Here is a 57671-nt window from a genome sequence, read left to right on the forward strand (position 1 = left end):
CGAGCGCGAAGAGTACGAGGCCCTGCGTGATTTCGGGTTCGGCACGCCAACCGGTGTGCCGTATCCGGCCGAGTCGCGGGGGCGACTGCCCGTTCCCACATGGCACGCGCAAACGGCGTCGGCGCTGGCGATGGGGTATGAGATGATGGCCACGCCGCTGCAGATTGCGGCGGCCTATATCGCGATCGCCAACGATGGTGAACTGTTGCAGCCGTCGCTGATCCGGCACGTGCGCGATGCCGACGGCCGGGAAGTCTTTGCCCTTGAGCGACGGGTGGTGCGCCGAGCCATGCAACCCGCGACCTCGCGACTGATGCGCACCATACTGGCCAGTGTCGTCGATAGCGGCACCGCCGTCGCGGCCGACATGGCCACCTACGATGTGGCCGGCAAGAGTGGCACCGCGCGACGCGTGCAGGACGGCGCCTATCGCGGCGGTCACAATTCCACGTTCGCCGGCATGTTTCCGGCGCAGGCTCCGCAATATGTGCTGGTGGTGCGCTTGATCGATCCTCAGGGCAAGATCTACGGCGGCACGGTGGCAGGACGCATCGTCAACGAGATCCTCCAGTCGGCGTTGGCGACGCGCGATGCCTCGCTTGATCGGCGGGCATTGGCCGCCGTTGTGAAGCCGGTGCCGGTGTCGCCGCGCAAGCCATTGTCGTCCCAGGCCATCGCGGCGGCGCTGCGCGATACGGCGCGTTTTGATTCGTTGCGCGCGCCGGCGCCAGTGCCGGTGCCGATGGTTGCCGTGCCGGGGCGTGTGGTCGTGTCGCTGCCATACAGCCCAGCCGCATCCGCGAAACCCGTTGGCGGCGCGCGGCGGCACTGCTGGGCAGCGGGAATACCACCACGCCCGACCCGCGTCGCGCCGAAGCGCGCGCCCTGCCATCGGTGTATGGACTGGACGCGCGACAGGCGACGCTCACGCTGCATGCCGCAGGCTTCCGGGTGTCGTTGGCCACGGGCAGTGTCACGCGCACGCGACCGGCTGCGGGCACGCTCATGCGCGGCGGCTCGACGGTGGTGTTGGAGACCCCGCAGTGACCGGCCACCCGACGGCGCGCGCCGGGCAGCTGGTGTCGACGGTGGTGGACGCGCTGCGCGAGGCGGGCGTGTTGGTCGCCGTGGACGGCGACGCACCGACCTCGTTGACCGATCTCGTTGACGACAGTCGCCGGGTCACACCGGGGCGTGCTTCGTGGCCGTGAAGGGGCACGCGCAGGATGGTCACGATTGGCTGGATGCGGCCCAACGTGCCGGTGCGGCGTTGCTGATTGTCGAGGATGCGTCGCGCGTGGCCGGGATGTCGACACCACTGCCAACCCTCACCGTTCGTGATGGTCGCCGCGCGGCGGCCATCGCGGCCGCCGCGTTTCACGACTGGCCGGCGCGTGAACTCATCATGGTTGGTGTCACCGGCACCAATGGCAAGACCACCACCGTCGGACTGCTGCGGCACCTGCTGCATCGGCCAGACCGTCCGGCGGCCTCCATTGGCACGCTAGGGGTGCTGATGGGTTCGGCCGGTGAACCCGTGCCGGGCGGGCAGGGGCTCACCACGCCGGGCCCCGTCGAGTTGCAGCGACTGTTACGCCAATTGCGCGCCCGCGGCGTGTGCACGGTGGCCATGGAGGTGTCGTCGCATTCACTCGATCAACGCCGCGTCGAGGCCATCACGTTTGCCGCCGCAGTGTTTACGAATCTCACCCGCGATCATCTCGACTATCACGGCACGATGGAGGCGTATCGCACGGCGAAACTGCGCCTGATCGGATTGCTCGCGCGTGACGGCGTGGCGTTGTTCAACAACGATGATCCGTCCTGGCAGGGGGTGCCGAACGCACCGCGGCGAGCGACGTTTGGCGTGGAGAGTCCGGCCGACGTCACGGCGCGCGATGTGGTGTTCCACACGCACGGCAGCCGTTTCCTGCTGGTCGCTCCGTCTGGCGCGTTGCCGGTTTCGCTGCCGCTGATTGGCGACTTCAACGTCTCCAACGCGCTCGCCGCGGCATCGGCCGCCCTGGCGCTGGGCGTGTCGCTGGCCGATGTGGCGGATCGACTGTCCACGGTGCCACAGGTACCGGGTCGCCTGGAACGGCTGCGCACCGCACCAACGGTCCTGCGTGATTATGCCCATACGCCGGATGCGCTGGACCGCGCGTTGCGAGCCGTGCGGCCGTTTACGCAAACGGCCGACGGCATGAGCAGCAAGCTGATCGTGGTCTTCGGCTGCGGCGGCGACCGGGATCGTGGCAAGCGCCCGGACATGGGACGCATCGCGGAAGCGCTGGCCGATGTGATCATCGTCACCAGCGACAACCCCCGCACCGAGGATCCCGAACGTATTCTGGATGACATCGAAGCGGGCATGCGTCGCCGAAATCATCGACGAATTGTCGATCGGCGCGAGGCCATTGCCGCAGCGCTGCAGGTGGCGTCGCCCGAGGACGTCATCGTGCTCGCCGGCAAAGGTCACGAGACCTACCAGATTCGCGGCACCGTGTCGTATCCGTTTGACGAGCGTGTCATTGTCGAGGAACTCTCGGCGGCGCTGGGGGACGACGGTCCGTCGCATACATCATGACCACCTATTCTGCCGCAGGAACCGCCTTCGCGCCCGTTGACCCGGTGCTGCCACTCCTCCCGCATCCATACTGGACCCGGGAGCGGGTGGCGCGCGCGTTGCACACGGGCCCCAGCTCGCAGGCGCCATTCGGTGGTGTGTCCACCGATACCCGTCACATCACGCGCGGGGATCTGTTCGTTGCCCTGTGCGGCGAGCGCTATGACGCGCACGATTTCCTGCAGGACGCGCGCGATCGCGGTGCGGCGGCGTTGGTGGTGAGCGATGCGACCAAGGCGGTGGGACTCGGTCTGCCCGTCTATGTCGTCCCCGACACGCTGGTTGCGCTGGGACAGCTCGCCACGGCGTGGCGACGCGCCTGGGGACGCAGCGTGATCGCCGTCGCCGGATCGAATGGCAAGACCAGCACCAAGGAGCTGATCAAGGCGGCACTCGGGCGCACGCTGCAGGTGCACGCCACGGCGGGAAATCTCAACAACCTGATCGGCGTCCCGCTGACGCTCCTGGCGATTCCGTCTGATGCCCAGGTGGCCGTCGTCGAGTTGGGCACCAATGCACCGGGCGAGATTGCCACGCTGCGCGCTATCGCGGAGCCCGATGTCTCGGTCATGACATCGATTGGCGAGGAGCATCTTGAGGGCCTGGGAGATCTCGCCGGCGTGCTGCGCGAAGAGGCCACCGTGTTCGACGGGGTCCCGTTGGCCATTGTCCCCTCGGCGCAGCCCGAAGTGTCGCGCGCGGCCAGCGGATGGGCGAACACCATTGTATCGGCGGGTCTGGTCGACGCCGACGTGACACCGACGGCCTGGGGGCTCGATGATCAAGGGCGGCCGTGGCTTGAGGTAGACGGCGTGCACTGCACGCTGCCGCTGCGCGGCGCGCATATGGCGGCGAACGCGATGCTCGCCATCGCGACGGCGCGCGCGTGCGGTGTGTCCATGGAGGCAGCGGCGGCGGGGATGGCGGCCATGCCGGTGCCCAGCATGCGCGGCGTCTGGGAACACCTTGGCGAGGCCGTGCTGATCAACGATGCCTACAACGCCAACCCGGCGTCGATGCGGGCCGCACTGGAGTTGCTCGCGCAGGTCGGCGCGGGTCGGCAACGGGTGGCGATTCTGGGAAGCATGCGTGAACTGGGTGCACAGTCGGCGCAGCAACATCGCGAAGTGGCGCGCGCCGCGTTGGCGTCTCCGGCCGATGTCATTGCGGCCGTCGGCGATTTCTCAGACGCGTTTGCAGTCGAGGCACCAGGCGATCCGCGCGTGGTGGCGACCACCGAGTTTGACGCCCTCTGGCCGTTGCTTGAACCGCGACTGCAACGCAATGCCGTGATGTTGTTGAAAGCGTCGCGAGGGATGAAGCTTGAGCGATTGGTGCCCATGCTGACTGAATGGGCCGCCCGCACGTAGTCTCCCGTCTCCCGTCTCCCGTCTCCCACCCCTTCCGCCTTGCTCTATACGCTCCTGCAGCCCTACGCGCGCGACATCCGCGTTCTCAACTTGCTCAATTACATCACGTTCCGGTCGGCTGCTGCGTTTGTGACCGCGTTGGTGGTGTCGTTCGTGATGGGGCCTTTCATTATCAAGCGGCTGCGGGCCATGGCGGTCCATCAGGTGGTGCGTGCCGGCACGCCCGACTCGCACGCGGGCAAGGGCACCACGCCGACCATGGGCGGTCTCATCATTCTCGTCGCCTCCATTCTGCCGGTATTGCTCTGGGCGCGCCTCGACAATCGATACGTCCTGCTGGCCGTGACCGTGATGTTATGGATGGGGGCCATTGGGTTTCTGGACGACTATCTCAAGCTGCGTCAGAAGCGCGCCGGCCTGAAGAACGAAGGGTTGGTGGAGCGTTACAAGCTGGCGGGACAGGTCACGTGTGGCATCGGACTGGGATTGTGGCTGTGGTTGGCGCCGCTGTCGACGCTACCGGGTGCATCCACCACGCTGCCGTTCGTGAAGTACCTCATCATTGTGCCAGCATCAGGGGCGCTGGCGTGGCTGTATGTCGGCTGGGTGACGTTCATCCTCACCGGCTTCAGCAATGCCGTCAATCTGACGGACGGACTCGATGGTCTCGCGTCGGGGTTGATGGCCATCGCCGTGCTGACGCTGGGACTGTTTGCCTACGTCGCTGGTCGTGTGGACACCAGCGCCTACCTGCAGATCTTCTATCTGCGCGGCGCGGGCGAACTGACGGTGTTCTGCGGCGCGGTTGTCGGCGCCTGCATCGGCTTTCTCTGGTACAACGCGCATCCGGCCCAGGTGTTCATGGGGGACACCGGTGCGCTGGCTCTTGGTGGCGCGCTGGGCGCGATCGCCATTCTGCTCAAGAGCGAATTCCTGTTGCTCATTGTCGGCGCGGTGTTCGTCGCGGAAACGCTGTCGGTCATCCTGCAGCGCACGGTGTTCAAGTACCGTCGCCGTCGCTATGGCCTCGACTACGCGCAGAAACATCGGGTATTTCGACGGGCCCCGCTGCATCATCACTTCGAGATGCTGGGATGGCCGGAATCACAGGTGGTCATTCGCTTCTGGATTCTCGGTGTGCTCTGCGCGATTCTCGCGCTCAGTACGCTCAAATTGCGCTGACGGCGGAGACGCGCACTCATGAGTGATCCACGCAATGCACGCGGACTGACGTCACCGGAGTTGGCCGCCCTGGTGGCGCGGCGTCTGGCCGAACGCGACGGGGAATTCGCCGTGGTCGGACTGGCCCGCAGCGGCACCGCCGCAGTGCGACTGCTGCGCGCCGCCGGGTTGTCCGTGTATGCCTCTGATGCCTCGGCCAGTGCGGCGGTGCACGATACCGCGGCACAGCTTGAGGGTGTCGGTGCGAAGGTGCAGGTAGGCGGACACGATTTGGCGCGGCTCGCGCGCGCGGCCGTGGTGGTGGTGAGTCCGGGCATCCCGCCGGAGGCCGCGCCGCTGGCGGCGGCCCGCGCGGCGGGCGTCCCGATTGTCAGCGAGGTCGAGATTGCGTTACGGCTGCAACCGGCGCTTCGGGTCATTGCCACCACCGGGACCAACGGCAAGACCACCACGACCGCCCTCATTGGCCACTTGCTGCGGGCCCTCGGGCACGACGCCGTCGATGTCGGAAACATCGGCACGCCGGTGTCGGAAATCGGACTGCGCGCGGTGCCACCGACGTGGGCCTCACTGGAGATGTCCTCGTTCCAATTGCATGACACGCCCGGATTCCTTCCCGATGTCGGCGTGCTGACCACACTCAGCCCCGATCATCTCGACCGCTATGCGAGCGTCGCCGACTACTACGCCGACAAGGCGCGGTTGTTTGGCAATGCGTCGGTCTCATCGCAATGGGTCGTGACCGCTGATAGCGAGGACGTGACGGCGATGGTTCAGGGTGTGCCCGGCCGCATGTATCGGTTCTCCACGCAGCGGCAGGACGTCGAGGCATTCTTCGACAGGACGAGCGGCCTGCTGCACGTGCTGGGCGCGCCCGTGGTTGCCCGCGAACGACTGGCCTTGACCGGCGATCACAACGTGGCGAATGCACTGGCCGCACTGCTGGCGGTCATGGTCGCCGATCCAACGCATGCCACGCCGGGCGCGCGCGATCGACTGGCGGCCGCCATTGCCACGTTTCATGCCCTGCCGCATCGACTCGAACCCGTGGCCGATCGTCAGGGCGTCCTCTGGCTCAATGATTCGAAAGCCACCAACGTGGCGTCAACGCAGGTGGCGTTGGCCGGCATGACGCGCCCCACCATCCTGTTGCTCGGTGGTCGACACAAGGGGGAAGCGTACACGTCGCTCGTCCCGCAGCTGCTGCGCATTGCCAAGGTCGTACTGGCATACGGCGAGGCCGGACGTCTCATCGCGACTGATCTGGACGCTCCCTTGCACGGGCGCGTGATGTTCGAGCCTCTGGGCGATGCACCGTTCGCCGCCGTGGTCGCGCGTGCTCGGCAACTCTCGTCGCCGGGCGACGTGGTGCTGCTGTCTCCGGCCTGCTCCAGCTACGACATGTTTGCCAACTACGAAGATCGCGGTCGCGCATTCGCGCGATTGGCGCAGGGCGCCGCGTCGTGAACGCGCCAAGCTTGCCGGGAACGCGAGAGCGATGGCGCATGGGGGTGGAGGCGCGCGCCCTGCTGTTGGTCACCGCGGCGCTGGTGGCCTTTGGTCTGGCGGTGCTGTACAGCGCCAGTGCCTTGGTGGCCATCAACGCGGGAAGCCCAGGGCATTACTATGTGCTGCGGCAAGCCACCGGGGTGGTGGTGGGGATGGTGCTGTTTGCACTGATGGCCAAGTTTGACGCGGAAATCTGGCGACGATTTGCCTGGCCGATCATGGGACTCAGTCTGTTCCTGATGTTGATCATCATCCTGCCGGGGACCGAGTCGATCTCGGGACGGCTGTACGGGTCGCGCCGCTATCTGTTCAACGGCTCCATGCAACCGTCGGAACTCGCGAAGTTCGCCGTGCTGGTGTGGACACCGATGCTGCTCGTGAAGAAGGGGGACGCCGTTCGTCGTCTCGGGAAAGGCCTGCTGCCGTTCGTGGTGGTCATCGGCGCGTTGAGCGTGCTGGCGATTCTGGAGCCTGACTATTCAGTGGCGATGATGTTCTGTCTCCTCATGGCCGTGCTGCTGTTCGTCGGCGGCGCCCGGGTGGCGCACTTCATCTTCCTGGGCGCGCTGGCGGTGCCGTTGCTGGTGCAGCAGGCCTCGAAAAGCACCTACGTTCGTGAGCGGGTTCGCAGCTTCCTGGCACACGAAGAGAGCGATTCCACCCGGAAGGCGTCAACCGGCGATCAGCAGTATCAGTCGCTGGTAGCCGTGGGGTCCGGGGGCGCACTCGGCGTCGGTTTCGGGCAAGGCAATCAGCAGCGTGGCTGGTTGCCCCTGGCCTACAACGACTTCGTTGGATCGGTGGTCGGCGAAGAGTTTGGATTCGTCGGTGTCGCGGGCCTCACCATCGCCTTCGCGCTGTACGGGTGGCTTGGCTTCCGCATCGCACGCAACGCGCGCTCGCCGTTTTGTTCACTCCTCGCCACCGGACTCACCTTCACGACCGTCCTCACGGCGTTCATCCACATCGGGGTCGTGATCGGATTGTTGCCCAATACGGGGCTCACCCTCCCGTTTGTCTCGTATGGCCGGTCTAACCTGGTACTGACTCTGGCCATGACCGGGATCCTGGTGAACATCGGCAGCGATCGGGAACGGGTATATGGCGTGAGTGCCACCGATCCGTTGGTCGTCCGGCCCACCTAGTGGCTGATTCCGCACGACGCCGAGTTTGGTTTGCCGGTGGCGGCACCGGCGGGCACCTATACCCCGCACTGGCCATTGCCCGCGCATTGGTACGCCATGACGGCGCCTTCGCCCCGCTGTTCATCGGCGCGCACCGCGGTATCGAACGTGACGTACTGCCGACCACCGAATTCCCGCACACGCTTCTGGACCTGCATCCCCTCTATCGTCGGACGCCCTGGAACAATTGGCGGACGGCGGTCGGCGCGATCGGGGCGTGGCGCGCGTTGTCTCGCCTCGCCCTGAGCGAAAGACCGGAGGCGGTCATTGGCACCGGTGGCTATGTGGCGGGGGTGGCGCTCGCGTGGGCCCGCGCGCACGGCGTGCCGACGGTCCTGCATGAATCGGATAGTCATCCGGGAATGACAACCCGTGTCTTTGCCAGGGGCGCGCGTGCCGTCTATCTGGGATTCCCGGAAGCCACGCGATTCCTTTCGACATCGCCGCAGGCCGATGTTCGGGCACTCGGCGCGCCAATCGAAATGCCACCGGTGGACCGGCTTGCTCGCGCTGCGGCGCGCGCCGTGTGGAATCTGCCGGCGGACGCCTTCGTGGTGCTGGCGTTTGGTGGGAGCCAGGGTGCCCGCGCGCTGAATGAGGCGATGGCGGCTTGGTGCGCCAAGGACCTCCCCAATGGCGTGGCGCTCATCTGGGCCACGGGTCGCGCTCAGGCATCCGCGTATTTGGATAGGGAGTCGAGCATGGTGCGGGTTCGGCCGTACCTGAGTCCGATTGCCGACGCGTACGCCGCCGCCGATCTGGCAATCACCCGAGCTGGTGCCATCAGTATCGCCGAGTTGTGCGCGTGGGGGATTCCGTCAGTGCTGGTTCCGCTGCCGACCGCAGCGCAGGACCATCAGGCGCACAATGCGACGGTGGTGGCGGCGAGCGGTGCGGCGGTCCACTTGCCGCAGTCGCAACTGAGTGTCGCACGACTGGAATCGATCGTGAATGAACTCAGGTCACATCCCCAGCGACTTGATGCGATGCGTCATGCCGCCCGTGAGCGCGCACGCCCATCGGCGGCCGACGACATCGCGAAGTCGATCAAGGATTTGCTGACCGCTCGGTGACATCACAATAGTTCCAATAAACATTTTGGTCGAGATGATGCTCTCCCATACGCGAGAGGTGGTGTAGTTGACCTCAGTGTCGAGACGAAGAACCGTTGGTGTCGAATATTTCAACAATGTTGAATCATTGTAAAAATGTGTGGTGGCGACTGATCATCTCACGCCTCATGCGGCTACTGGTGAGCGCTCGTGCCGATTCCCAGCCAGTCGTTCAAGTGGATTCTCGCACGTAGATCACAAGTTGTGTTGTCCACACCAGCGTGTGTGGTGCGACCCCCATGCGCCGCAGGCGTCGACCGACGATATTGGGCCATGATTTCGTTGCTGCTCGATACCACCGATTCGCGACCCGTGCATTTCATCGGGATTGCCGGCGCTGGCATGAGCGCGCTCGCCGAGTTGCTGGCGCGGCGCGGTGTTGCGGTCGTGGGAACAGATGCGAACCCGGGTGGCGCTCCCGACCTCGCGGCGCTTGGCATTGCCGTTTCGGCGCATGACGCCGCGCTGGTCGCACAGGCCAGGGCGGTCGTGTACTCGTCTGCGATCCCGGCCATGCACCCGGAGATGGTCGCGGCGCGTCAGCGCGAGTTGCCGGTCATTCGTCGGGCAGAGGCCCTTGCCGATGCTGTCAGCGGCGGGACGTTGGTGGGAATCGCCGGGACCCACGGCAAGACCACTACTACGGTCATGACCACCGAAGCGCTCGCGGCCGCCGGGCGCGACCCGACGGGCGTGGTCGGCGGTCGCGTGGGGAGTTGGGGCGGCAACCTGAGGCTGGGCCGTGTGGGTGCCGACGGGGCCGTGTACGTGGTGGAGGCCGATGAGTACGATCGGTCCTTTCTCGCGCTGCAACCCGCTGTCGCGGTTGTCCTCAATGTCGAAGCGGACCATCTCGACATCTATCGGGATCTGGACGACATCGAACGCGCCTTTGAGATGTTTCTCTCACCCGCCCGCGTGGTGGTGCGCTGCGCCGACGACGCGGGCGCCATGGCCCTGCGCGTGGCGAGCAGTCGGGAGGTTTTCGCGTACTCGGCGACCGTCAGCGGGGAGGCCCCGGCGACTCACGCCAGCGATGCCCGACTGATTGCGCAGGCGTTGACGCTTTCGGCGTCCGGCGCGCGCTTTGATGTCGTATTTGATGGTCAGTCGCTGGGCGAGATTGAGCTGTCCGTGCCTGGCGTGCATAATGTGCGCAACGCGCTTGCGGCCATCGGGGCCGGGCTCGCGCTCGGGTGCACGGTACCGGCCATGGCGCCGGGGCTGTCGGCATTTCGCGGTGTGGAACGCCGCTTCCAGCGATTGGGTTCGGCGCGCGATATCGACGTGGTCGACGATTATGCGCACCATCCCACTGAGGTGGCGGCAACGCTGGCCGCCGCACGACATGCGTTTCCCGGACGACGTCTGGTTGTGGCGTTCCAGCCGCATCTCTATTCGCGAACGGTTGACCTGCAGCGTGAATTCGCCGAGGCGCTGTCGGCCGCCGATCTGCTCTTCTTGTGCGACATCTACGGGGCACGCGAGGCGCCGCGTCCCGGCGCCAGTTCGGCATTGATCGGGGATCGCCTTCCTCCGGGCCTCCTTGAGTGGAGCGGGCCCCGTACCGATGCCGCGCAGGCGCTCCGGCATGTCGTGCGCGCAGGCGATGTCGTGATCACGATGGGGGCCGGCGATGTCACGCGGACCGGTCCGGAACTGCTCGGGGCGTTGCGCACATGACCGTTGGCATGCCGCAGACCATGTCCTTGTCCTTCGAGTCGGACACGGCGGTCACACGTGGCGCCGGTGCGTCGAGTAGCGTTCCCCGTCGCCCGTGGCGCGATCGGCCGCGTTGGCAGCGCCGCCTGGCCACCATTGCCACGGTTGCCGCTGCCGGCGCATTGATCGCCGGTCCGTGGTGGGGGCCGCTGGCCCTGTCTCGGCTGGACTTCTTCCATGTGCGTACCGTCGAATTCCAAGGCGTGCGATACGCCAAGGCGTCCGAGCTGGTACAGCGACTCAAGGTGGATACCACGCAATCCGTGTGGCAGCCGCTCGATTCGCTGGTGGCGCGTGTGAGCGCCCATCCGATGGTCCTGCGTGTCGATGTCGTTCGCGATCTGCCGGGAACGCTCCGCGTGCTGGTGACCGAACGAACGCCCGTGGCGTTCGTGTCGGTCAAAGGGGGACTTCAGCCGGCAGACGCGACCGGCGCACTGCTTCCCATCGATCCGTCAACGAATCCACTCGACATGCCGGTGGTGGCCAGCGCCGACAGCGCGCTGCTGGGTGTGCTTGACGGGCTCCGGGAGAACGCGCCTGCGCTGTACGCGCGGGTGACACAGGCGCGTCGGGTGGGCCGCGACGAACTCCGGTTCTCGTTGACCGGCGGTACGGTGGGTGCGGCCGGCCCGGCAATGGTCAACGCGATCATCGTTCGGTCCACGTCCGACGTGACCGTGGCGCGATTCCGAGACATATTACCCGTGGAAGCGGATCTTGCGCGGAACCATCTGCGCGTGGTTGAACTCGACCTTCGCTTCCGGGACCAAGTGATCGCCAGACAGCCATGACAACCGACCCAATCGTTGCCGCACTCGACATCGGTACGGCCCACACCACGGCGATCATCGCGGCCGTGCACGGGGATCTGCCGCGCGCACCCGTGCTCAGGGTGCTCGGCATCGGGCGGACGCGCACCATGGGACTGCGGCGCGGCGTGGTCTCCGATATCGAAGAGGCCACGCGATCCATCCGGAAGGCGGTGGACGAAGCCAGCAAGCATGCCGGGGTGGCACCGGACAGTCTGTACGTGGGCATCGCCGGTGAGCATGTCCGGGCGATCAGTTCCTCGGGCGTGGTGGCCATCAGCGGCGACGAGATCCAGCGCGCCGACGTCGAGCGCGTGAACGAAGTGGCGCGCGCAATGTCCATTCCGCAGGATCGCGAATTGTTGCATGCGATTCCTCAGGAATACCGGGTGGACAAGGCCGACGGCATTCGCGACCCGGTGGGCATGATCGGTACGCGGCTCGAGACTGAGATGTATCTGATCACCATCGGGAGCTCGCCGGCGATGAACCTGCGCAAGAGCATCGATCGCGCGGGACTCAAGGTGAAGGAGCTGGTGCTGGAGCCATTGGCCAGCGCCCTCGCCGTGCTGTCCGAGGAAGAGAAGGAGCTTGGGGTCGCCCTGATCGAACTCGGCGCCGGCAGCACGGACCTCGCGGTGTTTCACGAGGGAAAGATCCGTCATCTCGGCACGATCGCCTACGGCGGCAACGCGGTCACCAGCGACATTGTGCAGGGACTGGGCGTGACGCAGAACGATGCGGAGCAGCTCAAGGAAGCGTATGGGTGCGCCTACGAGCCCCTGATGACGGTCGACCAACTCATTGCCGTGCCGGCGACCGCCACGCACGGCGAACGGCATCTGTCACGCGAATTGATGACGCACATCATCCATCAACGCATGGATGAGATCTTCGACAAGGTGCAGCGGGAAATCCAAGCCGCGGGTTTTTCCGGTCGACTCAACGCCGGCATTGTGCTCACCGGCGGCGGCGCGTCGCTGGAAGGCGTCACCGACCTGGCGGCCGACATTTTCGGACTCGGAGTGCGCGTCGGGGTGCCGGGCGAGAAGATCGACGGCCTGGTGGAGACCGTGGCCGATCCGCGTTTCGCCACGGTGGCGGGACTCGCGTTGTACGGCGCGCATCGCGTGGCACTGGGTGGCGTGATGACGCGACGGACCCAGCGCAGCGGCGCGGGCGTGGACAAGCTGGCGGGTCGTGTGAAGACCTGGCTGCAGGACTTCTTCTAGGGCGTCGACACAATCGGATGCTGCGCCGCCGTCTCCCACGGCAATGACGGCCACCAGCGCGTCGTGACAATCGGCGCTGTCGGCTCCACGCTCTCGCCTGGCCGCGGTGTGGCGATGGTTGCGCCACTGAGTGCGGCGGCCGCCAGCACGCGCTCGATCGGCTCGGTCCATCCGTGATACGCAAGACGGAACAATCCCCAGTGCACCGGCAGCATCACGCGACCACGTACCATCGCGTGCGCCTGCACGGCTTGCTCGGGGCCGATGTGCCAGTCGGGCCAGCTGCGATGATACTGGCCCACTTCAATCAGCGTGCAATCAAACGGACCATACCGCGCGCCGATATCGCGCATCGCGGGAAAGAGCCCCGTGTCGCCTGAGTAGTACACACGATGCGCCGGGCCGATCATCGCGTAACCGGTCCACAGTGTCGCATCCTTGTCCAGCAGCATGCGCCCGGATGCGTGTCGCGCCGGCACACTGACGATCTTCACGGCGGCCACCGCGGTGCTGTCCCACCAGTCCAGTTCCTCAATGCGCGCGCTCGGCACGCCCCAATACTCCAGATGCGCGCCTACGCCCAACGGCACGATGAAGCGAGCACCGGTGCTGGCCAGTGCGCGAACCTGTTGGCCGGTCGAGGTGATCATAGTGATCGTGCGAAATGAGCACCACATCGATCGGCGGCAACCGATCCAGCGCGAGGACGGGTGGATACCACCGTGACGGTCCGACGCCCGGGAGTGGTGTCGGACGCGTACTCCACACGGGGTCCAACAAAATTCGCACCCCATCAATTTCAACCAGCGTCGTCGAATGGCCCATCCACGTGATGCGCAACCCGGACACGGGCCACAGCGTCAAACGCGCCGGATCGACGTGCACCACCGGTACCGCCGCTGATGGAATGCCGACCGGGCTGGCAGTGCGCATCGCGGTGAGGCCACCTACGAGATCATTGATCAGCGGTTGTGGATTCTCGAAATGACCGGAGTGCCACTGCGCCGATTGCTCCATGCGTGTGCGGCGCTCGCCATGCGCGAGGTGCCCCATCGGTCGCCATGCCGCAATGGTCGCGAACAGTACGACGGCGACGACAAGTCCGAGCACACCCAGCAGTCCGCGGCGGAAGTACATGGCCACAATATGGACGATTACCCGGCGGATGATCTGCGTACCCGACTACCGAGTACCGAGTACCGAGTACCGAGTACTGAGTTCTGAGTTCTGAGTACCGAGTTCGTCTCCCATGTAGCGATATGCCAGCCACGCACTCACCGCGCCACACACATGCCACAGGGCATGTCCCTGCCACAGGCTCGTCGGCGCGCACAGCAGATGCGTGATATCGAGAATCCATACGCCAAAGCCAAACGCCAGCACACCGATCGCGGTTGCGAATAACCGAAGCGGCGCGGTCAACACACCACGCCGACGATTGGTCCATTCCGACCAGACAATCGCCAGCACCAGGGCCCCGAACGCATAACGGCGCAGCGCCGGAAGGCCCACCAAGAGGGCCAGCAGCGCCACGTTGACCACGAGGTACAGCGTGTTCTGCCTCGCGGCGGTCCATGTGCGACGACGCGACAGACTCTCCAGCAGCAGAAACGTCGCCACGAGATACATCCCCAGCACGTCGGCGGTTTGCCCCCAGAAGGTGAGCGACGCGTGAAAGAACGCCGAGCCCACACCCACCAGAAGCGTGGCGGCGGCGAACCGCCACGCGGCGGCGTCGCGCGAGCGATGCACCACGAGGAGCGCCACGATGAGGAACGCGCCGCTGCTGACAGTGTTCGCCGGCTGTCGCACCGCGCCCGCCTGTGCGGCTTCGCAGAAGCAGCGGTCTGGCATGCAACTGGCCTCACGCCACCCGGTCCATGGTTCTTTCATAAGGTCTGCGGGAGCGAGTGAACGGGCAAAGGCCACGGAATACAGCGCGGTGCACGAATGCATACTCTGTGACAGTGTGCGCCGGGTCACCAGTGCGCGCAGGACCCCAATCGTAGCATGCTGCATCCATGGAACGCCACACCGGATCGTCCGTTCACGTCGCGCGTCGCAGCGTGCTCTCCGTCGCCGTGCTTCCCGTGCTGCTGATCGCGGCCTGCGACGTCGACCATGCGGTGGCCGTACGCGACGCGACCGCGTCCGTCGCGGGACCGGGGACTTCGTCGGCGCCGCCGGCGGACAGTTCGATGGTGGCGCGTCGGATTATCGGGGTGGGTGACACCGTGCGGCTGCAGGCACCAGCACCAAGCCGACGTGATCGTGTGGTGCAGTGGTCCTCGTCCGCGCCGACCATCGCGTCGGTCTCTGCGCAAGGACTCGTGGTGGGCGTGTCCGTAGGCGATGCGTTGATCGCGGCGACCAGCAAGGGCGGCGTGTTGCGATTGAGCCTGCGCGTGGCGGCACCCACACCACCATCGCCACCACCCACTCCACCCGCTCAGCCGCCCGCGCCACCGCCGGTGCCGACTCCCACGCCGCCGCCACTCGGAGCCCTCGGACTCAACGCGCCGTTGGGACGCCTGTTGTATCCGGCAGACAACCCGTGGAATCAACCGGTCGATACGGCGCAGGTTGATCCGAATTCCAACGCGATTATCGCCAACATCGGGGCCACCCGGGCGTTCCATCCGGACTTTGGTGCCGATTGGAATGGCGGTCCGTTTGGTATTCCCTACGTGGTGGTGAGTGGATCCCAGGCGCGCGTGCCGGTCAGCTTCGACTATGCCGATGAAAGCGATCCCGGACCGTATCCCGTGCCGCCAAACGCGCCCATCGAAGGCGGCGCGTCCGCATCGGGCGACCGCCATGTCCTCGTGGTGGATCGTGACAACTGGAAGCTGTACGAACTCTACGCGGCATTCCCGCAAGCCAACGGCAGCTGGACGGCGGGTTCCGGCGCGGTGTTTGACCTCACGAGCAACGCGCTGCGACCGGCGGGATGGACCTCGGCCGATGCCGCAGGATTACCCATTCTGCCCGGTCTCGTGCGGTACGACGAAGTCGCGGCCGGCAGCATTGCCCACGCCCTGCGCTTCACGGTCTCGCGCTCCCGGCGCGCCTACATTCCACCAGCGAGACACTGGGCCAGCAGCGACACCAGTTCGTTGCGGCCGCCCATGGGCATGCGCGTCCGCCTCAAGGCAGGCGTCGATATCGGCAGCTATCCGGCAAACGCCCAAACCATCCTCCGCGCACTCAAGAAGTATGGGATGATCGTGGCGGACAATGGCAGTGATTGGTACATCTCCGGGACCGCCGATGCCCGTTGGAATGACGCCGAACTGAACACCCTCAAGCGTCTGCGCGGCAGTGACTTTGAAGTGGTGCGGATGAGTGGGGTCGTGAAGCCCTAACGGGCCCAACCTCTCCTCAAGCCTTGCCGAACGGGTGACGAGGTTGCTGCGTAGTCATCGTGTATTCGATGCGAAGTGCGCCGCCGCTCCTCACCCTGTCTCATCGCCTGAAGGGAGTCCTCGTGATCCACGCTGGCCCGTCACGTTTCCGCCGTCTTGCCGTTGCCGTCGTAGCGCTCGGCCTGTTGCCGTCGCTGGCCACCGCACAGCAAATGACTGCCGATACCCGCGACCCCAACCAGAAGCAGGACGAGAGCTTCGCGAAGAGCTACAAGGAGTGGCTCGTCAACCCGACGCATGGCAGCCCGTTGGTCGACCACTTGCCCGTGGTCGCGGGCATTCCGTCACCCAAGGACGTGCTGGGCTATCACATCGGGGCGCCCAGGAAGCTCACCTACTACGCCGATCAGTTGAAGTACTATCGCGCGCTGGCGGCGGCGACTCCCCGCGTGAAAGTGGAGACGATCGGGCGGTCCGACGAAGGGCGTGAACTCGTGGTGGTGTGGGTGACCTCCGACGCCAACATGAAGACGTTGGCGCAGAACCGGCAAAAGCTCGCCAAGATCGCCGATCCGCGCGGACTGTCGGCGTCGCAGATCAAGGAGCTGATCGAGACGGCGCGTCCGCACTACCACCTGATGGGTGGCCTGCACAGCGGTGAAACCGGCCCCTCGGAAATGCTGATGGAACTGGTGTATCGACTGGCGACGGAGACGTCACCCATCGTCACGCAGATCCGCAACAACCTGTATGTGTCCGTGACGCCGGTCGCTGATGCCGACGGGCGCGATCGCAACGTGGATTGGTTCTACAAGGGACTCGACGCCAACCTGCCGAATTCCACGCCGGCCGCACCGAGCATGGCGACGGGCGCCACGCCCCCGGATACCACTGGGGTCGCTGGCGGCGGGCGTGGTGGCGCCGGGCGCGGGGCAGGCGGCGGCCCTCCGGGTGAGGGCGGCCCGCCGGGCGGTGGGCCCGGCGGTGGTGGTCGTGGCATCGGCGCCGTGCCGTACTGGGGCAAGTATGCCTATCACGACAACAACCGCGACATCAACATCAAGCTTTTGCAGATGCGCGGTATCATCGATTGGTATTTCACCGCGTATCCACCCATCATGCACGATCTGCATGAGGCGCAGCCGTTGATGTACACCTATACCGGCGGCCCGCCGCAGAACCCCAATCTCGATCCGCTGTTGTTCGCGGAGTTGCCGTGGTTCGGCAATTGGGAACTGGCACAGATGACCAAGTACGGCATGCCCGGCGTGTACACGCATGCGTTCATGGATGGTTGGTCACCGGGGTATCTGGGGTCGGTGGCGTACAATCACAACGGCCTGATGAAGATGTATGAGACACAGTCAGGACGTGATCTCGACAGCGCGGCCATCGCCAACGCGAATCGTCCGGGGGCGGCTGCGGCCGGCGGTGGCTTTGGCGGACGCGGTGGCTCGATGCCCACGGGCAAGGGGGGCGCGCAGGAACGCGAGTGGTATCGCGGCCTGCCGATTGGCTTCAACGACATGGCGACCTTTACCCGCCGCTCGAACACCAATTACATGCAGACGGGCGTGCTCTCCTCGCTGCAGTTGGCGGCGATGTTTCCGGCCACGGTGCTGGAAAACTTCTACATCAAGACGCGCAACTCCATCGCGGAAGGACGAACCAAGGCGCCGTTTGGTTTTGTCATTCCCGTGCAGCGTGACATGACGCGGGTGGCGGAGTTCATCAACATCATGCGCTTGCAGCGCATCGAAGTCGGACTGGCGACGGAGCCGATCAAGATCGGTGCCGTCACGTATCCGGTGGGCTCCTATGTGATCAAGCGCGATCAACCCTACGGACGTCTGGCCAAGAATCTCATCGAGAAGCAGCAGTATCCCGATGCGAGACTGCAAACGTACGACGACAGCGGCTGGTCGACGGGATTCGCCATGAATGTGGACGTGGTCGAGGTTGCCGACTCGTCGATTCTCAAGGCGAAGGTGTCGCCGGTGTCGAAGGTGGTACCGAAGGGAACCACCACTGGCAGCGGCACGGCCGGCATCGCGGTGGCCCACCTGGGATCCAACAACATGGTGGCGCTGCGCTACCGACTGAAGGACGTCGCGATGAAGGTGGCGGAAAAGAAGTTCACCGCGGACGGCATGGAGTTTCCCGCCGGGTCGTTCGTGATCAGCGATGAGCAAGGCGGCCGCAGTGCGGGCGGCGGTCGATTCGCTCGGGCTGACCGCGAGCGCGCTGTCCGCCACGCCAACGGTGCCGATGCATGACGCCGATGTGCCTCGCGTGGCCATCTATTCACAATGGAGCGGCACCCAGAACCTCGGCTGGTATCGCCTCACCTTCGACGAATTCCATATCCCGTACGACCTGATCTACAAGGAACGCGTGGCCAAGGGGAAGTTGCGCGAGCAGTATGATGTGATTCTGATCGCCGAACAGAACCTGAGTCGCAACACGGTCATGCAGGCGCCGGCCGCACGCCCGCAGCCGTATCAGAAGAGTGAGAAGTACAAATTCCTCGGCGATTACGGGGAAACGGCCGATATGTCCGGCGGATTCGGACAGGCTGGTGTCGATGCCTTCGCCGCGTTTCTCGAAGGCGGCGGGACGATCATCGCGGTGGGCGAATCGGCGCGGTTGCCGATCGAATTCGGTTGGGCGCGCACGGTCGACAAGGTCGCTGTGCCCGGACTGACCTCGCAGCGCCCGCTAGTGGAGGGCGAGATCACCAAGCCCGAGCACCCGGTGTTCTACGGGTACGACAAAAAGACGCTTCCCGTGAAGTACGTCGGCGGGACACCGTTCAAGGTGGGAATCGCCGACGAAGGGAACGTGCTGGCGCGCTACGTGGGCGGCGACAAGGCGGTCATTTCCGGTCTCATGACCGGCGCCGATTCCCTCAAGTCGCGTCCTTTCGCGGTGGATGTGCCGAATGCCTACAAGGGCATGGGTCGCGTGATCATGTTCTCGAACAACCCGATCTATCGCTGGCAGAATCACGGCGAGTTCAACATGATCTTCAACTCGGTCATCAACTGGAACGACGCGGGCGCGCCGGCTGCGCCGGTGCCGGCAGTGACCGCGCCGAGGCCGTAGCAGGGCTGGAGGCACCTCGGTTTGTGTCGCGGATCACACCTCTTCGCGCGGCCCCGGATTGTGGATAATCGGTCCCACTCCGGGGCCGTGACGAACTCGTCCAACTCCATTGCATTTCACGGGTTGCGCTCTCAAGGCGAAAGTGTATTCTAAGCCCGTTAGCCAACACCGTGACAGAACGCTTGCGGACCGCCGAAGGTGGCGGTGCTCGCTGCCCGATGGCATTTCCTGACGACATCTGGCATCCCGGTTTCCCGGGACGCCAGGCCTCCACCCTGTGCCCGCCCAGCCCTGTATGGAGCTACCCCGGATGACCTTCGAATTCGAAGAGAGCGCCACGCAGAACGCCCGCATGAAGGTGGTGGGTGTCGGTGGCGGTGGCGGAAACGCCGTCAACCGCATGATTGAAGAGCACCTTGAAGGCGTCGAGTTCATCTCGGTGAACACCGACGCGCAAGCGCTGCTGAACTCCAAGGCCGACGTCAAGATCCAGATCGGCAAGAAGCTGACGCGCGGACTTGGCGCCGGGGCGCGTCCGGAGGTCGGACGACAGGCCATCGAGGAAAACCGCGAAGATGTCAACCGGGTGATCGGCAACGCCGATCTGGTGTTCGTCACCTGCGGCATGGGTGGCGGGACGGGAACAGGTGCCGCACCAGTCATTTGCCAACTCGCCCGCGAAGCCGGTGCGTTGACGGTTGGCATCGTGACACGGCCGTTCCTGTTTGAAGGACGCAAGCGCATGCGACAGGCCGAGGAAGGCATTGCCGAAATGCGCAAGAATGTCGATACCATGATCATCGTGCCCAACGAGCGGTTGCTGGCCGTGGTCGGGAAGGGCATTCCATTCCACGAGGCGCTCAAGAAGGCCGACGAGGTGCTCCTTCACGCCACGCAGGGCATCTCCGTGCTGATCAGCGAGACCGGCTTGGTGAACGTCGATTTCGCCGACGTGCGCACGGTCATGCAGAACGGCGGCTCGGCGCTGATGGGCACCGGTATCGGCCGTGGTGAAAACCGCGCCATGGAAGCGGCGCAACAGGCCATCGCCTCACCGTTGCTCGACAATGTGTCCATCTCTGGCGCCACCGGCGTCCTGGTGAACATCACCGGCGGAGAAGATCTCACGTTGGGTGAAGTGCACCAAATCAACGACATCGTGCACGATGCCGTGGGTGACAACGCCGAAATCATCTTCGGTGCCGTGCACGAGCCGGCGATGATGGGCGAGATTCGTGTAACCGTCATTGCGACCGGTTTCGATCGCGACCTGCAGGGGGGGCTGGGACGCGGCTCATCGTATCCGCCGGCCACAGCCCATGGGGGCGGGTATGGGGGAACGCACACGGGCAAGACGGGTACGTCCGGTGGATTCGCCAACCCCAACACCGACGCACCGGCAGCGCCTTCCAAACCCTCAGTCCTTCCGTTCCCCACTCGGGAACGGCAAGTGCCGAGACCGGCGGCGCCGCCGGCCCGTCCAGCCTGGGAAGCCGCGCAACCTCGCGCGCCACGGGTTCCCCCACCGTCGACTTCCTCCACGTCCAGCAACGAGCTTGATGACATGGAAATCCCGACGTTCATACGGAGACAGATGGATTGACGCGGACGCCGCTTCGACTGCTCATCGCCGCAACATGTGTTGCGGTCGGAGCAACGGCGATTTCTCTCGGACGTCCCGTCCCCGAACGCCCCGCGGCGAGTGTGCTCGACGCGGGGTCTCGCACTTCTGTTGCCTCGCGTTGGCAAACTCGGTTTGATACCGTCCGCAAGGGCGAACCGCTGGTGGCCGTCCTCGAACGTGCCGGAGTGCCGCGGCATGAGGCCACCCGTGCGCTACAGTCCGCATCCAGCCTCGATACACGGCATGTGCGGGCCGGCACACCCATCATGACGCGCGTCAGCCCGGATTCCGGCGCTGCGGAGATCGTCTTTCAGTTGGCCATCGACCGGCTGTTACGGTTGCGTCGCTCCCCGTCCGCCTCGTGGACCGAGTCCGACGAGCGTCTCCCTTGGACCACCGACACCGTCGCGGTCGGCGCGGAAGTGCGCTCCTCGGTGACCGACGCGATCGAACGTAGCGCGGAAGCGTTCCCGGATGCGGTGCGGGACGAAGTGGCGAATGCCTTGGCCGATATCCTCGAGTATCGGGTGGACTTCAGCCGCGACCTGCAAAAAGGCGATTCCATTCGTATTCTGGTGGAGCGCCGTTCCGCGTCGAATGGCGCCGTGCAGGTCGGCAATATTCTCGCGGCCCGCATCACGGTGGATGGTCGTCGCGTCGAAGCGGTGCGCTTCGTCGGCGATAAATCGCGCGGACAGTATTTCGATGGCGATGGCAAGTCGATGCGCGCCGCGTTCCTGCGTGCGCCCCTCGAGTTTCGTCGTATCTCCAGCGTCTTCGGTTTGCGCAAACATCCCATCCTCGGCATCTGGCGCGCGCATCAGGGCACGGACTACGCGGCCAACGCCGGCACGCGCGTTCGCGCCATTGGCGACGGCACGGTGATGTACGCCGGATGGCGCGGTGGCTACGGACGGGTGGTGGAGATCCGGCATCGCAACGGCTTCGTCACGCGGTATGGGCACTTGAAGGGTTTCGCGAGCGGCATTCGCCGCGGTGCGCAGGTCGCCATCGCCAGCACCATCGGGTTTGTGGGGGCGTCAGGGCTGGCTACCGCGCCGCACTTGCATTTCGAGGTGCTCGTCGGCGGCGTGCATCGGAACCCCAGTGTGGCACTGCGGAGCACCACGGGCGGTGAACCGCTGGCGGCCACCGACCGTTCGGCGTTTGCGGAGCTCAAGTCGCGACTGTTTGCTCGCCTCGATAGCGTGGTCAACAGCGAACCGTTTGTGGCTCAGGGTGCCGCCAATGGCGGCGGCGCGCGTGGCGACGTGGCGCGTCATGTGGGCGAAGAATAGTTGACGCCGCAGTGAATCGCTGGTTGATCGCGATCGCGCTAGGCGTGCTTGTGGCGTGGTTGGCCTATGCGCGCGCGGCAACACCCGGACAACGCTCACGGGTGCTGCTGCTGGCCCTGTTGCGCGGCGTGGCCGTCGCCATCGTCGCGGCGTTGTTTCTTGGCGCACCCGCGGCGCCACCGCGCCCCGCGGCGCCCTTGATCGCGATTGACGCTTCGGCCAGTTGGCGTCGCGCTGGCGGCGATGACTCGACCACCGTACGCGCACTGCGAACTCAGTGGGAAGCCGTCGTGAACGCGCACGCCGAGTCGGATGCGTTGGTGTTGCTGGGCGATTCCCTGCGCGACGTGAGCCGCAGCGAGATATCTCGACTGTTGCCCGCTGATGCGGCGACCCGCGTGCGTCCTGCCGTCGATCGCGCGGCTGCACTGGGCCGACCGCTGGTGTTGGTGACCGATGGCGAACTGGACGACGCGGACGCGCTCAGCGACGCGCCGGTGGGCTCGCAGGTGCGCCTGCTCTCGCGCCCGGCGCGCCAGGGGATGTGGCGGTGGCGGATCTGACGGTCCCGCATCGGCAAGCGCTGGTGACACCTTGCAGGTGGCGGCGTTGCTCGCCTCCGGGGCGTCGGGCGGCACGGACGGTGTGCTGCAACTGACGCTGGACGGCGTGGCGGCTGGTCGCGTCGCGGTGCCAACACTTGCCGCATTCGCCACGACACGCGTCACGCTGCCGCTGCCCATGCCGCGCGGCGCACGGACGGTCATCGTGCAAGCCGTTCTCGACATGGCGGGCGACGTCGAACCGCGGAATGACACCTTGACCGCCGCCATTGAAATCAGCGATCGCCCGCCGGCGGTATTCGTCTCCACCGCACCCGATCTGGATGTGCGTGAGGTGCTGGTGGTGTTGCGCGGCGCGTTGGCGCTCCCCACGAGGGCCTACCTGCGGCTCGCACCAGGTGTCTGGCGCGAGGAAGGGTCCCTGGCGTCGATTCGTGAAGACGAGGTGCGCGCTCGAGCGGCGGCCGCGGGCCTGCTCATCGTGCACGGGGATACGTCGTGGGCTCCGGCGGCCAAAGGGACGGTTCGGGGATCCCGTGCGCTCTGGTCACCAGCGCCGCCCACGGCAGTCGCCCGTGCCGGAGAAGTGACACGCGCCGTGGAGTGGTATGCCTCGGACGCCCCCACGTCCCCATTGTCCGCATCATTGGCGGGTCTGCCGTGGGATAGTCTCCCGCCACTCACGTTGGCCGGGCGTCCGCGCGGAACGTTCACCGTGCTGTCGGCGAAACTGGGAAAGCGCGGCGACGCCGTTCCGGCAATTGCGATGCGTGATGACGCGGGCATGCGAACACTGGTGATTTCCGGCTCCGGGTATGCCGGGTGGGCGATGCGCGGTGGGCGCAGTGCCGAGGCCTTTACGGCGCTCTGGGGGAGCATCTTCGACTGGCTGGCGGTTGGTCGCGGAGATCAACGCTCGGCTCGCCCCGCCCTCGGATGGATGCGGGCGGGCGAAACCGTCCGCTGGCGCCGCGGTGGCCCGGATTCGATGGTGACGGTCGTTGTCACGCCACGCCGCGTCACGCCGTCCGGCGTGACCACCGCCACGGCCGGTGACACGGTGCGTATGCGATTCGCCAGTGGTGCCGTGGAGGCCGGAACGCCGGCACTCACTCCCGGTGTTTACGATGTGCGCACCACCGGCGGCTCCGCCGTACTCGTGGTGAACGCGGCGCGTGAGTGGATTCCGCGCGCGCCTACGGTCCGGGATGGCATGCTGTCGCGTGGCGAATTGTCGTCGGACGCACCGCGCCTTTCTGACTACTGGTGGCCCTTCGTGGTGGCACTGCTGCTGCTGTGTACGGAGTGGGTCGTGCGACGACTGGCAGGGTTGAGGTAAGACGGGAGACAGGAGACGGGAGACGGGAGACATCCGGTCGACACGGTGTATGGGCCCGTGATGCGGGCTCCGGGCTGACCGCTACCGAATGGGCACTCTCTCGACCATTGTCTTCTTCTTCGGCCGTTCGTCTCCCGTCTCCCGTCTCCAGTCTCCCGTCTCCCCCCCCATGCCCCGACTGTTTCGAAAGAAGGACGACGTTCCCAAGCGCTCTCTGTGGCAGCGCGTCAAGGATGTCGTGCGCACAGATGTCGGGGTCTTGCTGCGCGGCGGCGTCGACCAAGGGTCACTCGAGAACCTTGAGACGCTGTTGATCGAGTCCGACTTCGGTGTCACCACGTCGCTGGCGTTGGTCGCCGAGGTCGAGCGCCTGGCCAAGCGCGGCGAAGTGAAAACCGACGACGAATTCCGTGACGCACTCGCGCAGGGTGTGGAGGCGGCCCTGCGGAAAGGCAACGCCGACCCGACGCTGCAGCTGGCGGAGAGCGGACCCACGGTGCTGTTGATCATCGGCGTCAACGGCGCTGGCAAGACCACGTTTATCGGCAAGCTCGCGGCGCAATTCAAGACCGAGGGACGCACGGTGTTGTTGGGCGCGGCGGACACGTTTCGCGCGGGTGCCATCGATCAGTTGCGCGTGTGGGCGCAACGCGCCGGCGTGGATTTCGTCGGTGGAGCGCCGGGATCCGATCCGGCGTCCGTGGCATTCGATGCCGTCGACGCCGGCATCACGCGCGGGTGCGATATCGTGATTGTCGACACGGCCGGACGATTGCACACCAGTGACGATCTGATGACGGAGCTGCGCAAGATTCACCGGGTGATTGCCAAACGTCTTCCCGCCGCGCCACACGAAGTGCTGCTGGTGCTCGATGGGACCATCGGGCAGAACGCACTGGCGCAGGCGCGCACGTTTTCGGCGGCGGTTCCGGTCACCGGCCTGGTGGTCACCAAACTCGACGGCACGGCCAAGGGTGGCATCGTGGTGGCAGTGCACGACGCGCTCAATGTGCCAGTCAAGTTCGTGGGCCTCGGAGAACAGATCGGCGACCTGGCGCCGTTCGATGCGGGGGCGTATGCGCGGGATCTGGTCGACGCGTGAGTGCCGTGGTGCGCGGATCGGGTAGTCCGGGAGCGGGAACGCCCGACGATCGAGATCCGCGGCGCCGGTCGCCCGCGCGCGTGGCACCACGCCTCACACTCGACACACCGGTCACCTACCTGAAGGGCGTTGGTCCGGCGCGCGGCGAGATGCTGGCTCGGCTCGGGATCACCGTGGCGGGCGATCTGCTGCGGCATGTGCCGCATCGGTACGAAGACGCCACCACGGTCACGCGCATCGTGCAGGCAAGCGTCGGCACCGACATCACGATTCTCGGGCAGGTCATCGCCAAGGGCGTCCTCCCCACGCGCAAAGGCCTGCGCGTCTTTCAGGCGGTGCTGCAGGACACCAGCGGCATGCTCGAATGTGCGTGGCCCGGGCAGCCCTTTCTCGAACGCAGCATCAACAAGGGCGATTGGCTGCTCTGTACTGGGCCCGTGCGCTTCTTCCACGGTCGACGGTTGCAGCCGCGTGAATTCGTCAATCTCGGTCCCGACGAGGAGGGGACCACCGGGGGGCGCGTGCTCGCGGTCTATCCGAGCACTGAAGGACTGTCCGTCCGCATTCTGCGCGCGCTGGTGCAGCAACATCTTGACGACCTGTTGCCGTTGGTCCACGACGTGCTGCCGCTGGACGTTCTGCGGGAAGCCGGCGTGCCGATGCTGCGCGAGGCACTGCGCATGGTGCATCGACCGGAATCGGTGGCGGAGGCCCTCGCCGGCCGCGCGCGGCTGGCCTTCGAGGAACTGCTGGCCGTGCAGATCCTGCACCGCCGTGCCAATCAGCTCGCACGCACGGCCCGACAGGGTACCGCGTTCATCAACAAGCGCGTACTCACGTCACGGTTGCGGGCGGCCCTGCCGTTCACGCTGACCGGTGCACAGGTGCGAGCCATTCGCGAGATCGTCGTCGATATGGAAAGCCCGCAGCGCATGCATCGACTGCTGCAGGGCGATGTGGGCAGTGGCAAGACCGTGGTGGCGCTGTTCGCGGCGATGCTCGCCATGGAAAACGATCGACAGGTTGCGCTGATGGCGCCCACCGAATTGCTGGCGGAACAGCACGCCCGGACCATCGAAGCGCCTCGCGCCGCTCGGTATCATGCCGGTGCTCCTCACGGGCCGCCTTGGCGCGAAGGAACGGCGGGCGGCGTTGACGCGGCTGGCCTCACGTGATCCTGTGCTGGCCATCGGCACCCACGCGCTGGTGCAACAGGGCGTCGACTTCGGCAACCTCGGACTGGTCGTCATCGATGAGCAGCATCGATTCGGCGTGGAGCAACGGGCGGCGCTCGGCGAAAAAGGACGGTCGCCCGATGTGCTGTTGATGAGTGCCACGCCGATTCCACGCTCGCTCGCCCTGACGCTGTACGGCGATCTGGACGTGACCATGCTTGATGAGCGACCGCCAGGTCGACAAGCCATCACGACGGTGCACCGCGCCGAATCGTCGCGCGGCAAGGTGATGGAATTTGCCAACCACGAGCTTGAGACCGGTCGACAGGTCTACATCGTGTATCCCCTCATCGAAACCTCCGAGAAGATCGACCTCAAGGCCGCGACCACGATGTACGAGGAGCTGGCTCGCGGTGCGTTCGCCCATCGTCGCGTGGCGCTGCTGCATGGACGCCTTCCGGGCGAAGAGCGCGACGCCATCATGCGACAGTTTCGCGATGGCGATGTCGATGTGCTGATCGCCACCACCGTCATCGAAGTGGGTATCGACGTGGCGAACGCCACGGTCATGATCGTTGAACATCCCGAGCGTTTCGGGCTGTCGCAGCTGCATCAATTGCGCGGTCGCGTGGGCCGTGGCGCCGCGCAATCGTATTGCATTCTTCTGGGTGACGTGGGCGCCGATGCGGCGGAGCGCCTGGCGACGTTTACCGCCACGGAGGATGGGTTTGTCATTGCCAGAGCCGACCTCGAGCAGCGCGGTATGGGCGACCTGTTCGGGGCCCGCCAGCACGGATTGCCGGCGTTCCGCATTGCCGACCCATTGCGTGACGAGGCACTCAACGAGGTCGCGCGTGCCGTTGCCGAGCGCCTGTTGCATGCCGATCCCGACCTGACCGCGCCCGCGCACGCCCCGCTACGCCAGTCACTCAACGCGGGATACGCGCGGGCATTGGAACTCTTCCGAGTGGGCTGAGCGCGCCGCGCAGCATAGATTTAGCTGGTGTTGTGCTGCGCCGGACCGTGTTGCCGGATCTCGCCCAATTGAGTGGAGGTGCCATGTCCAGTGGAATCGCGTCTGCGAATCGATGGCGTCTGTGGCGAGCGTCGTTGGCGGTCCTCGTCGGCGCCACGATCGCCGCGGTGGGATTCGACCTGTGGTATCGCGACGTGCTGTTGTCCCGCGAGCGACAGCGCGTGGTCGCCTATGCGACACCCTATGCCAGCGCGCTCGAGTCGGCAGTCGGTCGACGGGTTGCGCGGTTGGCGGGTCTCCGGACATTTGCGCAGACGCGGGCGTCGGTGGCGCAATTGCAGGACGAATTCCCGACGTTTGCCGATGGCCTGCGAGCGGGCGCGCCCGGCATTCGGGCGCTGGAGCTGGTGCGCAACGGACGCATCACGGCCGTCGTACCGCTGGACAGCAACCCCAACGTGCTTGGGTACGACTTGTACAGTGATGTGCGACCGAGCATTCCCGGCGATGTCAGACGCGCGATCGAAACGGGTGCGGTCACCATCACCGGGCCGATCGAATTGCTCCAGGGCGGTCAGGGATTCATCGTGCGACAGCGCGTCGTGCGACCGCGGGCGACGTTGGCGGACAGCGCCTTTCCCGACCTCGTCGCCATGGTACTCGATCTCCCCACGCTCATCGCCGAAGCGGCGACCTTCAGTCAGCCCACCACGCTGTCTCTGGTGGTACTCGATCGCCGGCAGGAAGTGTTGTCGGGCGGCAAGGCTCCGCTCGACGATCCCATGTATGTACCGATTCGCGTCCCGGACGGCGGTTGGACGCTGCTGGCGGCTCCACCGGAAGGGTGGGCGGCGTCCATCGCGGACGACCTCCGACCCACACGCATCGCATCAGCCATGATCGTGCTGTTGCTCGCCGGGCTGGCGTACATTGCCGCCGGCAGGCAACAGCATTTGCGAGTTGCCGTTGAAGAGCAGACGCAGGAATTGCGCGGTGCGAATGAGGCGCTGACCCGGCAGGTGCATGAGCGCGAGGCGGCCGAACAGCGGCTGCGTGAAGGCGACGAGCGCCTGCGACTCGCACTGACCAGTGGGCACATGGGCACGTGGGACTATCAACCCGACCTCGATCAATTGCACCTGTCCGCCGGGGCGCTTGCTATCCTTGGCACCCCGTTGGCCTCCATGACGACGACCGGGCGCTCGTTCTGCGACGGGCTGCCGCCGGAGGCCCGCGAACTCATCGTGCGGGCCGCGAAACTGGCAATCGCGGGCGGCGACTGCCGGGCCGAGTATCGCATCGTGTTGCCGTCCGGGGAGGATCGATGGCTGTACAGCACCGGCGAGTTGCAGTCGGACCCTGATGGTTCGCCGCGCCTCGTGGGCGTCATCATGGACGTCACCGAACGTCGTCGCCTGGAAGAACAGCTGTTGCACTCCCAGAAGATGGAAGCAATGGGGACGCTTGCCGGCGGGATTGCCCACGACTTCAACAACCTGCTCACGGCCATTCTGGGCTTTGCGCGCCTCTCGCAGCAGCAGGCGGAGGCATTCGGCGCCGTTGCCGTGCCCAAGGCCGTCGAACTCGGCCTCAACGACCTGCGTGCCGATCTCGATGAGATCGTGAAAGCGGGGGAGCGCGCGGCCCTGCTGACGGCCCAATTACTGGCCTTCAGTCGGCGTCAGGTCGTCAAGCTCGCCCGCGTTGACCTGAGCGGTGTGGTGTTCGATGTCGAGCGCATGTTGAAGCGCCTGATTGGCGAGCGCATTGTACTGGTGACGCAGCACAGTCCGAGTCCGCTGATTGTGCGCGCCGACGCCGGTCAACTCGCGCAGGTGGCGGTCAACCTCGTGGTGAACGCGCGCGATGCGATGCCCGACGGTGGCACCATACGCGTCCGTACGGAATCCGTCGTGTTGCCGGAAACCGGCGAACCACCGATGGGCGGATTGCCATCGGGTCGGTGGTGCGTGTTGTCCGTGTCTGATGACGGCGTCGGTATGTCGACGGAGATCAGTCCCGCATGTTCGAACCGTTCTTCACCACGAAAGCGGTGGGCGAGGGCACGGGACTCGGCCTGTCAACGGTGTACGGCATTGTGGCGCAAGCCGGAGGGCAGGTGTTTGTCGACAGCACGCCCGACGTCGGCACGACGGTTCGGGTGGCGCTGCCGTGGGATTTCGGAACGGAACCGATGCTGGTCTCGCCGCCGCCGGCCAACGCCTGGGCGCCGATGGGAAAGCGCCTGCTCGTGGTGGAAGACGAACCCGGACTTCGTCGACTCGTGGTCGAAATCTTCTCGCGGAACGGCTTCACGGTGGATGTGGCCCGCGACGGACAGGAAGCGCTGGACATGCTGATCGACCGGACCAGCGCACCGGATCTGGTCCTCAGCGATGTCGTGATGCCGCGTCTGGGCGGCGCCGCACTTGCCACCGAACTCACGCGTCGTGGCCTTCAGGTACCAATGCTGTTCATGTCCGGCTATCCGTCCGACGTGGAAATCCCGCTCGATGACTTGCATGCCTTCATCGGCAAGCCGTTTACACCGGATGCGCTGCTCAAACGCGTGCGTGAGATTCTCGCGCAGGGGTCGTCGGGGCGGTGATCATCGTCCCTTCATCGCGTTGACCAAGTGCTCCAGATGCGACAGATATCGCTCAAACGCGCGCCGACCGGCGGGAGTGAGTCGGTACGTCGTGCGCGGCGTCCGGCCGCTGAACTCCTTGGTGCAGTGCACGTAGCCCGCGTCCTCGAGCTTGCGTGCATGCACACTCAGGTTGCCGTCGGAGAGGCGCAGCAGGTCGCGCAGTTCCGTGTGCGAACGCGCATCGCCACTCGCCAGCGCGGTGACGATGGCCAGTCGAGCGCGTTCATGGATGATGCCGTCCAGCGTCGGGACGGTGCCGGCCGCGTCACCCGCCACGGACTCAAGCGGTCGCGTCGGAATCACCTCGTGCTTGGCTGGCGGTTCCGACTCAACCGCCTTGCGACGTGGACGTGCAACCATCGTCAGCCTCCGTGGCGGCGCAACACCAGGGCGCCGACAATGATGTGAGAGACGCCAAATCCGAGGGCCAGCCAGATGTTGCTCCAGGCCGTGGGCGTGGCCATGGCCAGCGCGCCCAGCACGACAAACACCGCACCCATGATGGGAACGGCGGCGACAGACGACACGACGCCCGCGCCCAGCACCCCGATGCCGTAGCAACACAACCAAATGGGGGGCAGCAACGCTCCGGCGTTGGCACGCAGCGCCCCGAATGACAGCAATGCCCCCACCAGGACCGGCGGCATGAGTCCCAGCGCGAAGCGCCTGGCGGGCGATGCCGATAGCGGCAGTCCCGCTCGACGTGCCTTGCGCACCAGCGTTGTGGCGCCGATGCCAATCGCCAGCACCGATTCGATGAGCCACACCTGCAACCACCGTTCGGGCGTCGGCTGCCCCTCGGCGACGACGGCGGCAATCAGCGCGCTCGATCCCATCAACACTCCGCCAAGTCCGGGGACCGCACTGAACCGGTGTGTCCGGTCCAGCACATCGCGCACGTAGGCCAGATCGGCCTCGGCGCGGCCGGCGAGAGAGCGCGGAGGTGTCATGCGGGAAGTATTCAACGAGAAAATTCCGAATGTCAAGTGCTTTGCAATGCAAAGGTGTGTTGAAGTCCCCCGTCGGGGTCCGTACCTTGCCAGCTCTGCCCCATCGTCTTCCGACCCGCGCCCCTCATGAGCACTTCTTCCGTTCGTATTGCCGACCTTGGGAAACACGTGGGAGCGGTGGTCACCGTACGTGCCTGGGTGACGCACCTCCGGTCCAAAGGCAAGGTCGCCTTCGTCGTCGCGCGCGACGGGACGGGGATTCTGCAGGCGGTGCTGGTGAAGTCCGAGGTGCCAGAGGCGTCCTGGGAGGCGTTCGGGACGCTGACGCAGGAAACGTCGCTGACCCTCACCGGCGAAGTCCGCGCGGATGCGCGCGCGCCCGGCGGGTTCGAGATGGGCGTGCAATCACTCACCGTGTTCGGCGCGAGTCCGTCGGACTATCCGATTCAGCCAAAGGAACACGGCGTCGATTTCCTGCTCGACCACCGGCACTTCTGGCTGCGCAGTCAGCGTCAGGTGGCGATCATGCGTGTACGTCACGAACTCGAACAGGCCATCCACGATTTCTTCTACGCGCGCGACTTCATTCACTGCGATACACCCATCCTCACGGCGGCCATCGGCGAGCGTGCGGGGCTGTTCAGCACCGAGTACTTCGAAGAAGGCACGGCGTACCTCGCGCAGACCGGACAGCTCTATGGCGAGGCGCTGGCCGCGGCGTTGGGACGGATCTACACGTTCGGTCCGACCTTCCGCGCGGAGAAATCCAAGACGCGGCGTCACCTCACCGAATTCTGGATGATCGAGCCCGAGATGGCGTGGTACGACCAGAACGACAACATGGACCTGCAGGAAGCGTTTGTCCGCTATCTCGTGGAGCGGGTGCTGGAACGCCGTCAGGAGGAACTGAAGGTGCTTGAGCGCGACACCAGCAAGCTGGATTGTGTCTCGCAGCCGTTTGTGCGACTGGAGTACGGGGACGCGGTCGCGTTGGCGCAGTCGAAAGGCAGCGACGTCGCCTGGGGCGACGATCTGGGCGCCCCCGATGAAACGATGATTGTGGACGAATTTCAGCGCCCGGTCTTCGTGATGAACTATCCGAAGGAAGCAAAGGCGTTCTACATGAAGGAGAATCCGGCCGACCCGCGCACCGTGCTGTGTTCCGACCTGCTGGCACCCGAGGGTCGCGGGGAAATCATCGGCGGATCACAGCGCGAGGACGACTACGACAAGATCCTGCATCGCCTCACCGAGGAGAAATTGCCGGTCGAGGCGTACGGGTGGTATCTCGATCTGCGCAAGTACGGCACGTTCACCCACTCCGGCTTCGGGCTGGGATTCGAGCGGACCATTGCGTGGATCTGCGGCATCGAGCACATCCGCGAATGCATTGCATTCCCGCGCATGATGGGTCGACTGGCGCCGTAGTCGGTCAGCGTTCGTCGCGTTTCACCTCGTCCCACAAGGCATCTTGCTGCTCTAGGGACAGCGCGCCGAACACCAGTCCGCGCGACTGCGCCAGGGTGTCCATCGCGGCATAGCGGCGCGTGAATTTCGCATTGGTCCGATCGAGGGCCAGCGCCCCGTGCACGCTGGTCTTGCGGCAGAGATTCACCACCGCGAAGAGCAGGTCGCCAAGCTCTCCCTCCAATGCCTCGGCGTCCCGCACCTCGCCCGCATCGTCCAGCAGGGCGGCCACCTCGTCGAGTTCTTCGCGCACCTTGAGCAGTGGGCCGCGCGCATCGGGCCAGTCGAAGCCCACACCGGCCGCCCGATCCTGCAGACGGTGCGCCCGATGCAGCGAAGGCAACCCTGCCGGGAGGCCTTCGTCCAGCGACTGTCGTGGAGCGCTGGCCGCTTTCATCGCTTCCCAGGAACGCTTCACCCCGTCGCCATACAGGTGCGGATGACGGGCGTGCATTTTGGCGATCAACGCGCCAGCGACGTCCTGCGCGCCAAACGCGCCGCGCTCCTCAGCCACCACCGAGTGGAACAGCACCTGCAGCAGCAGGTCGCCCAACTCATCGCGCAGGAGCGCGTCGTTGCCGACGGCGATGGCCTCGTCCACCTCGTGCGCTTCCTCGATCAGATACGGACGCAGCGAGGCGTGAGTCTGCGCCCGATCCCAGTCGCACCGCGCGCGCAGGTCGCGCATAAGGACGAGCGCATCGTCCAGCGAGCGAGGGGCGGGGCGTTCGGGAAGCGCTGTATCGTGCGACATGTGGGGCGGATCCTTTCGCGCACACCGTGCGCGGGTATTGATTGAGGGATGCAGCGGCCTCACGACTCCATCGAGCCAATATACCCCCAACCCTCCACCGCCACGCTGCGCGCCTGGGTCGACGTCGACCTTGATGCCGTGCGACGCAATGCCCTGAAGCTGCGCGCTCGCGCCGGCGTGCCACTGGTGGCGATGGTGAAGGCGGATGGCTACGGCATCGGCATGCTGCCGGTCGTGCGCGCGCTTGGCGGCACATTCCGGGGCGACCACGTGCACGCCGCGGCATTGGCCGCGCCCTGGGCGTTCGGCATTGCCACGCTGGAGGAAGCCGCATCATTGCGGCAAGCGGGATGCACCGCGCGTGTCCTGTGCACCACGCCGCTGACACTGCGCGACCTGCCGGAGGCGCGCGCACTGGATGTCCGGCCGGCGCTGCATCGCCCCGAAGACATCACGGCGTGGTCCGCCCTCGGTGGTGGCCCGTGGCACCTGTCCATTGACACGGGCATGTCGCGCGCCGGCGTGCGATGGGATGAGGTCGAGCCGCTCGATCTCGTGCTCCGCGAACATCCACCGGAAGGGGTCTTCACGCATTTCCATTCGGCCGAAATCGCCGATGGTTCGCGCGAAGCACAGGAAATCCGTTTCGCGGAGGCCTTGCGACGCTTGGGGACCGCCGTGCCGACGACGGCGCTCATTCACTGCGACAACAGCGCCGCCATCGCCGCACGCGGCCCTTCTCCAGGACAGCTCGCCCGGCCCGGTATCGGGTTGTACGGATCGACCGCCACCACCGCGCTGGATCTCGAACAAGTAGTGCATCTGCGCACCAGAATCGTTGATCTGCGTCTGGTGCATGACGGCGAAACGGTGAGCTATGGGGCGACCTATCACGCCAACGGCACGCGGCACATCGCGACGGTGGCGATCGGCTACGCGGACGGCTACCGACGCGCGCTGTCCAATAAGGGCATGGCGATTGTGCGTGGGATGCGCGTCCCGGTTGTCGGCACGGTGACTATGGACATGACCATGCTGGATGTGACGACGTTGGCCGGTCGCTGCGCCGTCGGTGACACCGCGACGTTCATCGGTCGCGACGGCGGTGACTGCCTCTGGACGGACGACGTGGCGGCACTGGCCGGGCTTTCGCCCTACGAGTTGCTGGTGGGACTTCGCCTGCGGGCCCCCAGACGCTACTTCGAGAAGTCCGACGCGGATCGCATCGAAACAATCGACCGATGACCGCAACGACGTCGAAACGTGTCGCTCCTCCGGTCGAACGCCGCGCACTGATTCTGGTGCTCGACGGTGTCGGATGTGGTGCCGCGCCCGATACCGAGGCCTACGGCGACGCCGGAAGTGACACCATCGGCAACGTCGCTCGGGCCGTTGGAGGCCTGCACCTGCCAAACATGGCGCAGCTGGGGCTCGGAAATCTCTCGGCCATAGCCGGCGTCGAGCCGGTGGCACGCCCCGCTGGTGGTTGGGGGGTCATGCTCCCGCGCTCCGCCGGCAAGGACTCCACCACGGGGCACTGGGAAATCGCCGGCCTGCACCTGGAGAAACCCTTCCCAACGTATCCGCACGGCTTCCCTCCCGACGTCCTGCGGGCCTTCAGTGATGCCACCGGTCGACCGGTCATCGCCAATACCGTGGCGAGCGGCACGGCGGTCATCGACGCCTTTGCGGAAGAGCAGCGGCGTACCGGGGCCTGGATCGTGTATACCTCCGCCGACTCGGTCTTCCAAATCGCCGCGCACGAGGGATGGATCCCATTGGACGAGCTCTACCGGGCCTGTCAGATCGCCCGGGAGCAGTTGGTGGCGCCACATGACGTGTCCCGAGTGATCGCCCGCCCGTTTGAGGGAACTCCTGGCGCCTGGAAGCGTACCGCCAACCGTCGGGATTACTCGATTCAGCCACCGGGTACAACCTTGCTCGACGCGCTGGCCGAGGCGGGAGTGCCGCGGTCCGGAGTGGGGAAGGTTGATGACCTGTTTGCCGGTCGGGCGATCAGCACCCGGCATACGGCGGACAACGCCGAGGGGGTGGCGAACCTGCTGGAGTGGCTTTCTGGCCCTGCTCGTGGGTTCTGCTTCGCCAATCTGGTAGATTTCGACCAACTGTATGGTCATCGCAACGATGTCCTGGGTTTTCAGGGAGCGCTCGAAGCCTTCGATCGAGCCTTGCCGAGCCTGCTTTCGGTCCTTCGGGAGGACGATTTGCTGTTCATCACTGCCGACCACGGGAACGATCCCACTACGCCGTCCACGGACCATGCTCGCGAGCGTGTGCCGTTGCTGGTCGCGGGAGCGCGTGTCCGTGGGGGACCGCTTGGTGTGCGGGACACGTTCTCCGATCTGGGGGCCACCGTCGCCGACTGGTTCGGGTTGTCCTGGCGCGGTCGTGGTACCTCGTTTCTGCCCACCTTGTTGGGCGCATGACCAGTAGCGGGACTGCAGGCTCGGCATCGATGTCTGTTCCGTCAGCGTCGGTTATCGGCGGCGGACGTGACGTCGTTGCGGGTGGCGGCTGATGCGGCGCGCGCCAATGCGTGGTGCCCGTATTCGCAATTCCCCGTGGGCGCGGCCCTCGTGGCCGACGATGGTCGCGTGTTCACCGGCTGCAACGTGGAAAACGCGTCCTATCCGGCCGGCACGTGCGCTGAGCGGGTGGCGCTGGGTACCGCCGTTGCGGCTGGGGCACGCCGGTTTGCGCGTGTTGTCATTACATCCACGGCGCACGAGCCGACACCACCTTGCGGCATCTGTCGTCAGGCGCTGGTCGAATTCGCGCCGGACCTTGAAATCGTGGCGATTTCGCCTGACGGGCGCACGGCGCGTTGGTCGTTGGCCGAATTGCTTCCTGCTCCTTTCACGCCCGCATCGCTCGAGCATGTCTGAGCGTTCCTCTGTGATGGCATTCATGAACACACGTTGGCCATTCGTGCCGCACGCACGGCAAGTGCACCGCATGCCTGCCGCCGCATTTCGATCACGGCTCGGTCTCGTGCTGGTGGCCGTGTTGGTCGCCGGTGTCGCGGCCTGCACTGAGACCTTCAGCGGAGGGGATGCGTGTCCGTCGTTGTGCCCGTCCAAGCCGACGGCATTCAAGGATACGATCGTCGATGCGGTTATCCTCGACACGACCTTGGGAGGCTACCCGGAACTCGGACTGTCGCCAACGCTGCTGTTGGCCAATCGTCCTGACACGCTGGTCACGCGCGGCGTGTTGCGATTCGATGTGCTGCCGACGTCATATTTGCCCAACAAGACCGAAGCCAGCGCCAGCATCACGGCCGTCGACTCGGTGGTGCTCGTGTTGCCGCTGGATACGTCCGGATGGAAGGGCAGTGCTCCGGTGACCGTGGAGGCCTTCGACGTCGACACGACGCAGAACGACTCGTCGCAAGTGGTCGTGAAGTCGCTGTTTCGGGCGGATCGCCTGATCGGATCGACGGTGGTCACGCCGTCCACCCAGGGCGATACCCTTCGCATCCCGATTGCGAAGGCGGTGTTGGCCGCCAAGATCGCTGCGAATTCGCGCCTGCGCGTGGGATTGCGCATGAGTGGCGCGGGTGGTCAGCTGCGGATCATCGCGTTTTCACAGGGCGCCGGCGCGCCCTATCTGCGGTTTGATCCGAGCACTGATACCACGTACGCGCCCATCCCCGTGGGATTGTCCACGTCGATCGAGTTGGCCACGTCGGATGTGAATCTCGCCTACCTGATCTACGGGATCGTCGACAAGGGATCGATCGCACCGGATGCGTCGACGCTGGTCATCGGCGGATTCCCGGCGTATCGCACCTATCTGCGCTTCACGCTGCCCAAGTCCATCACCGACTCCAGCACCATTGTGCGTGCCGAGGTGCTGCTGACGCAGCGCCCATCACGATTCGCCAACACGGCGGATACAGTGTCCGTGCTGCCGCTCGTGCCCACCACCACCACGTCGGTCTCGGATATTCGCCGCATTCTCGACCTGTCCGCGGACGGGGCATTCGCGGCGCTCGATTCCGCGCGGCTGGTGCCGCGCGACAGTGGTCAGCGCGCCATCAACATCCTGAGTCTCGCGCGGTCCTGGGGCACCTTGCCGGCCGACGTGCCGCGCGCGGTGGCGTTCCGCATCAGCGTGGAAGGCGGGCAGCCGGCTGAGCTCCGCTTCTTCTCCAGTGAGGCCGCGGCATCGCTGCGGCCGCGACTGCGCATCACCTACCTTCCTCGCACCGAGACGGCCATACCGTGATGCGCCCACGCATTGGATTGTTCGCCGGCGTGCTGCTCGCCGTGTCGCTGGCGCCGTCGTTGTCGGCGCAAGGCACGCTCAGTGGCCTCGGATTCGGCTACCCCGTTGGCGGGTTGAGCACGCGCGCGGCGGCCACCGGAGGCGCATTCGGCGAATTCGACCTGCTTAGCCCGTTGAACCCCGCGTCACTGAGCAGTATTTCGCGCACCGTGATCACGGCGCAGACCGAGCCGGAGTTCCGTACCCTGCGCGCCGGAAAGGCCAACGACAAGACGACCGCCCAGCGCGTGCCGCTGTTGATGCTGGCGTTTCCCGTGCGCGACAACGTGTCCGTGGCGTTGAGCGCCACCACGTTTCTCGATCGCAGCTATTCAACCACGGTCACCGGTGATGTCGTCATTGACGGTTCGTCGGTGAGCACCACCGATCATTCGGATGTGCGCGGGTCGATTGCCGACCTGCGGGCGGCAGCCGGGTGGCGCATCAACGATCGCTTCAGCGTGGGATTCGGCGCGCACATGTTCACCGGCGACAACCTGGTGGCGCGCTCGCGCACGTTTGCCGATTCCACGAAATTCGGCAACGTGCTCGACTCCTCGCGCGTGGTGTACTTCGGTTCGGCCCTGTCAGTGGGTGGAGAGTGGCGGGTACGCAAGGGATTCGCCGCCATGGTGTCGTATCGCAAGGGTGGCGGTATCGACTCGCGCGTGCGGGATACCGTGCGTACCGAGGCCAACATCCCCAATCGGCTGGGCGTCGGCGTGCGATTCGATGGCATTCCGGGATCGATCTTCGCCGTGGGAATCGACCAGCAGGACTGGTCGCGGATGCGGGCACTGGGGTCCAGTGCCGTGGTGCCGCGCGACGCGACCAACTGGCATGCGGGCATGGAAGTGGCCGGTCCACGCATGCGTGGCTCACCCCTGCTGCTGCGCGCCGGGTATGCGCGCAATGCGCTGCCGTTCGGCATCGGCAGCAACGTGGTTGACGAATCGCGTCTGACGGCCGGCTTCGGCATTCCCGTCGCGCGCGAACAGGCGTCACTCGATTTCTCGATCCAGAAGGCCAATCGGACACTGGTCGGCGGTGGGGCGAAGGAATCCGCCTGGATGCTGGGCGTCGGCCTGCAAATCCGGCCCTGAATGACCGTGGCGCCGTTGTCGTCAAAGCCCACGGTCTATATCGAGACCTACGGGTGCCAGATGAATGTCTCCGATTCGGAGCTCATGTATGGCACGCTGACCGCTCACGGCTATACGGCGGTCGATGCGCCCGATGGCGCCGACGTGATTCTCGTAAATACCTGCGCCATTCGCGAAAATGCGGAAACGCGCGTGATCGGCCGGCTGGGTGAACTCAAGCGATTCATGAAGCCCGGATCGATTGTCGGCGTCACGGGCTGCATGGCGCAGCGTTTGGGGCCTCGCCTGCTCACCCAGGCGAAACATGTCTCACTGGTGGTGGGGCCTGACGGCTATCGGGCGTTGCCGCAATTGCTGGACGGTGCGCGGCATGGCGAACGCTTCACCGCCACCGACTTTGATCTCGAGGAGCACTACGAGGACGTGGTCGCGCGCCGCTTTGAAGGCGTGAAGGCGTGGATTCCGGTGCAGCGCGGGTGCAACTATCGGTGCACCTACTGCATTGTGCCGTATACGCGCGGCGAAGAGCGCAGCCGCAAGCTGGACGATGTGGTGCGCGAGACGCGCGAAGTCGTGGCGCAGGGGCTTTCCGAGGTGGTGCTGCTGGGGCAGACCGTCAATTCGTACCACGACGGCACCCACGACTTTGCCGATCTGTTGCGCGCGGTCGCTGCCGTCGATGGCATTCGCCGGGTTCGCTATACCAGTCCGCATCCGAATGACTTCAGCGACCGCGTCATCGCCGCCATGGCGGAAGTCCCCGAAGTGTGCGAGCACGTCCACCTGCCGATGCAGAGCGGCTCCACGGTCATGCTCAAGCGTATGCTGCGACGCTATTCGCGCGAGGACTATCTGGCGTGTGTGGAGCGATTGCGCGCCGCCATTCCCGGCGTGGCCCTCACCACCGACATCATCGTCGGATTCCCCGGTGAGACCGACGACGAGTTCGAGGACACGCTGTCGTTGTGCCGCGACGTCCGCTTCAACGACGCGTTCATGTTCAAGTTCTCCATGCGCGAAGGGACGCCAGCCACCCGCATGCCGGCGGAGTGGACGGTGCCCGAGCACGTGGTGACCGAGCGCTTTGATCGACTGCTGGCCACGGTGCGAGGCATTTCACGGGAAATCAACCTGGCGCGATTGGGCTCGCGCGTGGAAGTGTTGGTGGAGAAGGTCGCGCGCGACGGTGCATTGTTGCAGGCACGGTCCCGGGACTTCAAGACGGTGATGGTGCCGGCGGCATCGGCGAGCATTGGCGACTACCTCACTGTTGAATTGACGGGAACCACGGGCGCGACGTTCACGGGTACCCGTACGACGGGCAGGGCCCTGCCCATGCAGGTCGGATAGGCGCGTTCCGGCGTCGATGCGCATTCCGCGTTTGGAGTGTGCGAATGGCGTCGAATCGGTAACACACGCGGCTGTCAGTCGATGTACTGTGGCGCATGCCGCCACTCATCCACGTCGCCGTCGGCTGGCTGGTCGGCGTATTTCTCGGATCCGTCCAGTCACTGGCCACCGTTCCGCTTCCGCTCACCGCAGTGGCCGGCGCCGTCGTCGGTGCGTGCTCCGCCTTGGTGGCCGCGTGCGAATACACATCGCCGCGTAAACGGGCATTCGTCGGCGCCATCGCGGCGATCGGCGCGGCCGGGGTGCTCAGCGCGCGCGCGACGGTTTCGCATGATGGCGTCTGCCGTGCCGCGATCGCGTCAGCGATCTCGCGTGGCGCCCCGGTGCTGGTGGTGTTCGACGATCGCGTGGCACCGCGTCTTTCCGCACGAGGCATGGCGACCGCAGACGGAAGGCTGGCCCGGTGCGACACACCCATCCTGGCCCGCATCGCAACCGGTGCCGCACCGGCGGGGCACTGGAGGCAATTTCGTGGCACCGCGCTGATAACCAGTCGCGGGCTTCGGCTTGAGGGCAACCTCATGGCGGCCACGAGCCCACGTCGCGACTGGCGACGGACACTGCGCGGCCGCACCGGCGAAATCATCGATCGGGATTTCGGTCGCAATGCGCCCCTGGTACGCGCACTACTGATTGCCGATCAGGATGGGATTGCCCCCAACGTGCGCGACACGTTTGCCGATGCGGGCCTCGTGCACATGCTCTCCATCTCCGGGTTGCATGTGGCGATCATCGCCGGCGCGCTCCTGACCGTCTTGAGCGCGATGCGGATATCGCGCACGATTTCCTACGCCGTGGCGATGACGGTCATCACGGGGTATGTCGTGGTGCTCGGCGCACCGCCACCGGCGGTGCGCAGCGCGGTCATGCTGGCGGTGGTCGGACTGTCTGAACGGCTGCAACGCCCAACGCACCCGTGGACCGCGTTGGCGCTGGGAGCGGTCATCCCCACCATGCAGCCAACAGTGGTGCTGGATCTGGGTTGGCAGTTGAGCGTCAGTGGCATGGCGGCGCTCGTGGCGGCGCGGACGCTGCTACGTCGGTGGCGCCTCGTCGACGGGCGCGGCCGCCGCGGGTGGTCGCGACGGCTGTTGGTGGCGTACCGGCGCCTCGATGGCTGGCGCTACACGTTGATGCGCGAACTCGTCACGGGCACCGTCGCAACAGTGGTCACCGCACCGCTGATCGCCTGGACGTTTGGTCGCGTCAGCATGGTGGCACCGTTGTCCAACCTGGTGGCGGGACCCATCGTGGCGTTTGTCCAACCGGCACTGTTCCTGGCGCTGCTCGCTTCGCCCTGGCCCACCTTGTCGCGACTGGTCGCGGATGCCACGGCGCCGCCGCTGGCGCTGCTCGATGCGGTCGCGCGCCGTTGTGCCGAGGTTCCCTTCGCATCACTCCATCTGTCGCCGACGGCCATCACGGCGGTGTGTGCCGGCGTGGCGGCAGCGGCATTCGTCCGGGCAACCGCCTCGCGACGCTGGGTGCCGGGACTCACCGTCGCGGGCGTCGCTTTATCAATCGCCGCATGGTGGCCGGCGTTTACGCGAGGCAACGGGCAGCTTGAACTGCATGTGCTGGACGTAGGGCAGGGTGATGCGCTGGCATTGCGTACACCGCGTGGACGGTGGGTGCTGGTGGATGCCGGTCGCCGTTGGGACGGCGGAGATGCTGGTCGCCGCACCATCGTCCCCTATGTGCGTCGTCTGGGAGGCGACGTCGCGGCCTTCGTCATGACGCACGCGCACGATGACCACGTGGGCGGGGCCTCCAGTGTGGTCGCAGCGCTCTCCCCGCGCCGCTGGTGGGAACCGGCTTTCGTGACCACCAGCGGGGCCTACCGGAACGCACTGCTCACCTTCAGCAAGTCGGGGGGCGCGTGGCGTCGGGTGCATCCAGGCGATCGTTGGCGACTGGATGGCGTGGAGGTGACGGTTCTGGCTCCCGACTCGGCCTGGACCGCGGTCCAGCAGGACGCGAACGAAACGTCGGTGGTGTTGCGGGTGAGATTCGGTGTGGTGGCCTTCCTCCTCACCGGCGATGCCGAGGCGGCTGAGGAGCAATGGTTGCTCGGGCACAACGACCCCGGTGACCTGCAAGCTGACGTGCTGAAACTGGGCCATCATGGGAGCAAGACAAGCTCTACCCAAGCCTTTGTCGACGCAGTCCAGCCACGGCTCGGGGTCATTTCAGTGGGGGCTGGCAACCGATACGGTCATCCCTCTCCGGAAACCCTCCAGACATTCACGGACCGTGGCATCCCCCTCCTGCGCACGGACCGTGAAGGGAGCTTCGTGGTGGCGACCAACGGTCGTGATCTGGCCGTTCGCATTGGACGGGACACCTGGCCGCTCAACCGTCGTCCATAAGTCGGGGACGGCTCTTGCCCCGTCTCACCCTCACCGGTCACTTTCCATGCGTCGAGGCGGTCATGTCCCTGACGAGACCGCAATCGATTTCGACCAGTGATGATGTGTCCGAATCGTCCACTTCTGGCGCGAGCACCGGGTCGCTCTCGCTGCACCGCCCGCCCCGAGGAGTCCGCCTGTGGTCAAGCATACCGCGACGTCCGTCGTCACCATCGAGCGCTTCATTATCGAGCAGGAACGGCTGTTCCCTGATGCCACGGGAGAACTGTCCGGCATCCTGTACGACATGGCGTTGGCCGGCAAGATGATTGCCAACAAGGTGCGCAGCGCCGGACTCGCCGATATTCTCGGGTCGACCAGCGATGTCAACGTCCAGGGCGAGGTGCAGCAGAAGCTCGACGTGATCGCCAACGAGATCATCGTCAAGGCCCTCGACCACGGCGGCCGACTCTGCGCCATGGCCTCCGAGGAGGAGCCGGACATCATTCATATTCCGGAAGGCTTCCGGGCCGGCAAGTACGTGTTGCTGTTTGATCCGTTGGACGGCTCCAGCAACATCGATGTCAATGTGCCGGTCGGCACGATCTTCTCGGTATATCAGAAGATCACACGTGGCGCCCGCGGCGAGATGGAGGATATGCTGCAACCCGGCCGGCGGCAGGTCGCCGCAGGATACGTCATCTACGGATCAAGCACGATGATGGTGTATACCACGGGTCAGGGTGCGCATGGTTTCACGCTCGATCCGTCCATCGGGGAATTCCTGCTCTCGCATCCCCACATCAGGATTCCCGAACGCGCGCGCTATCTCTCGGTGAACGAATCGTACGAGCAGGATTGGCCGGAGCCCACGCGCGCATTGATGCGCCGCTATCGCGGCATGGACGGCGAACGCAAGCCGCTCAATGTGCGCTACGTCGGGTCGCTGGTGGCCGACTTCCATCGCAACCTGCTGGGCGGAGGGGTGTTCTGCTATCCCGCGAATGCCAGGTCGCCCCGTGGAAAGCTGCGGCTGTTGTACGAAGCGAATCCGCTGGCGTTTATCGCCGAACAGGCCGGCGGTATGGCCACCGACGGCCACAAACGCATCCTCGATGTGGAAGCCCATGAACTGCATCAGCGCACACCGCTGTATATCGGGAGCAAGTCCGAAGTGGAAACCGTGGCCGAGTTCCCGTTGCCGGTTCCGGAACGACGAACCAATCCGCGCGCGTCGTGACGCGGGAGTGTGCGTGATCAGTTATCAGGACTGTGCTGATGTGTGACTGCCTTTCCCCCTCGGGCATCCCCATTGCCACCGTCGTCCGGCCGGACGACGTGCAGACCGATTACACGCGCGACCTGGGCGATCCGGGACAGTTTCCGTTTACGCGTGGCGTGCAGCCCACGATGTACCGTGGACGCCTCTGGACCATGCGCCAGTACGCCGGATTCGGCACGGCCGCGTCCACCAATGAACGCTTTCGCCTGTTGCTGGATGCTGGCCAGACCGGACTGTCGGTGGCGTTCGATCTGCCCACGCAAATGGGCATCGACTCCGATTCGCCGCGCGCGCTGGGGGAAGTGGGTCGCGTGGGAGTGGCCATCGACACGGTCGAAGACATGCATGTCCTGCTGGGCGGTATCCCGCTCGACCAGGTGTCTACCAGCATGACCATCAACGCCACCGCGTCGACGCTGCTGGCGATGTACATCGTGGTGGCGGAAGAGCGGGGAATCAGCCGGTCAGCGCTCTCGGGCACGGTGCAGAACGACATCCTCAAGGAGTACATCGCGCGCGGCACGTACATCTATCCGCCATCGCCATCACTGGCACTCACGGCGGAGATGTTTCGCTTTGCCGCCGCCGAGGTGCCGCAGTGGAATCCCATTTCCATTTCCGGATATCATATCCGCGAAGCGGGTTCGACGGCGGTGCAGGAGGTGGCGTTCACGTTTGCCGACGCCATCGCCTACGTGCAGCAGGCGGTGGACGCGGGTCTGTCGGTGGACGCGTTTGCGCCGCGGCTGTCGTTCTTCTTCGCCGCGCACAGTGATCTGTTTGAGGAAGTGGCCAAGTTCCGCGCCGCGCGACGGTTGTGGGCGCGCATCATGCGGGAACGGTTCGGGGCCAATGACAACAGCTGCCGCCTCCGGTTTCACACGCAAACCGGCGGCGTGACGCTCACCGCGCAGCAGCCGTTGAACAACATCGTGCGGGTCACGGTGCAGGCGTTGGCCGCGGCATTGGGCGGCACGCAATCATTGCACACCAACGGCTACGACGAGGCGCTGGCGTTGCCCACGGCCGATGCCGCAACGCTGGCACTGCGCACGCAGCAGATTGTCGGCTACGAATCCGGCATTGCGCAAACGGTCGACCCGCTGGCCGGCAGCTGGTATGTCGAACAACTCACCGACGAAGTCGAGCGACGGGCGGTCGAGCTCATTGCCAAAGTGGACGAACTCGGCGGAGCGGCCGAGGCCATCAAGGTCGGGTTCTTTCAGGAGGAAATTGGTCGCAGCGCGTACGAGTATCAGTTGCGCGTGGAAGCCGGCGAAACGGTAGTGGTGGGTGTGAACAGGTTCGGCGACGGCCAGGACCCGCCCATCATTCCCGCACCGGATTTCTCCTCGCTGGAGCAAGGGCAGGTCGCGCAGCTGGCGCGCGTGAAGGCATCGCGCGACCACGTCGCGGTGCAGGAGTCGCTGTCGGCCATTGGTGCATGCGCGACGGATTACGTGTCGGAGCATCGCGGTGCCCGTCGGGAACTCATGCCGCGAATCATCGATGCCGTGCGCGCGCGCGCCAGCGTAGGCGAGATTGCCGATACGCTGGAACGCGTCTGGGGACGGTATCAGACAACTTAGTACCTAGTACCTAGTACCTAGTACCTAGTACTTAGTACCTGGTACTGAGTACTGAGTACTGAGTTCTACGGCGTCACCGGCTTCGCCTTTGGCTCCAGCTTCGCCGCCCACAACCCCGAGTTGAAGTCCGTGAACAGCACGTGCCCCTTCCACGGCATCGCGTTCATCACGAACGGCGCATTCGCCGTGTACGCGTCCGGGTCGTACGGCTTGAACACGGCAATCTCGCGGCGCTGATCGGCCAGGTTGCCCATCAGTTCACCGGAGACGTCCACCACGCGCACTCCGCCATCGTAGTATGCCTGGTACAGCACGTCGTCTTCCACGATGATGTCGTGCGAGCCGTAGTCCTCCAGATGATAGCGGCCCACCTTGCGCGGATGCATGGGATCGGTGACGTCGACAATGTGCGTGTACCCGCCGGACGTCTGCGCAATCGCGTTGCGCGGCGGCTTGCCATCGGGGCCGCTCAGGGAATACTGCGTCCCTTCCCACACGCGTCCGGCCCGATTCATTTCCTCGTCGCCCAGAAACAGGTACATGCGGCCGGTCGACTTCTGGAAGTACGGATAAATTTCGTGGCCCGAGTTGATCCCGAACGTGTTGATGAGTTTGGGCTTCTCGATGGTGCCGCCGTACTTGCCGTTACCCACATCCACCATCACCGCGCCCACGCCGCCCTGGGCGGAATAGGCGATGCCGTCACGCACCCACAAATCGTGAATACGCGCATTCGGATGCTGATATTCGCTCACGTATTTGGGTTTGGTGATGTCCTTCACGTCGATGATCACGTACTTCTGGCCACCGGATATCGCGAACAGGTGATCGTTCGTGGCGAACATGTTGTGCACGCCGCCCGTCAGCTCCTGGTCAAAGGTGCTGGCAATCTTCGGGTGCGCCGGATCGGCCAGGTCGAGAATCACCACGCCGTTCACGCGATTGGACGCGCCTTCGCGCGACAGCGCGCCGTAGCGTCCGTCGGGTGAGACGGTGACGTCGTTGATGGTGCGGGCATCGATCTTGATCGAGTCCGTCCTGACGATGTGGTTGAGGTCCGTGATGTCAAACACCAGACCCCAGCCGTCACCACCCCACGTGCCCACCAGCGCATAGTCGCGGCCATTCTTGGCGGTCCACGGCCAGAAGTCCGACGTGTGCGTGGTGCTCACGCTGCCGCGCCCCGTCACCGTGATGCGTCGAATCGCATCACGCGGCTTGACCTCGATCACCTTGCGCGCCATGGCGGCACCGGATTGCGCGATGAGCGTGAATCGTCCTGGATAGTTCGCGGTAAAGCGTCCCCAGTCGATGATGCCGGGACCACCGGGTGCGAGTGTGGTGTCGTCGGGAACGTAGGTGTAGGTCCAGGTCACCTGCGCATTCTTCACTGCCGCACCGGCCGCGTTCTTTGGCGTGGCGTTGAGATGAATGACGTCGCCGGTACGCACCACGTCTTCCTTGATCGCGATGGCAATCGCCGTCACCGGGTTCACGGCAATGCGATACGTCTTCGTCGCGCTCACGCCTTCGTTCTCGGCGGTGATCGTGACCGCTCCGGCCTTGAGCGCCGTCACGGTACCGAACCGGTCCACCGTGGCAACACCGGGGTTGCTGCTGCGCCAGGTGACGGTCATGCCACCGCGTTCGCTGCCGTCAGCATGCGTGCCGCGCGCGCGATGACCCAGCGAAATTCCCGTATACAGCACGCCGGAATCCGGGACGATCTCGATCCTGGCCAGCGCGGGCCAGGTGATCAGGATGGGAATGTCGAGCGTGACGGGTTGACCGTTTGCGCCGCTTGCGGTGGCAGTAGCCGTGTATGACCCGGCGCGAAAGGCGCGCACCTCGCCGCCACTGAATGCGACCGCCGCGCGCGGGCCGCCCACTCGCACCACCGCGTCCGCGATCACATTGCCCCGCGCGTCGTAGGCGGTGACTTTGAACGGCTGCGTGTCGCCTGCGCGAATTGTCACTCTGGCCGGGTCGGCCACCAGTTTGGCTACGGGGGCCGGCTGGGCGCCTTGGGCGGCCGCCGGTGGCACCGCAGCCAACGATATTCCCGACATCAAAGCGACGGCTGTCGTGACGGACCGCATGTTGCGCGCTACGTTCATATTGGCAACTCCTGAGGGTTCCATCGAGGGGTGCTGCTGCCTGCCCGACGCGCGCATTCCGCACGGTGTCGCGGCAGTCTCCACCGCGCCATGCATCAGATCAGGACTCAGATCATGCACACGATCTTGCTGCCCGTCACCAGCGCTCGCAAGTCGAGACGACACCCGGTTTCTCACGCACTGGTCACCATGGCCGTGACGATCGTGTTCACGGCACTGCCGCCAGTCGTGACCACCACGGTCGCGCAGGGCACTCCAGGGGCCGCCTCGCCCGCGGCCGCTCCGGCGGCGCCACGCAACGACTACTGGGTGTACGTCGGTGCCGAGTCCGCCGACAAGATCTATCGAGTGCGCTTTGGGCCGGCTGGCACCGTGGTGGAGAAGGCCATCGCGGTGGGTGAACTGGCCGCCGAAATGGAAGGACCGCACGGCTTGGCCATCTCGCGCGATCGCAAGTACCTGTACATGACCACCGGTCACGGAAACCCCGATGGGAAGTTGTGGCGCTACGAACTGGGCCCGGATACCCTGGCCGGACGAGGCATCCTGCTCGGCAACTTCCCGGCGTCGCTCGATGTGACACCCGATGGTCTGTACTCGTTCTCGGCCAATTTCAACCTGCACGGGGACATGATTCCGTCCACGGTGTCGGTGGTATATACGCCCACGCAAACGGAAGTCGCGCGCATTGTCACGTGCACCATGCCGCACGGCAGTCGCATCTCGCCCGATGGTATGCGTCAGTACTCCACCTGCATGATGGATGACCAACTGGTGGAGATCGATCCGCGCGACTTCGCCGTGTCGCGTCGTTTCCCGCTGGCCAAGGGCAGGGAAGGACCGCTGGCCAAGGACGTCGGCAGCACCATGGCCGGTATGGGTGACATGGCCGGCATGAAGCACGACATGGCCGTGATGTCGCACGACGTGGGCGCGGGCAGCGGTGCCAAGTCAGCGGGGAAGCCGGCGACCGCCACGGTCGATCCCGCGCAAGTGGGTCGAGCCGGCATGGGGATCGAGAAGCACACCATGGCACCGGCGTCCTGTTCGCCCACGTGGGCACAGCCGTCAGTCAACGGTGATCGCGTGTGGGTGGCGTGCAACAAGGCCGACGAAATCATCGAGATTGACAGCAAATCGTGGACGCTGACACGTCGCCTGAAGACCGGGCGCGGCGTGTACAACCTGGCGGTCACGCCCGACGGACGACTGTTGGTAGCGACGCTCAAGCCTGGGAGCAGTATCGAGATCTTTGATATCGCCAGCGGCCGGAGTCTCGCCCAGATCAAAACCACAAATACGCTGGCGCATGGCATCACCGTCAGCAGTGATTCGAAATATGCGTTCGTCAGCAGCGAAGGTGTCGGTGCCGCGCCGGGAAAGGTGGACGTGTTTGATCTCGTAGCGTTCGCCAAGGTTGGCACGGCCGATGTCGGGCAGCAGGCCAGCGGGATCGCGTTTTGGAAGATGAACTAAGTACTGAGTACTTAGTACTTGGTACTTATTACTTAGTAATGGACGAGCCCCCTCGCACCTTGCCCGTTCTGCGCGCGATGATCGATGCGCTGGATCGGGACCTACTGCAGATCATGGCCCGGCGCATGGCGCTGGTGGCCGATGTCGCGGCGTACAAGCGCGAACACGGCATTCGCATTCGTGATCCGCAGCGCGAGCGAGACGTCCTCGATGATCGACGCCAACGCGCAATCGCGCTGGGGCTGCCGGTTGGCGAGATCGATTCGATCTTTCGGGTCTTGCTGCGCTCCAGTCGCGATCATCAGGCGGCGCTGCGCGCGGAAGTCCCGTTGGATGCCGAACCGCGCACCATCGCTATCATCGGCGGGCACGGCAAGATGGGGGCGTTGCTGGTCCGCCTGTTTGGCGACATGGGGCATCGCGTCCTCATCGTCGATCAGGATACGATGCTGACCGCGCGTGCCGCAGCTGCGCAATCGGATGTCGTGGTGATCAGCGTGCCCATTGACGACACGGATCGAGTTATTCGCGAGGTGGGTCCCCACGTGCGGGAAGAGGCCCTGTTGATGGACGTCACGTCTATCAAGGCAGTGCCGGTCGCCACCATGCTGGCATCGACATCGGCCAGCGTGGTGGGCACGCACCCAATGTTCGGACCCGGCGTGCACTCGCTCCAGGGACAGCGGTTTGTGGTCTGTCGCGCCCGCGGCGATGCATGGGCTGATTGGATCGTGAACACCTTCACCGCGCGCGGCTTGGCGGTCACCGAAGCCACGCCCGTGCAACACGACCGTGCCATGTCGGTGGTGCAGGTGCTGACGCATTTTCAGACGCAGGTGCTCGGCCTGACCCTGGCACGGTTGGGCGTGCCGCTGCAGGAAACGCTGCGATTCACGTCACCGGCGTACCTGCTGGAGTTGTATGTCGCGGCCCGCCATTTCGCGCAGGACCCATTGCTGTACGGTCCCATTGAGATGCGCAATCCGGGAAGGGCGGCCGTGACAACCGCATTCCGAGAGGCCTCAGATGAAATCGGGGACGTGCTGGCGAGCGGTGATCAGGCCGCGTTCACGGCGTTGTTTGAACAGGTCCGCGAATTCTTCGGATCGTTCACCGCCGAAGCCGTCGAGCAATCGAGTTTCCTGATCGACCGCATCGTGGAACGGGCGTAAGCGCCACGCAAGGTGAAGGAAGGATTCGCCAGCAAATGGCAATGTGCCCAGAGGCGAAGGAGCTGGTGGGCCTGCCCTCACCGGCCGGCCCCTCTAGCGCTCAACGCTTCCGTTGCTCACCCCTCCAGACGCTCACCCTCACCCCTCACCCCCCCCCCCCACCCCCCACCCTCATTCAGGCCGTTCAGCCAACGCCACGGCATCAACTGAGGGGATATCTGACCGTGGAACGGGGTAATTTACAGCTATGCGACCATTCCCTTGCTCACGGACCATCCGGATCACCGCTGCCCTCGCCAGCGTTGCGGCAGCGGGCCTTGCCACACCTGCCCATGCGCAGCAGAAAACCACCATTCGCGACCGCGCCGCCCAGGAGACCGTCAAAAAGCCGGTGTCGACGGCTGGCATAGGCGTGATCGACGGCATCGTCACCGACACCCTGCTTCGTCCCCTTGGCGCCGCTGACGTATCGGTGGTTGGCGTCGGTGCCCGGGTGGTAACCGAGGAAGGCGGTCGGTTCCGTTTCCTGCAGGTGCCGGCCGGCCAGTACCTGCTGGTCGTCCGACGCATCGGCTTTGCACCAACGTCAGGCATCATCGATGTCCCCGCCGACGATACGTTGCGCCTGTCGTACATCCTGGCCCGCACTACCAACCTGATGGACACCGTTCGTGTGCGCGAAACGCGTGTTTCCATGCGCATGCTGGGGTTCGATCAGCGCCGCGTGCAGGGAGTTGGACAGTTCATCACCCAGGAGCAGATTGAACGACGCGGATCGCGCGAAACGAGCGATTTTCTGCGTACGCTGCGCGGCGTGGATGTCTCAAGAATTACCACCGAGGCCTTTGCGGGCACCATCGCACTGTCCAAACGGGAAGGCGGCAGCGTGGGTGGAGAAGGGAGCGGCGCGTGCAGCATGCAGGTCCTGTTGGACGGCATCGTGCTGCCACGCTTCTTCAACCTGGACCTGCTGCCACCACCCAAGCAGATCTCCGGTATCGAAGTCTACTCCGGTGCGGCGACGATTCCCCCGCAGTTCGGTGGCCCCGATCGCCGTTGCGGCATGATCCTCGTGTGGACCCGCGAAGGATATTGAGAGAGTACTCAGTACTCAGTACCGAGTACCGGATACAACACAGCCCCGCAAGACACTGTCTTACGGGGCTGTACCGTACTCCCTACTAAGTACTCGGTACTACATACTCGGTACTAAGTACTCGGTACTAAGTACCTCAGCAACCCGGTCCCGCCAGCGTGCCCGTCTTGCCGGCCCGCGACAGGCATTCCGCCTGCGGAATCGGCATCACCTTGGCGACAAAGTGCGACGGGTCATCCAGCGGCAATGTGTTCAACTTGCCATAACGGCGCATGTCAAACCACCGCGTGCCTTCCAGCAGCAGCGAGTAGCGCTTCTGCAGCAACAACTCATCAAGCACCGCCGCATCACTCGAGGCCGTGGTGAGCGACGACGGCGCGAGACCACCGCGAATTCACCCGGATGGAGTTGATGACGGCAAGCGCTCCGCCTTGTCCGCCGTGGCCAACAGCCCCTCGGCGCGCAACAGCATGAGTTCTTCGTTGCGGATGATTGGAATCGGGTTCGTCCCGGCGTTGTCTCCCACCCACCCCAGTGACGAAGCAATGCCCAGCACGCCCGTCGGAGGATTGCGTGAGGTCTTGGTCTTCACCTTCGCCAGGTAGCGATTGTCCTTGGTGCCATCGGCCTTGAGCGGCGCGTTGGTTTCCGTGGACGGGTGCAGGAACAAGTCTGCTGCGTTGCCAAAGAACGGGCTGTTGGCATCACCGGTCGCTCCCGAGTACGGATGGAACGGCCCCGCATCAAGTTCGGCGCGGGTTGTTGCCGCCGTGTTCAGGAACGACGCCGTCAGCGCCGTCAACGAACGTTGCCACGCCGCCGCGCCGCCGCCCGCCGTGGCGTAGTACGCCGCCACTTTGCCGGCAATCGCGCGGTTGAACTTGGCGAACGTGGCCGGTGTGTTGAATCCGGCAAACCCGGCGTGCAACGCGAACGGGAATGCCGTTCCGCCGGCCGCGAGTGCCGTGTTGCCGGCATCCAGCGTGTTCAGGATGTACTTGTACATCGAGTCACGTGTGACAAATGCCGCAAGATCCGATGCGTCCTGCTTGATCTCCACGATACCGCCCAGCGTGTCCCGTGTAGCGACGACATGGAACAGTTCCAGCCCTTCCAACGTCTGGGCAAAGCCCAGCGCAGCGGCCTTCTGCGCCGCGGTCAGCGACGCCGAACCAACCGAGTTCTTCAGGTTGAAGATGTCCCGCAGGTTGCCGTAAGGTCCCGCCCACGATCCGACGGCGAAACCCGCCGGGTCCAACTTGTTCGCACCGGTGATGCCTTGCAGATAGTGCGACGTGTTGCGCCCTTCCTGCGGCGAGTAGATGTACATCTCACGGCCAAAACGGCCGGCATCGAAGATCCACCCGCCACGGCCGTTGCGAAGCTGCCGCAGCAGGCCGGTGGCCTGCAGTTGCAGCGCCTGGGCGTCGGCACTTGCCGATTCCACCGTGGGGGTATTGGGATTGGTGATCGCGAGCTGCTCGCTGCTGCACGCGGTCATCGCCGCTGCGGCCAGGGCCAGCCCGAGTGTCCGGGTCGGATTCAAGAGGGCTCTCATGGTTGTTGTCGTCATGGAATCAGAACCCCACGTCGACGCTGAAGATTCTTGGCGTTCGGTACCTTGGCCACCCACGAGTCCGGTGCCTGATAATTGACCGTCACTTCGCGCAGCTTCACGTACGTGCCGCTCTGCATGTAAGGCCGGACGTCTCCGTCCGAGAACGTAGAGTACCGCTGTTCGCCCTTGGCGACATAGTCAAACGATTGACCCCCCTCGTCAAACAGATTGTTGGTCATGTTCGACACGGCACCGCCATTGCGCCAATCGGCCAGGAACGAGAACGACAGGCGCTTGTAGCTGAAGTCGTTGCTGAACGTCGTGGTGTGGACCGGGTTGGAATCGAACAGAATGGTATCACGCACCGCATTGTTCGCGCCCAGGGGGGCATTGCCCCAGATCAGCGTCGAACGCGTGTTGGACACGATGCGATTGCGGCCATACGTGGCGCCGAACGAACCGGGCACCGCAAACGCCGGCACGGGAATGTTGTCGACACGCTGGACGTTCGCATTGTAGATGATGCGCGTCGACCACTCGAAGTTCCCCTTGCGCAGCGGCACCGCCGACAGCACGGCTTCGTTGCCTTGCACGGACAGCTGACCACCATTGACGATCTGGTTGCCCAGGCCGGACGACGGCGGCAGCGGGAACGTCAGCAGCAGGTTGGTGATCTTCCGCTCGTAGCGCGTGAACTCCAGGCTCAAGCGCGAACCGAAAAACGTCATGTCGGTACCGAACTCGGTCTCGTTCATCGTTTCCGGCTTGACCTTCGGATTGCCCAACAAGCCGTTCGAGACGAGCGAGCTGGCGCCGCCGATGATGCCACCGTTGGCGTACAGCACGTCCCGATCGCCGTAGCGCGGACGGTTACCCGACTGGCCCTTGGCCGCGCGGAACTTGATGTCATCGATCTTGTCCGTGAGCGGCTTCACGAACCGGTACGACGCCGAGTACTTGGGGAACTGATAGAACGTCTCGCGGTCGCCATTGGCGCTCGACCGGTCGGCACGCACGCCGTAGTTGAGCGACAGCTTCTCTTCCAATGCCAGGGCCTGGAAGTTGACGTAGTACGACTGGTCGCGGAATTCAACGCGGCCGTTCGTAATGGCGATATCCTGCGCGCCCAACGGCACTTTCACCGTCGGCAGCAATCCGCGACCGCGCAGCGAGTACACATTGGTGGCCTGATTTTCGTATGAGCCACCCACCGACGACGTGAGCGACGTCAGCCACTTGTTGCCGGCCGTGTAGGTCCACACCGCGTTCACGCCCTGATTCATCTGGAAGCTGGAGGCGTTCAGCTGGTTGGCCGTGCCCAGGAAGTTGTCGGCCGGCTCATACTGCAGGTAATTGGGCGAGTACTGGTAGCCTTCCTGCTAGAAACGATCCATACCGGCCAGATACGACAGCTGCACGGAGTTCTTCGCGGTGCTGAGCGCCGTGTAGTTGGCCCGGACGTTGCCGGCCTGACGCCACACGTTCTCGGTGTTCGTCACCGCTTCCAGCACTTCAAACGGGTTGGACGTGCCGGAGCCGCCGCCGTTGAACGGCATGTTGATGTACCGACCCGATGGCGTCCGCGACTGCAAGTCGACGATGGCCGGCGAATACCCGAACGTGTAGATGGGGCTCGTGCCGGAGTTGTCGTTGCCGCCGATGCCGCGCTGGAAGTAGTTGCGCGTGACGTCAACACCCGCGCTGATCGTCCACTTGGTGCCCAGCGTCTGGTCGAGATTGATGCGGCCACCGGTGCGGCGTGCACCTGTGTTGATCAGGATGCCAGACTCCTGACGATCGTTGATGGACGCAAAGAAGCGCGTGTTGTTCACGCCACCAGCGGCCGACAGCAGCGTTTCCCACGACGGATCGGTGCGGCCGTACAACTCACCCTGCCAGTCGTACCACGGGCACTTGGGTGTGCAGGCCGCCGTGGCCGCCGCCAGTCCCACCGGGCCGCTCACGAATGGCGTCACTTCCGCCAGATCGGCGTACTTGCGTGACGACAGGTTCTTGAGCTGCTGCTGCGTACCCATGCGCTGCACCACATTCCACGAGGCGCGACCCTGCTTGCCACGCTTGGTGGTGATGACCACCACACCGTTGGTGGCGCGTGAGCCGTAAATGGCCGACGCCGCCGCCGACTTCAGCACTTCGATGTTCTCGATGTCGTTCGGATTCAGGTCGGCCAGACGGTTCACCACCTGGTCCTGGCTGGATCCGGTCGATCCCGAGGCACGTGTAATGGAGCTGGCGCCGGAAGAAATCGAGGCGTTCGAGACGATGATGCCGTCCACCACGTACAGCGGATCACCCTGACCCAGCACCGACGTGGCGCCGCGGATCTGGATCTGCGCACCACCACCGGGCGCGCCGCTGTTTTCAAACATGCGCGCACCGGCCACTTTGCCGGCCAGATTGCTTTCGATGGAGCGGGCCGGAACCTTGTTCAGTTCGGCCGTATTCACGGTGGCGACCGCAGTGGAAGCCACTCGACGATCGGTCGTCGTGGCCACACCGGTCACCGTCACACCTTCCAGTTGCAGCACGTCGCGCTCAAGCACGAAGTCGGCGGTGTTCTCCGCCGGGCCTACGCGCTTGGTCTGACGCTTGAAGCCCAGTTGACGCGCCAGCACCAGCACTTCGCTGGACGGCACACGCAGGCGATATTCGCCGCGTTCGTTGGTGCGGACACCAACCTGCTGTCCGACGATGCTGATGGTGACATCAGCGATTGGTTGGCCGGTACCGACCTGCGTCACCTTACCCGAGATATCCCGGGTCTGCGCGTCCGCTTGAAGCGGAAGCACGGCGACGATGGCGGCAGCGGCAATGAACTTGTAAAGCCTGCCCATGTGTTCTCCGAAGGAGGGGTGCGGAGCACTGCTGTGGATGCACTGCGAACTACGACCGGCAGTTTGGTACCGGCATGTGACGTACCAACTTATGTCATCAACACGTGACAGCTAGGTCACGTCACCATTTCCCGGGCGACGGACGGCATTTTTTTCGAGCTGAGCCGACGCCCCATGTGATAGGGCCCATTGCCAATCGCGGATTCCCTGACTACACGCGGTCGTCTACTGTAGAGCTCGCTTTGCATATCGTCCTCTAATCGACACAGTACGCTCGAGCTCGTCACGCGATTGCAGCACTTTCTGACGTAAGTCCGCAGGAAGCGACGACTGAGCGGCAAGCCACCGGTCGACCGCCTGCAGCGCTTCTGCGCTGTTCTGGCCCCCAAACACCGCCCCAATCCAACTGCCCAGAAAGAAGATCCGCCGGTTGCGCTGAATCCACGGGAGCGTATCCAGCGCGGCTTCGAGATACGGTCGCGTCCACGTCGCGTGCTCCGGGTCATGAAACGCTCGCAAGCTTGAGGTCACCCACTCCTCATTGAGGCTGGCGTCGGCAAACCACCGCGTGAACAGCGCCCGCTTTTGCGCCGAGTCGGGTCGCGCCGCACCGGCCACAAACGCCAGTCGCCGACCGTCACTGGTGGAATCCCGGCGTGACTCGGCCGAGAGGCGTGCTTCCGCGCTGGGCGCCGCCCGGGCCACCAGGCGGGTGACAATCGCCCAGCGGGTCGGGGGTCGCAGAGGCAGGCCCAAGATGGAATCACGATCCAGCCACCCATCCAGCCTGGCGAGAGAGGCACTCGTACGCGCCAGTCCGATCGAGGCATCGAGAAAATTCTTGCGTGGACCGTAGGCACGTGCCGTATCCGCAGCACCGGCAAGCGCCATGGCTTCGGCCTGCGGCAGCAACGAATCGCGACCCGCATCGGATGCATAGCGGGTGATGGCGGTACTCATCCGACCAATCAGCGAACCCACCAACTGCTCATCCGATTCGCGCGGAATCTCCCGCAGCGTCATCGCGACAAAACGTTCCGGCGCCAGTCGGGCATCGCGCACCAGATCCCACATTGCGCCCCACAGCAACGCGCGCAAAAAGTCATCGCGAACGGCGCCCACATGGCGCTCCAGCCACTCTACGCTTCCCGAATCGGGAAGCACCAACGCGTAGCCAAAGTCGCCGTCGTTGGCGAACACGAAATCCGGGGCGGCCCGGCCGCGGGCCGCGACCACCTCCATCGACGCGGTGGACATCTCCACCGGCAACCGTACCATGCGTCCATCGGCGTAGGCCAGCAGCACCTGCATTTTGAGTGGCCAGGCGCCGCGACCCGACAGCGCCGGTTGTGCGGGACGCTGCGTGAGCGTCAGTCGTGCAATGCGCCCGGCTCGCAGGGTGACGTGCTGTTCCACCACGGGCATGCCGGGGCGAAGGATCCACGCGCGTCCCCACGGCGCAAGATCGCGACCCGACGCACGACCAATGTCGGCCAGCAGGTCCTGCCACGTGGCATTGCCATATGCATGCGAGCGAAGAAATTGCTGCACACCGGACTGGAACGCCCGGTCACCCACCAGGTAGTTCAGTTGTCGCAGGATGCCGGGCGCCTTGTTGTACACGATCGGGCCATAGTTGCTTTTCGCCTGATCCAGATTCGCCAACTGCTGCCAGACTGGTGTGGTGCCGGCAGTGGCGTCGGTTCCGTACGCCACCGGTTTGTTGCGCAAATAGAACGTCTTCCATGCATTCGATGTCGGGTCAAGCGACGCCTGCATCTTGGCCGCCATATACGTGGCAAATCCCTCTTTCAGCCACAGGTCGTCGAACCAGCGCATCGTCATGTAATCGCCAAACCATTGATGCGCGACTTCGTGGTAGACGGTGGCCTGACGACCCAACAATTGTGTCACGGTAGGCCGTTCGCGATAGATGAAGCTCTCCTCGTTGTAGAACACCGCGCCCGGATGCTCCATGCCACCGAACGGAAAGGCGGGCGCCAGCAGAAAATCGAACTTGCCGAACGCATACGGGATCCCGAACCAATGCCCCAGCCATCGGAGTGCCCGCGCATTCATGGCAATCAACGAGTCGGTCTCGGCCTCTGGCGCGCGCGAACGGCGCGTCCACAGGGCGACCGGTGTTGTCGCAGCGCCCTCGGTGATCTGCTCCGACTTCGACGTCACCGTCCACGGTCCGGCCGCGAACGCCACCAGATACGTACTGAGCGGCGCGGTCTCGGCGAAGTGATGGGTGG

General features: G+C 65.0%; 44 protein-coding genes and 2 pseudogenes (1 of these 46 running past the window's edge). 35 read left to right on the forward strand and 11 right to left on the reverse strand.

All coding sequences use genetic code 11. The features are described from left to right. The 10 genes from IPP90_11930 to ftsA form a co-directional block, all read left to right on the forward strand. Positions 1–1168 (forward strand): hypothetical protein (locus IPP90_11930; GenBank protein MBL0171422.1); only part of this gene is annotated, 1168 nt, incomplete at its 5' end. Between the two features lie 39 nt (positions 1169–1207). Continuing rightward, the gene (locus IPP90_11935; GenBank protein ID MBL0171423.1) at positions 1208–2587 is read left to right on the forward strand and encodes a UDP-N-acetylmuramoyl-L-alanyl-D-glutamate--2,6-diaminopimelate ligase; all 1380 of its coding nucleotides are present in this window, start codon (positions 1208–1210) and stop codon (positions 2585–2587) included. Further along, positions 2584–3996 carry a UDP-N-acetylmuramoyl-tripeptide--D-alanyl-D-alanine ligase gene (locus IPP90_11940; protein MBL0171424.1) on the forward strand — a complete coding sequence of 471 codons (1413 nt, stop codon included), beginning with the start codon at positions 2584–2586 and terminating at the stop codon, positions 3994–3996. Before IPP90_11935 ends, IPP90_11940 begins: the two co-directional genes overlap by 4 nt. A gap of 39 nt (positions 3997–4035) precedes the next feature. Next, on the forward strand, positions 4036–5178 hold the full coding sequence (locus IPP90_11945; GenBank protein MBL0171425.1) for a phospho-N-acetylmuramoyl-pentapeptide-transferase: 1143 nt from the start codon (positions 4036–4038) through the stop codon (positions 5176–5178). A gap of 18 nt (positions 5179–5196) precedes the next feature. Next, positions 5197–6645: a UDP-N-acetylmuramoyl-L-alanine--D-glutamate ligase gene (gene murD / locus IPP90_11950; GenBank protein ID MBL0171426.1), complete on the forward strand. Its 1449-nt coding sequence runs from the start codon at positions 5197–5199 to the stop codon at positions 6643–6645. Then, positions 6642–7832 (forward strand): cell division protein FtsW, encoded by a 1191-nt coding sequence (locus IPP90_11955; GenBank protein MBL0171427.1) that lies wholly within the window; start codon positions 6642–6644, stop codon positions 7830–7832. Before murD ends, IPP90_11955 begins: the two co-directional genes overlap by 4 nt. Further along, positions 7832–8944: a UDP-N-acetylglucosamine--N-acetylmuramyl-(pentapeptide) pyrophosphoryl-undecaprenol N-acetylglucosamine transferase gene (locus IPP90_11960; GenBank protein MBL0171428.1), complete on the forward strand. Its 1113-nt coding sequence runs from the start codon at positions 7832–7834 to the stop codon at positions 8942–8944. The genes IPP90_11955 and IPP90_11960 overlap by 1 nt, the downstream gene beginning before the upstream one ends. Positions 8945–9256: 312 nt before the next feature. After that, on the forward strand, positions 9257–10666 hold the full coding sequence (gene murC / locus IPP90_11965; GenBank protein ID MBL0171429.1) for a UDP-N-acetylmuramate--L-alanine ligase: 1410 nt from the start codon (positions 9257–9259) through the stop codon (positions 10664–10666). Beyond that, on the forward strand, positions 10663–11499 hold the full coding sequence (locus IPP90_11970) for an FtsQ-type POTRA domain-containing protein (protein MBL0171430.1): 837 nt from the start codon (positions 10663–10665) through the stop codon (positions 11497–11499). The genes murC and IPP90_11970 overlap by 4 nt, the downstream gene beginning before the upstream one ends. Then, a complete protein-coding gene (gene ftsA / locus IPP90_11975; protein MBL0171431.1) occupies positions 11496–12749 on the forward strand; it encodes a cell division protein FtsA in 1254 nt (417 codons plus the stop codon). Before IPP90_11970 ends, ftsA begins: the two co-directional genes overlap by 4 nt. Here ftsA and IPP90_11980 read toward each other — a convergent pair. Together IPP90_11980 and IPP90_11985 are read right to left on the reverse strand one after the other, a co-directional pair. Then, positions 12746–13886 (reverse strand): annotated as a pseudogene (locus IPP90_11980) (MBL fold metallo-hydrolase). The gene ftsA and the pseudogene IPP90_11980 sit on opposite strands and share 4 nt — an antisense overlap. A gap of 45 nt (positions 13887–13931) precedes the next feature. Beyond that, positions 13932–14642: a ceramidase domain-containing protein gene (locus IPP90_11985; GenBank protein MBL0171432.1), complete on the reverse strand. Its 711-nt coding sequence runs from the start codon at positions 14640–14642 to the stop codon at positions 13932–13934. A gap of 128 nt (positions 14643–14770) precedes the next feature. Here IPP90_11985 and IPP90_11990 point away from each other — a divergent pair. From IPP90_11990 to IPP90_12045, 12 genes and pseudogenes are all read left to right on the forward strand, one after another. Then, a pseudogene (locus IPP90_11990) lies at positions 14771–15124 on the forward strand (Ig-like domain-containing protein). A 1112-nt stretch (positions 15125–16236) separates the two neighbouring features. Beyond that, the gene (locus tag IPP90_11995) at positions 16237–18390 is read left to right on the forward strand and encodes a hypothetical protein (GenBank protein MBL0171433.1); all 2154 of its coding nucleotides are present in this window, start codon (positions 16237–16239) and stop codon (positions 18388–18390) included. Continuing rightward, positions 18299–19219 (forward strand): hypothetical protein, encoded by a 921-nt coding sequence (locus tag IPP90_12000; GenBank protein MBL0171434.1) that lies wholly within the window; start codon positions 18299–18301, stop codon positions 19217–19219. Before IPP90_11995 ends, IPP90_12000 begins: the two co-directional genes overlap by 92 nt. A 310-nt stretch (positions 19220–19529) precedes the next feature. Beyond that, entirely contained in the window at positions 19530–20822 is a 1293-nt protein-coding gene (gene ftsZ / locus IPP90_12005; protein MBL0171435.1) for a cell division protein FtsZ, read from the forward strand. A 182-nt stretch (positions 20823–21004) separates the two neighbouring features. Further along, positions 21005–22141, forward strand: a complete 1137-nt coding sequence (locus tag IPP90_12010; GenBank protein MBL0171436.1) for a M23 family metallopeptidase — start codon at positions 21005–21007, stop codon at positions 22139–22141. Positions 22142–22152: 11 nt separating this feature from the next. Next, complete coding sequence (locus IPP90_12015; GenBank protein MBL0171437.1) at positions 22153–22704, forward strand: hypothetical protein; 552 nt, start codon at positions 22153–22155, stop codon at positions 22702–22704. Between the two features lie 37 nt (positions 22705–22741). Further along, on the forward strand, positions 22742–24043 hold the full coding sequence (locus IPP90_12020) for a hypothetical protein (GenBank protein MBL0171438.1): 1302 nt from the start codon (positions 22742–22744) through the stop codon (positions 24041–24043). 169 nt (positions 24044–24212) lie between these two features. Then, complete coding sequence (gene ftsY / locus IPP90_12025; protein MBL0171439.1) at positions 24213–25145, forward strand: signal recognition particle-docking protein FtsY; 933 nt, start codon at positions 24213–24215, stop codon at positions 25143–25145. Beyond that, positions 25142–26320: a DEAD/DEAH box helicase gene (locus IPP90_12030; protein MBL0171440.1), complete on the forward strand. Its 1179-nt coding sequence runs from the start codon at positions 25142–25144 to the stop codon at positions 26318–26320. Before ftsY ends, IPP90_12030 begins: the two co-directional genes overlap by 4 nt. Continuing rightward, positions 26247–27296, forward strand: coding sequence for a hypothetical protein (locus IPP90_12035; protein ID MBL0171441.1), 1050 nt, complete (start codon positions 26247–26249; stop codon positions 27294–27296). Before IPP90_12030 ends, IPP90_12035 begins: the two co-directional genes overlap by 74 nt. 83 nt (positions 27297–27379) lie before the next feature. After that, a complete protein-coding gene (locus IPP90_12040) occupies positions 27380–29656 on the forward strand; it encodes a CHASE domain-containing protein (protein MBL0171442.1) in 2277 nt (758 codons plus the stop codon). Continuing rightward, positions 29650–29904: a response regulator gene (locus IPP90_12045; GenBank protein ID MBL0171443.1), complete on the forward strand. Its 255-nt coding sequence runs from the start codon at positions 29650–29652 to the stop codon at positions 29902–29904. Before IPP90_12040 ends, IPP90_12045 begins: the two co-directional genes overlap by 7 nt. Here IPP90_12045 and IPP90_12050 read toward each other — a convergent pair whose 3' ends face one another. Together IPP90_12050 and IPP90_12055 are read right to left on the reverse strand one after the other, a co-directional pair. Continuing rightward, positions 29905–30306: a transcriptional regulator gene (locus tag IPP90_12050; GenBank protein MBL0171444.1), complete on the reverse strand. Its 402-nt coding sequence runs from the start codon at positions 30304–30306 to the stop codon at positions 29905–29907. A 2-nt stretch (positions 30307–30308) separates the two neighbouring features. After that, a complete protein-coding gene (locus IPP90_12055) occupies positions 30309–30896 on the reverse strand; it encodes a hypothetical protein (GenBank protein MBL0171445.1) in 588 nt (195 codons plus the stop codon). Between the two features lie 126 nt (positions 30897–31022). On the opposite strand from IPP90_12055, the gene asnS reads away from it, so the two are divergent. Next, complete coding sequence (asnS, locus tag IPP90_12060) at positions 31023–32324, forward strand: asparagine--tRNA ligase (GenBank protein MBL0171446.1); 1302 nt, start codon at positions 31023–31025, stop codon at positions 32322–32324. 4 nt (positions 32325–32328) lie between these two features. Here the strand turns inward: asnS and mazG are convergent, their stop codons facing one another. Then, on the reverse strand, positions 32329–33117 hold the full coding sequence (mazG, locus tag IPP90_12065; protein MBL0171447.1) for a nucleoside triphosphate pyrophosphohydrolase: 789 nt from the start codon (positions 33115–33117) through the stop codon (positions 32329–32331). Between the two features lie 48 nt (positions 33118–33165). Here mazG and alr point away from each other — a divergent pair, with 48 nt between their 5' ends. From alr to IPP90_12110, 9 genes are all read left to right on the forward strand, one after another. Further along, complete coding sequence (gene alr / locus IPP90_12070) at positions 33166–34362, forward strand: alanine racemase (protein MBL0171448.1); 1197 nt, start codon at positions 33166–33168, stop codon at positions 34360–34362. After that, on the forward strand, positions 34359–35564 hold the full coding sequence (locus IPP90_12075) for a phosphopentomutase (GenBank protein MBL0171449.1): 1206 nt from the start codon (positions 34359–34361) through the stop codon (positions 35562–35564). The genes alr and IPP90_12075 overlap by 4 nt, the downstream gene beginning before the upstream one ends. A gap of 33 nt (positions 35565–35597) precedes the next feature. Next, positions 35598–36023: a cytidine deaminase gene (gene cdd, locus IPP90_12080; GenBank protein ID MBL0171450.1), complete on the forward strand. Its 426-nt coding sequence runs from the start codon at positions 35598–35600 to the stop codon at positions 36021–36023. Between the two features lie 22 nt (positions 36024–36045). Beyond that, the gene (locus IPP90_12085; protein MBL0171451.1) at positions 36046–37368 is read left to right on the forward strand and encodes a hypothetical protein; all 1323 of its coding nucleotides are present in this window, start codon (positions 36046–36048) and stop codon (positions 37366–37368) included. After that, entirely contained in the window at positions 37365–38510 is a 1146-nt protein-coding gene (locus IPP90_12090; protein ID MBL0171452.1) for a hypothetical protein, read from the forward strand. Before IPP90_12085 ends, IPP90_12090 begins: the two co-directional genes overlap by 4 nt. Further along, positions 38511–39860: a tRNA (N6-isopentenyl adenosine(37)-C2)-methylthiotransferase MiaB gene (gene miaB, locus IPP90_12095; GenBank protein ID MBL0171453.1), complete on the forward strand. Its 1350-nt coding sequence runs from the start codon at positions 38511–38513 to the stop codon at positions 39858–39860. A gap of 95 nt (positions 39861–39955) precedes the next feature. Beyond that, entirely contained in the window at positions 39956–42289 is a 2334-nt protein-coding gene (locus IPP90_12100; GenBank protein MBL0171454.1) for a DNA internalization-related competence protein ComEC/Rec2, read from the forward strand. Positions 42290–42467: 178 nt separating this feature from the next. Continuing rightward, complete coding sequence (gene fbp, locus IPP90_12105) at positions 42468–43508, forward strand: class 1 fructose-bisphosphatase (protein MBL0171455.1); 1041 nt, start codon at positions 42468–42470, stop codon at positions 43506–43508. Positions 43509–43546: 38 nt separating this feature from the next. Continuing rightward, positions 43547–45139: a methylmalonyl-CoA mutase gene (locus tag IPP90_12110; protein ID MBL0171456.1), complete on the forward strand. Its 1593-nt coding sequence runs from the start codon at positions 43547–43549 to the stop codon at positions 45137–45139. A 65-nt stretch (positions 45140–45204) separates the two neighbouring features. Here the strand turns inward: IPP90_12110 and IPP90_12115 are convergent, their stop codons facing one another. Beyond that, positions 45205–47256, reverse strand: coding sequence for an Ig-like domain-containing protein (locus IPP90_12115; protein MBL0171457.1), 2052 nt, complete (start codon positions 47254–47256; stop codon positions 45205–45207). 114 nt (positions 47257–47370) lie between these two features. Here IPP90_12115 and IPP90_12120 point away from each other — a divergent pair, with 114 nt between their 5' ends. The 3 genes from IPP90_12120 (at position 47371) to IPP90_12130 (ending at position 51000) form a co-directional block, all read left to right on the forward strand. Further along, positions 47371–48732, forward strand: coding sequence for a beta-propeller fold lactonase family protein (locus IPP90_12120; GenBank protein ID MBL0171458.1), 1362 nt, complete (start codon positions 47371–47373; stop codon positions 48730–48732). Between the two features lie 38 nt (positions 48733–48770). Then, positions 48771–49904 carry a bifunctional chorismate mutase/prephenate dehydrogenase gene (gene tyrA, locus IPP90_12125; protein MBL0171459.1) on the forward strand — a complete coding sequence of 378 codons (1134 nt, stop codon included), beginning with the start codon at positions 48771–48773 and terminating at the stop codon, positions 49902–49904. Between the two features lie 247 nt (positions 49905–50151). Beyond that, positions 50152–51000: a carboxypeptidase regulatory-like domain-containing protein gene (locus tag IPP90_12130; protein MBL0171460.1), complete on the forward strand. Its 849-nt coding sequence runs from the start codon at positions 50152–50154 to the stop codon at positions 50998–51000. Positions 51001–51136: 136 nt separating this feature from the next. Here IPP90_12130 and IPP90_12135 read toward each other — a convergent pair whose 3' ends face one another. The 5 genes from IPP90_12135 to IPP90_12155 all read right to left on the reverse strand — a co-directional run. Next, positions 51137–51340, reverse strand: coding sequence for a hypothetical protein (locus IPP90_12135; protein ID MBL0171461.1), 204 nt, complete (start codon positions 51338–51340; stop codon positions 51137–51139). 54 nt (positions 51341–51394) lie between these two features. Next, positions 51395–52546, reverse strand: coding sequence for a RagB/SusD family nutrient uptake outer membrane protein (locus IPP90_12140; GenBank protein ID MBL0171462.1), 1152 nt, complete (start codon positions 52544–52546; stop codon positions 51395–51397). 23 nt (positions 52547–52569) lie between these two features. Then, entirely contained in the window at positions 52570–53841 is a 1272-nt protein-coding gene (locus IPP90_12145; GenBank protein ID MBL0171463.1) for a TonB-dependent receptor, read from the reverse strand. Between the two features lie 96 nt (positions 53842–53937). After that, on the reverse strand, positions 53938–55413 hold the full coding sequence (locus IPP90_12150; protein MBL0171464.1) for a TonB-dependent receptor plug domain-containing protein: 1476 nt from the start codon (positions 55411–55413) through the stop codon (positions 53938–53940). 225 nt (positions 55414–55638) lie between these two features. Then, positions 55639–57671, reverse strand: the 3' portion of a protein-coding gene (locus IPP90_12155) for an ERAP1-like C-terminal domain-containing protein (GenBank protein MBL0171465.1). Its footprint extends 526 nt past the window's final position; the window shows 2033 of its 2559 coding nt (coding positions 527–2559); the start codon falls outside the window, past its right edge; its stop codon occupies positions 55639–55641.

It is taken from the genome of Gemmatimonadaceae bacterium (assembly GCA_016720905.1).
GTDB lineage: Bacteria > Gemmatimonadota > Gemmatimonadetes > Gemmatimonadales > Gemmatimonadaceae > Gemmatimonas.

Coding starts and splice junctions, on each gene's coding strand:
- IPP90_12035 (MBL0171441.1), top strand. CDS start 26,247: ATGCCGGTGCTCCTCACGGGCCGCCTTGGCGCGAAGGAACGGCGGGCG.
- alr (MBL0171448.1), top strand. CDS start 33,166: ATGCAGCGGCCTCACGACTCCATCGAGCCAATATACCCCCAACCCTCC.
- mazG (MBL0171447.1), bottom strand. CDS start 33,117: ATGTCGCACGATACAGCGCTTCCCGAACGCCCCGCCCCTCGCTCGCTG.
- ftsA (MBL0171431.1), top strand. CDS start 11,496: ATGACAACCGACCCAATCGTTGCCGCACTCGACATCGGTACGGCCCAC.
- tyrA (MBL0171459.1), top strand. CDS start 48,771: ATGGACGAGCCCCCTCGCACCTTGCCCGTTCTGCGCGCGATGATCGAT.
- IPP90_12000 (MBL0171434.1), top strand. CDS start 18,299: ATGAGCAAGGCGGCCGCAGTGCGGGCGGCGGTCGATTCGCTCGGGCTG.
- IPP90_12045 (MBL0171443.1), top strand. CDS start 29,650: ATGCTGATCGACCGGACCAGCGCACCGGATCTGGTCCTCAGCGATGTC.
- ftsY (MBL0171439.1), top strand. CDS start 24,213: ATGCCCCGACTGTTTCGAAAGAAGGACGACGTTCCCAAGCGCTCTCTG.
- ftsZ (MBL0171435.1), top strand. CDS start 19,530: ATGACCTTCGAATTCGAAGAGAGCGCCACGCAGAACGCCCGCATGAAG.
- IPP90_12115 (MBL0171457.1), bottom strand. CDS start 47,256: ATGAACGTAGCGCGCAACATGCGGTCCGTCACGACAGCCGTCGCTTTG.
- asnS (MBL0171446.1), top strand. CDS start 31,023: ATGAGCACTTCTTCCGTTCGTATTGCCGACCTTGGGAAACACGTGGGA.
- IPP90_12150 (MBL0171464.1), bottom strand. CDS start 55,413: ATGGGCAGGCTTTACAAGTTCATTGCCGCTGCCGCCATCGTCGCCGTG.
- IPP90_12145 (MBL0171463.1), bottom strand. CDS start 53,841: ATGAATCAGGGCGTGAACGCGGTGTGGACCTACACGGCCGGCAACAAG.
- IPP90_12085 (MBL0171451.1), top strand. CDS start 36,046: ATGAACACACGTTGGCCATTCGTGCCGCACGCACGGCAAGTGCACCGC.
- murD (MBL0171426.1), top strand. CDS start 5,197: ATGAGTGATCCACGCAATGCACGCGGACTGACGTCACCGGAGTTGGCC.
- IPP90_12040 (MBL0171442.1), top strand. CDS start 27,380: ATGTCCAGTGGAATCGCGTCTGCGAATCGATGGCGTCTGTGGCGAGCG.
- IPP90_12075 (MBL0171449.1), top strand. CDS start 34,359: ATGACCGCAACGACGTCGAAACGTGTCGCTCCTCCGGTCGAACGCCGC.
- IPP90_12130 (MBL0171460.1), top strand. CDS start 50,152: ATGCGACCATTCCCTTGCTCACGGACCATCCGGATCACCGCTGCCCTC.
- IPP90_12110 (MBL0171456.1), top strand. CDS start 43,547: ATGTGTGACTGCCTTTCCCCCTCGGGCATCCCCATTGCCACCGTCGTC.
- IPP90_12050 (MBL0171444.1), bottom strand. CDS start 30,306: ATGGTTGCACGTCCACGTCGCAAGGCGGTTGAGTCGGAACCGCCAGCC.
- murC (MBL0171429.1), top strand. CDS start 9,257: ATGATTTCGTTGCTGCTCGATACCACCGATTCGCGACCCGTGCATTTC.
- IPP90_11985 (MBL0171432.1), bottom strand. CDS start 14,642: ATGAAAGAACCATGGACCGGGTGGCGTGAGGCCAGTTGCATGCCAGAC.
- IPP90_12100 (MBL0171454.1), top strand. CDS start 39,956: ATGCCGCCACTCATCCACGTCGCCGTCGGCTGGCTGGTCGGCGTATTT.
- IPP90_11970 (MBL0171430.1), top strand. CDS start 10,663: ATGACCGTTGGCATGCCGCAGACCATGTCCTTGTCCTTCGAGTCGGAC.
- IPP90_12055 (MBL0171445.1), bottom strand. CDS start 30,896: ATGACACCTCCGCGCTCTCTCGCCGGCCGCGCCGAGGCCGATCTGGCC.
- miaB (MBL0171453.1), top strand. CDS start 38,511: ATGACCGTGGCGCCGTTGTCGTCAAAGCCCACGGTCTATATCGAGACC.
- IPP90_11940 (MBL0171424.1), top strand. CDS start 2,584: ATGACCACCTATTCTGCCGCAGGAACCGCCTTCGCGCCCGTTGACCCG.
- IPP90_12120 (MBL0171458.1), top strand. CDS start 47,371: ATGCACACGATCTTGCTGCCCGTCACCAGCGCTCGCAAGTCGAGACGA.